43 protein-coding genes and 4 pseudogenes (1 of these 47 running past the window's edge) are annotated in these 57,671 nt (G+C 45.2%); 23 read left to right on the top strand and 24 right to left on the bottom strand.

Going from position 1 to position 57,671, the window contains the following annotated elements; genetic code table 11:
• Nucleotides 1-139, top strand: the end of a protein-coding gene (locus QUA83_RS15665) for a pentapeptide repeat-containing protein (RefSeq protein ID WP_333294072.1). It extends 704 nt beyond the left edge of the window; the window shows 139 of its 843 coding nt (coding positions 705-843); its start codon lies off the left edge, out of view; it ends in the stop codon at nt 137-139.
• Nucleotides 140-226: 87 nt separating this feature from the next.
• Entirely contained in the window at nt 227-1,090 is an 864-nt protein-coding gene (locus tag QUA83_RS15660; RefSeq protein ID WP_333294059.1) for a sulfite exporter TauE/SafE family protein, read from the top strand.
• 92 nt (nt 1,091-1,182) lie between these two features.
• On the opposite strand, the gene QUA83_RS15655 is transcribed toward QUA83_RS15660, so the two are convergent.
• Nucleotides 1,183-1,983: a hypothetical protein gene (locus QUA83_RS15655; RefSeq protein WP_333294057.1), complete on the bottom strand. Its 801-nt coding sequence runs from the start codon at nt 1,981-1,983 to the stop codon at nt 1,183-1,185.
• A gap of 366 nt (nt 1,984-2,349) precedes the next feature.
• Between QUA83_RS15655 and QUA83_RS15650 the strand changes: the two genes are divergently transcribed.
• Together QUA83_RS15650 and QUA83_RS15645 are read left to right on the top strand one after the other, a co-directional pair.
• A complete protein-coding gene (locus tag QUA83_RS15650) occupies nt 2,350-2,676 on the top strand; it encodes a hypothetical protein (protein WP_333294056.1) in 327 nt (108 codons plus the stop codon).
• Nucleotides 2,677-2,735: 59 nt separating this feature from the next.
• The gene (locus QUA83_RS15645; protein WP_333294054.1) at nt 2,736-3,275 is read left to right on the top strand and encodes a GIY-YIG nuclease family protein; all 540 of its coding nucleotides are present in this window, start codon (nt 2,736-2,738) and stop codon (nt 3,273-3,275) included.
• 341 nt (nt 3,276-3,616) lie between these two features.
• Here the strand turns inward: QUA83_RS15645 and QUA83_RS15640 are convergent, their stop codons facing one another.
• The 5 genes from QUA83_RS15640 to QUA83_RS15625 form a co-directional block, all read right to left on the bottom strand.
• Complete coding sequence (locus tag QUA83_RS15640) at nt 3,617-4,939, bottom strand: response regulator (protein ID WP_333294052.1); 1,323 nt, start codon at nt 4,937-4,939, stop codon at nt 3,617-3,619.
• A gap of 383 nt (nt 4,940-5,322) precedes the next feature.
• Entirely contained in the window at nt 5,323-9,456 is a 4,134-nt protein-coding gene (locus QUA83_RS15635) for an ATP-binding protein (protein ID WP_333294051.1), read from the bottom strand.
• 75 nt (nt 9,457-9,531) lie between these two features.
• Nucleotides 9,532-10,017: a DUF6887 family protein gene (locus tag QUA83_RS15630; protein WP_333294049.1), complete on the bottom strand. Its 486-nt coding sequence runs from the start codon at nt 10,015-10,017 to the stop codon at nt 9,532-9,534.
• The gene (locus QUA83_RS30585; RefSeq protein WP_445300414.1) at nt 10,004-10,189 is read right to left on the bottom strand and encodes a DUF6888 family protein; all 186 of its coding nucleotides are present in this window, start codon (nt 10,187-10,189) and stop codon (nt 10,004-10,006) included. Before QUA83_RS30585 ends, QUA83_RS15630 begins: the two co-directional genes overlap by 14 nt.
• Before the next feature lie 265 nt (nt 10,190-10,454).
• Complete coding sequence (locus QUA83_RS15625; RefSeq protein WP_333294047.1) at nt 10,455-15,953, bottom strand: PAS domain S-box protein; 5,499 nt, start codon at nt 15,951-15,953, stop codon at nt 10,455-10,457.
• A 228-nt stretch (nt 15,954-16,181) separates the two neighbouring features.
• On the opposite strand from QUA83_RS15625, the gene QUA83_RS15620 reads away from it, so the two are divergent.
• A complete protein-coding gene (locus tag QUA83_RS15620; protein ID WP_333294045.1) occupies nt 16,182-19,994 on the top strand; it encodes a glycoside hydrolase family 2 TIM barrel-domain containing protein in 3,813 nt (1,270 codons plus the stop codon).
• An 85-nt stretch (nt 19,995-20,079) separates the two neighbouring features.
• Here the strand turns inward: QUA83_RS15620 and QUA83_RS15615 are convergent, their stop codons facing one another.
• From QUA83_RS15615 to dnaK, 6 genes are all read right to left on the bottom strand, one after another.
• Entirely contained in the window at nt 20,080-20,325 is a 246-nt protein-coding gene (locus QUA83_RS15615; RefSeq protein ID WP_190745880.1) for an HNH endonuclease, read from the bottom strand.
• A gap of 50 nt (nt 20,326-20,375) precedes the next feature.
• Nucleotides 20,376-20,804 (bottom strand): KGK domain-containing protein, encoded by a 429-nt coding sequence (locus QUA83_RS15610; RefSeq protein ID WP_333056655.1) that lies wholly within the window; start codon nt 20,802-20,804, stop codon nt 20,376-20,378.
• Between the two features lie 206 nt (nt 20,805-21,010).
• Nucleotides 21,011-23,446 (bottom strand): dynamin-like GTPase family protein, encoded by a 2,436-nt coding sequence (locus QUA83_RS15605; RefSeq protein ID WP_333294042.1) that lies wholly within the window; start codon nt 23,444-23,446, stop codon nt 21,011-21,013.
• A gap of 140 nt (nt 23,447-23,586) precedes the next feature.
• On the bottom strand, nt 23,587-24,525 hold the full coding sequence (locus QUA83_RS15600) for an Rpn family recombination-promoting nuclease/putative transposase (RefSeq protein WP_333294041.1): 939 nt from the start codon (nt 24,523-24,525) through the stop codon (nt 23,587-23,589).
• 103 nt (nt 24,526-24,628) lie between these two features.
• Nucleotides 24,629-25,744 (bottom strand): J domain-containing protein, encoded by a 1,116-nt coding sequence (locus tag QUA83_RS15595; protein ID WP_333294039.1) that lies wholly within the window; start codon nt 25,742-25,744, stop codon nt 24,629-24,631.
• A 124-nt stretch (nt 25,745-25,868) separates the two neighbouring features.
• The gene (dnaK, locus tag QUA83_RS15590) at nt 25,869-27,977 is read right to left on the bottom strand and encodes a molecular chaperone DnaK (RefSeq protein ID WP_333294037.1); all 2,109 of its coding nucleotides are present in this window, start codon (nt 27,975-27,977) and stop codon (nt 25,869-25,871) included.
• 55 nt (nt 27,978-28,032) lie between these two features.
• On the opposite strand from dnaK, the gene QUA83_RS15585 reads away from it, so the two are divergent.
• The 4 genes and pseudogenes from QUA83_RS15585 to QUA83_RS15570 form a co-directional block, all read left to right on the top strand.
• Complete coding sequence (locus tag QUA83_RS15585; protein WP_333294035.1) at nt 28,033-28,173, top strand: hypothetical protein; 141 nt, start codon at nt 28,033-28,035, stop codon at nt 28,171-28,173.
• 514 nt (nt 28,174-28,687) lie between these two features.
• On the top strand, nt 28,688-29,257 hold the full coding sequence (locus QUA83_RS15580; RefSeq protein WP_333294034.1) for a hypothetical protein: 570 nt from the start codon (nt 28,688-28,690) through the stop codon (nt 29,255-29,257).
• Nucleotides 29,239-29,601, top strand: a complete 363-nt coding sequence (locus QUA83_RS15575; RefSeq protein WP_333294069.1) for a DUF6745 domain-containing protein — start codon at nt 29,239-29,241, stop codon at nt 29,599-29,601. Before QUA83_RS15580 ends, QUA83_RS15575 begins: the two co-directional genes overlap by 19 nt.
• Before the next feature lie 81 nt (nt 29,602-29,682).
• A pseudogene (locus QUA83_RS15570) lies at nt 29,683-30,279 on the top strand (Uma2 family endonuclease); the annotation flags it as partial.
• Nucleotides 30,280-30,291: 12 nt separating this feature from the next.
• Here the strand turns inward: QUA83_RS15570 and QUA83_RS15565 are convergent.
• Nucleotides 30,292-31,247 (bottom strand): annotated as a pseudogene (locus QUA83_RS15565) (IS630 family transposase).
• A gap of 205 nt (nt 31,248-31,452) precedes the next feature.
• Between QUA83_RS15565 and QUA83_RS15560 the strand changes: the two are divergent.
• The 3 genes and pseudogenes from QUA83_RS15560 to QUA83_RS15550 all read left to right on the top strand — a co-directional run.
• Nucleotides 31,453-31,626, top strand: a pseudogene (locus QUA83_RS15560) (Uma2 family endonuclease); the annotation flags it as partial.
• Between the two features lie 128 nt (nt 31,627-31,754).
• Complete coding sequence (locus tag QUA83_RS15555) at nt 31,755-32,843, top strand: SPFH domain-containing protein (protein ID WP_333294033.1); 1,089 nt, start codon at nt 31,755-31,757, stop codon at nt 32,841-32,843.
• Between the two features lie 86 nt (nt 32,844-32,929).
• Nucleotides 32,930-34,192, top strand: coding sequence for a hypothetical protein (locus QUA83_RS15550; protein WP_333294032.1), 1,263 nt, complete (start codon nt 32,930-32,932; stop codon nt 34,190-34,192).
• A 79-nt stretch (nt 34,193-34,271) separates the two neighbouring features.
• Here QUA83_RS15550 and QUA83_RS15545 read toward each other — a convergent pair whose 3' ends face one another.
• Nucleotides 34,272-34,910: a restriction endonuclease subunit R gene (locus QUA83_RS15545; RefSeq protein WP_333294030.1), complete on the bottom strand. Its 639-nt coding sequence runs from the start codon at nt 34,908-34,910 to the stop codon at nt 34,272-34,274.
• 358 nt (nt 34,911-35,268) lie between these two features.
• Between QUA83_RS15545 and pds the strand changes: the two genes are divergently transcribed.
• Both pds and crtB read left to right on the top strand, forming a co-directional pair.
• The gene (gene pds / locus QUA83_RS15540) at nt 35,269-36,642 is read left to right on the top strand and encodes a 15-cis-phytoene desaturase (protein ID WP_333068161.1); all 1,374 of its coding nucleotides are present in this window, start codon (nt 35,269-35,271) and stop codon (nt 36,640-36,642) included.
• Between the two features lie 92 nt (nt 36,643-36,734).
• Nucleotides 36,735-37,664, top strand: a complete 930-nt coding sequence (gene crtB / locus QUA83_RS15535) for a 15-cis-phytoene synthase CrtB (RefSeq protein ID WP_333146902.1) — start codon at nt 36,735-36,737, stop codon at nt 37,662-37,664.
• 155 nt (nt 37,665-37,819) lie between these two features.
• On the opposite strand, the gene QUA83_RS15530 is transcribed toward crtB, so the two are convergent.
• The 4 genes from QUA83_RS15530 to QUA83_RS15515 all read right to left on the bottom strand — a co-directional run bounded on the left by QUA83_RS15530 (nt 37,820) and on the right by QUA83_RS15515 (nt 41,957).
• Entirely contained in the window at nt 37,820-38,317 is a 498-nt protein-coding gene (locus tag QUA83_RS15530; protein ID WP_333294028.1) for a hypothetical protein, read from the bottom strand.
• A gap of 74 nt (nt 38,318-38,391) precedes the next feature.
• The gene (locus QUA83_RS15525) at nt 38,392-38,739 is read right to left on the bottom strand and encodes a DUF5615 family PIN-like protein (RefSeq protein WP_333060153.1); all 348 of its coding nucleotides are present in this window, start codon (nt 38,737-38,739) and stop codon (nt 38,392-38,394) included.
• Nucleotides 38,740-39,051, bottom strand: coding sequence for a DUF433 domain-containing protein (locus tag QUA83_RS15520; protein WP_333060152.1), 312 nt, complete (start codon nt 39,049-39,051; stop codon nt 38,740-38,742).
• 182 nt (nt 39,052-39,233) lie between these two features.
• Nucleotides 39,234-41,957, bottom strand: coding sequence for a valine--tRNA ligase (locus tag QUA83_RS15515; RefSeq protein ID WP_333294027.1), 2,724 nt, complete (start codon nt 41,955-41,957; stop codon nt 39,234-39,236).
• A gap of 329 nt (nt 41,958-42,286) precedes the next feature.
• On the opposite strand from QUA83_RS15515, the gene QUA83_RS15510 reads away from it, so the two are divergent.
• The gene (locus QUA83_RS15510; RefSeq protein WP_333294026.1) at nt 42,287-42,664 is read left to right on the top strand and encodes a GxxExxY protein; all 378 of its coding nucleotides are present in this window, start codon (nt 42,287-42,289) and stop codon (nt 42,662-42,664) included.
• Between the two features lie 65 nt (nt 42,665-42,729).
• Here QUA83_RS15510 and QUA83_RS15505 read toward each other — a convergent pair whose 3' ends face one another.
• Nucleotides 42,730-44,382, bottom strand: a complete 1,653-nt coding sequence (locus QUA83_RS15505) for an FAD-dependent oxidoreductase (protein ID WP_333154311.1) — start codon at nt 44,380-44,382, stop codon at nt 42,730-42,732.
• 208 nt (nt 44,383-44,590) lie between these two features.
• Here QUA83_RS15505 and QUA83_RS15500 point away from each other — a divergent pair, with 208 nt between their 5' ends.
• From QUA83_RS15500 to QUA83_RS15485, 4 genes are all read left to right on the top strand, one after another.
• Nucleotides 44,591-44,818: a hypothetical protein gene (locus tag QUA83_RS15500; protein WP_333294025.1), complete on the top strand. Its 228-nt coding sequence runs from the start codon at nt 44,591-44,593 to the stop codon at nt 44,816-44,818.
• Between the two features lie 113 nt (nt 44,819-44,931).
• Entirely contained in the window at nt 44,932-45,219 is a 288-nt protein-coding gene (locus QUA83_RS15495; protein ID WP_333294024.1) for a PIN domain-containing protein, read from the top strand.
• 198 nt (nt 45,220-45,417) lie between these two features.
• Complete coding sequence (locus tag QUA83_RS15490) at nt 45,418-47,109, top strand: AAA family ATPase (protein WP_333294023.1); 1,692 nt, start codon at nt 45,418-45,420, stop codon at nt 47,107-47,109.
• 56 nt (nt 47,110-47,165) lie between these two features.
• Nucleotides 47,166-48,362, top strand: coding sequence for a 5-methylcytosine restriction system specificity protein McrC (locus QUA83_RS15485; RefSeq protein WP_333294022.1), 1,197 nt, complete (start codon nt 47,166-47,168; stop codon nt 48,360-48,362).
• Between the two features lie 91 nt (nt 48,363-48,453).
• On the opposite strand, the gene QUA83_RS15480 is transcribed toward QUA83_RS15485, so the two are convergent.
• Nucleotides 48,454-49,458, bottom strand: coding sequence for a phosphoribulokinase (locus QUA83_RS15480; protein ID WP_333160071.1), 1,005 nt, complete (start codon nt 49,456-49,458; stop codon nt 48,454-48,456).
• A gap of 587 nt (nt 49,459-50,045) precedes the next feature.
• On the opposite strand from QUA83_RS15480, the gene petH reads away from it, so the two are divergent.
• The 4 genes from petH to QUA83_RS15460 all read left to right on the top strand — a co-directional run bounded on the left by petH (nt 50,046) and on the right by QUA83_RS15460 (nt 54,699).
• Nucleotides 50,046-51,251, top strand: coding sequence for a ferredoxin--NADP reductase (gene petH / locus QUA83_RS15475; protein WP_333294021.1), 1,206 nt, complete (start codon nt 50,046-50,048; stop codon nt 51,249-51,251).
• A 144-nt stretch (nt 51,252-51,395) separates the two neighbouring features.
• On the top strand, nt 51,396-52,172 hold the full coding sequence (locus tag QUA83_RS15470; protein WP_333294020.1) for a Uma2 family endonuclease: 777 nt from the start codon (nt 51,396-51,398) through the stop codon (nt 52,170-52,172).
• A gap of 136 nt (nt 52,173-52,308) precedes the next feature.
• The gene (locus tag QUA83_RS15465) at nt 52,309-53,625 is read left to right on the top strand and encodes a homoserine dehydrogenase (RefSeq protein ID WP_333294018.1); all 1,317 of its coding nucleotides are present in this window, start codon (nt 52,309-52,311) and stop codon (nt 53,623-53,625) included.
• Nucleotides 53,626-53,760: 135 nt separating this feature from the next.
• On the top strand, nt 53,761-54,699 hold the full coding sequence (locus QUA83_RS15460) for an alpha/beta hydrolase (protein WP_333294017.1): 939 nt from the start codon (nt 53,761-53,763) through the stop codon (nt 54,697-54,699).
• A 17-nt stretch (nt 54,700-54,716) separates the two neighbouring features.
• Here QUA83_RS15460 and QUA83_RS15455 read toward each other — a convergent pair whose 3' ends face one another.
• The 4 genes and pseudogenes from QUA83_RS15455 to QUA83_RS15440 all read right to left on the bottom strand — a co-directional run.
• Nucleotides 54,717-55,193 carry a hypothetical protein gene (locus QUA83_RS15455; RefSeq protein ID WP_333294016.1) on the bottom strand — a complete coding sequence of 159 codons (477 nt, stop codon included), beginning with the start codon at nt 55,191-55,193 and terminating at the stop codon, nt 54,717-54,719.
• A 117-nt stretch (nt 55,194-55,310) separates the two neighbouring features.
• The gene (locus QUA83_RS15450; RefSeq protein ID WP_333294015.1) at nt 55,311-55,949 is read right to left on the bottom strand and encodes a restriction endonuclease subunit R; all 639 of its coding nucleotides are present in this window, start codon (nt 55,947-55,949) and stop codon (nt 55,311-55,313) included.
• A gap of 138 nt (nt 55,950-56,087) precedes the next feature.
• The gene (locus QUA83_RS15445; protein ID WP_333294014.1) at nt 56,088-56,972 is read right to left on the bottom strand and encodes a PhzF family phenazine biosynthesis protein; all 885 of its coding nucleotides are present in this window, start codon (nt 56,970-56,972) and stop codon (nt 56,088-56,090) included.
• Nucleotides 56,973-57,346: 374 nt separating this feature from the next.
• Nucleotides 57,347-57,671 (bottom strand): annotated as a pseudogene (locus tag QUA83_RS15440) (hypothetical protein); the annotation flags it as partial.

Raw genomic sequence — 57,671 nt, 5'->3', positions numbered from 1 at the left:
AAAGCTGTGCTGGTCTAATTTTAGCGGGGCTGTTTTGGTGGAAGCGGTTTTGATTGATGCTAACCTCAATCGAACTAACTTCCGCGATGCAGATTTGAGGCGGGCAATTATGCCGGACGGCACAACTAATGATTCTTAAAATTTGATTGTTGACTGTTGACTGTTAACTGTTGACTGTTGACTGTTGACTGTTGATTGTTGACTGTTAACTACTGACTAATGACTAATGACTATCAGTGAATTATTGATGTTGGGTGCGGCGGGAATTTTTGCCGGAATTCTAGCTGGATTTTTGGGTATCGGTGGCGGTACGGTGCTCGTGCCTTTGTTGGTGGCTCTCAATTACGCTCCGGTGCAAGCGGTTGCTACTAGCGGTTTGTCGATCGTCATTACAGCTATTTCTGGCAGCATCCAGAATTGGCGCATGGGCTACCTCAGCTTGAGCCAAGTCGCAGGCATTGGATTTCCTGCCGTCATCACAGCACAAATCGGTGCTTATTTGGCGGGGATATTTCCGCCTTACTTGCTGTTACTTACTTTTGGGCTGTTGCTGTGGCTGAATATTTATTTGATTGAAGTTCGCAAGCACCTGACAGCTAAGAAGAAAGCGGAACTAGAACAAGGGGAACTGGGAGGACAAGCGGGACAAGGAGAAAATGCTCAATTACCAATTACCAATCACGAATTACCCAATAATTCAAATATTTTATTCCATCCAACTTTTGCTAAAATTGCTACCGGCAGTGCGGCGGGTTTATTAGCGGGTTTGTTCGGCGTAGGCGGCGGCGTGATTATGGTTCCCCTGCAAATTTTGCTCTTAGGAGAAAGCATTAAAACTGCAATTCAAACCAGCTTGGGCGTCATCGTCATCACGGCAATTTCGGCGACGGCGGGACACGCGGCGCGCGGGAATGTGTTGTGGGTTGTGGGGTTAATTCTTGGCGGCGGCGGTTTGTTGGGCGCGCAGGTGAGCACGCGGTTTTTGCCGAGATTGCCCGATCGTATTGTTAGTTTAGCTTTTCGATCGCTCTTGGCCGTGTTATCGATTTATGTTTTCTGGCAAGCTTGGCAAAAATTTAGTAACGGGTAATTGGTAATTGGTAAGGTGCGCGGCCCGGCGCACCCTACGAAATAATGCGGGAAGGTGCCCGCGCTGCACCCTACGAAAAACGATAAGTAAGACTAATTTGCTGATAGTTTCTTCACGGCGCGAGTCAGACGCTGCAAATAAGGCTTGACAATTTCTTGATTTTGTCGCTGCAATTCGGAAACTTGCTGCTGCAAATGCTGAATCTCGGTTTGCAACATCCCTGTGTCTATTGTGGGTCGATCGAGCAAGTCCTGCAATTGTTGGAGAGAACCTTGGATTGTATCCAAGTCTACTTCGTTCGATCGCTCCTGTAACTGAGCCGTAATAGTTTTAACTTCAGTTAGCTGTTCGCCCATCAATAAAAATCGGACGTTGACATTTTCCCAATCATGCTCTCTCAGGGCACTATTTTCCAAAATGCGGAGTTTTTGCTGCAACTCGGACAGTTGCGTGTGGAAATCCTGAGAATCTGCAGGCAGCGCTTGGGCTTGGCGTTCGAGGGAGGCTACGGCAGCTTGTACCTCGGCGATGACGCCGGATTCCAAGCCCAGGAGTTTTTGCTGCAAATCGGAGACAGCGGTGTAGAGTTCCGCAGGTTCTCCAGGTAGTATCTGAACTTGCTGCGAGCGACGTTCTACTGCGGCCTGTACGTCCGTAATCGCAGAATTTGCCTTTTGTTGCATTTGTTGCTCGAAACGCTGGCGATTGGCGAGATTTATCGATAGTGCTGCGGTTAAGGGGGCGGCAGCGTAGACAATTTGGCCCGACAATCCTGCAGCAATCGTGCCAATAGCTGAACCAGCAACAGAGGCGTATTCTACCCATTCTAGCCAGTCCGGCTGGTTCGGGGCACTTCTGGAAGCTGGGAATGATGCTTTTTCAATCTTCTGCATAGCCTTTTCGTCGTAGTCGGATAGATGGCGATACCGACATGATAAAAGCGATCGGCAAATAAATCAGGCCTCTTTGTCAAAATTTCCTGATTGTGGTATTTTTATTGACCGAAAGCATCCAGGATACAAGTCCCCGGATTCATCCGTCCAGAAATAAAAAACCTGTATCCGATAAAGGAGCCCCCGAATTTATCCGTGGGGTCAATGCTTCAATTCTTTAATCTAAAATCTAAAATCTAAAATCTAAAATCGATTGACCTTCTGCCTTCAAAACGGTCAATCTCAGGTAAAATTCAGGATTAAGTCGATCGCTCAAAACACTTAACCGATAACCGTTAACCGCAGTCTGTCAGGAGTATACAGAAAATGGGTCTTAAGATTATTGAAAGCTACGATAGCAGTTTTGTCCTCGAACCCGATGCTAAAACTGCACTGTTCGGTTTATTAACCGGTGAAAGCTTTCTCCAACAAGTAGCGCTACAATTGCAATGCTCGCGCATTGAGTTTGCCGAGTTACTGTTTCAGCCAGTCCCTTACAGCAGCGAGACGCCGAAGGGAATGCCTGCGGAATTTGAAAAGTATCATCAATCGAGCGATTTTGCGATCGTCAACGTGCCGCCTAATTTCATGTTCCAAGCCAAAATATTTAAACCCAGCCGCCTCTGTGCAATTTATCGAGTTTTCAAGAGTTAAGTAAAGGCTGGTTAATCTGTGGTTTAATCTAAAATCTAAAATCTAAAAGCTAAAATCGGATGACAGAAGACATTCAATCTCTCGCCAGCTTAGAATTCATTCCCTACATTGACTCCGAGGGGAAATTGCCCGATTTTGTCCAGGGAAAAATCGGCGTTTACGCGATTTTTGACAGCGAGAAAGTCCTGCAATTTGTCGGCTATTCTCGCGACATTTACCTCAGCCTAAAACAGCATTTGGTACGCCAAACCCAATATTGCTACTGGCTGAAAGTCCAAACTATTGACAAGCCCAGCCGCACTATTCTAGAAAGCATCCGATCAAGTTGGATTGCCGAAAACGGTTCCCAACCCCAAGGTAACGGTGCCGATGCTGGCAAGTGGAACGATCCCATCGACACCAAAACTGTGATGACTGCCGAAGAAACGGCAAATTATGAAGGTATCTTCGCCGATGAAATTGCCAAAGATAAATTGTTGAAAAATGTCGCGCGGCGGGTGGAAAATGAAATTTTTGCGCTGCTGAAAGCTCGCGGCGTAACAGAAGAAATCCGGTTTAATCCCAAGCTAAAAACTAGCGGATTGCTGGATTTAAAGTAAATACCGCTCACCCGGCAGTCCGCCAGGGAATGAATTCCCTGTCTAATAGCGAAAGTCCTCTAAAAGAGGACTAAGCTGTTACGAATCTAGATTGTATTTTTGGGCGGGCGGGACGCCCAACACCTAATCCCCACAAGACTTGGATTTTTTTTGACAGACAATTTAAAGGCCCAACAGCTTAATAAATTATTCAGTCCTCTTTTAGAGGACTTTCACTTTGAGGCAGAGGTTTCAACCCCTGACGGACTGACGGAATATCGGTTTTACCTTAAACAGATGCTCGTGTACAATCTATCTCATATATTCTCTGGGTCGGTTAAATTTTAAAATGTTGAAATTTATTAAAATTTAACAGATATCGGAATCTGCAAAATTAACTCGGTTCCTCGGCCCGGAGCAGAAATACAACTGATTTGACCTCGATGTTTTTCCACAACAATATCGTGACTGATTGCCAACCCTAACCCAGTACCGCGGCCTACAGGCTTGGTAGTAAAAAATGGGTCAAATATCTGGTGGCGCACTTCCTCAGTCATCCCACAACCGTTATCGGCAATGTGAATAACAACGGATTTATAGTTCTGAGCGGCTAATATTGAATCTTGATTGTGCAGCGCAGCTTCTGACTCAAAACCTACTGAAGTGCTGATGGTAATTTTTCGGGGATACGATTGATTTTCCAGGGCATCAATAGCATTACTTAGCAGGTTCATGAACACCTGATTTAACTCACTGGCGTAACAGGTGACTTTTGGCAGTTGGCTGTAGTTTTTAATGACCTCTATCTCACCAGCTTTGTGTGTTCCTTTTAGCCGATGTTGCAAAATAACTAAAGTATTGTCAATGCCTTCATGAATATCCACTGGCTTGTACTTTTGTTCGCCAAGGCGGGAGAAGTTCCGCAAAGACATCACAATTTCGCTAATCCGAGAAGCACCCTCTGTCATCGAATTCAGCAGTTTTGGATAATCCTCTGCGATGAATTCGGGTTGAATTTCATCCAATTTGCCCATAATTTCTGCCACGGGGTGGGGGTAGTAACGTCGGTACAATTCAACGAGGCGAAGCAAATCTCGCGCATACTCCGCCGCTAGAGCAATATTACCGTAGATAAAGCTGACGGGATTGTTGATTTCGTGAGCAATTCCTGCCGCTAGCTGACCTAAAGAAGCCATTTTTTCCTTCTGTATTAACTGAGCTTGAGTTTTCTTTAGTTCAGTTACGGTTTGTTCGAGTTGCTGGGCGTAGGATTGTGTTTGCTGGAACAACTGGCGCTGCACGAGTTGATTTGAGACGCGGGCGAGAACTTCTTGTTCGTGAAACGGTTTTGTGATATAATCTATACCACCAACTTCAAAGGCTTTGACTTTATCTAATACTTCATTCAAAGCACTGATAAAAATAACCGGAATGTCCTTGGTTGTGGGAGAAGCTTTCAATGCTTGGCAGACTTTGTAGCCGTCCATACCGGGCATCATGATGTCGAGCAAAATCAAGTCAGGAGGAGTTAACTCGATCGACCGCAGCGCTAGTTTGCCGTCAGGTGCGGTGCGTGTTTTGTAGCCTTGCTGCGAGAGTATTTGAGCTAAAAGTTGCAAATTAGCCGGAATATCATCAACAATTAAAATATTCCCTTTTATGACGGGAGTTGGTTCGTAATTCATATCTAGTTCGGTAAAATAAAATTTATAGGTTTGTAGTATCCCAGGTTTATGAAGTAGGGACACCGCACCGTGCCCATAGGTGTTAACTTAAGCTTTTTGTCCGCCAGTCCTTCCGCCTACCCGGCAGTCCGCCAGGGAATGAATTCCACGGGGCTTATAGCGAAAGTCCTCTCAAAGAGGACTAATGAGTTTAAAAATTCTTCTTCTAAGTCCTCATAGCGAAGACTTTCGCTTTGAGGCAGGAGTTTCAATCCCTGTGGGACTATGGGTTTTACTTTAAATGGACACCAATGGGCACGGTGCGGTGTCCCTACGGGGGGATAGATATATAAAATATATCTGGGGTGTACTTCATAAACCTGCTATCTACTGTAATATCATTCCTATTTCGTTTCGGGATGGATGAGCGCTAGTATTTGATTGAACTGAAAGTCGTTAGCCAATGCGGCTAGAGCACTAGCTAAAGCGTCATTACGATCGCGAATTTGCTCAATTTGGATCAGAATTAACTCTAAATCGCACTCAATTGTGGCTTTCTCTAAAGCTGCCAGCCAATCTGCGGGTAAAGCTGCAAGAGTCTCTGGAGTCGGAGCCTCGATTTGAGTTGAATCGGGAACACTCTCCGGTTCATCGTAAATGTAACGCACTCCCAGATGTTTGTGCAGGGTGGCAAAAATTTCTGTATCTCGAAAGGGTTTGTGGATAAAGTCATCGCATTCATCTGATACAGTAACGGTTTGCGCTTCCTCGGCGTTACCGGCACTCACGGCAATAATTGCCGTAGCTTGACCTTTAACGGTGGCTTTAATGCGTTTGGTTGCTTCATGTCCATCCATCACGGGCATCCACATATCCATAAAAATTAAGTGTGGCTCAAAACTCGACCACATTTCAATAGCTTCCATGCCATTGCTGGCTTCTTCGAGTTCCAAGTTAAAGCCAGCGAGAAGTTTAATCAGCAGTTGGCGGTTGTCCGATCGATCGTCCACAATCAAAATACGATAGCGTGGCTGGTTGCGTTCCAGGGCTATCACCCGACGCGGTGGCTGTACGGGTTGAGTCGCCGGGGCATCAACGGCGCTGACGGGGAGATCAAACGCGAAGGTGGTGCCGCGTCCTACTTCACTGCGTACAGTAATCACGCCGCCCATCAGCTTAACAAACTGTTGGCTGATAGCCAGCCCCAAGCCTGTTCCTTGCTGAGATTTGGTTCCTGTTTTAGTTTGCACAAAGGCTTGAAAAAGCTTATCTAACTCATCAGCAGCTATGCCGGAACCGGTGTCTTCTATTTCAAAATGTAATTGGTAATTACTGATTGGCACTTGCTGATTTTCACGGTCTATAAATGCACTTACTCTTAACCTAATTACTCCGTGTTTCGTAAATTTAATGGCGTTAGAAAGCAGATTAATTAAAACTTGGCGCAACTTCATTTGATCTGTTTGCACGTATTCGGGAGTTTCGCTAGAGCAGTCAAAGATTAACTGCAATTGTTGCTCCCTTGCCTGGAGTTGAAACATCTCTTCCAGATCGTTCAGCAGGCTGCTTAATTTAAAATCAGTTGGGTTGATTGTAATGCGTCCCGCCTCTATTTTTGCTAAATCTAATATTTGATTGATCAGAGCTAGCAAGTGTTCTCCGCTGCGGTTGATAATGCGGATATTTTCCTGTTGTTCGCGAGTGAGGTTGGTAGAGCGCTGCATTAATTGGGAGAATCCCAGAATTGCGTTTAGCGGGGTGCGGAGTTCGTGGCTCATATTTGCCAGGAAAGTGCTTTTGGCAAGGTTGGCAGCTTCTGCGGCCCAGGCGGCTTGTTGAAGCTGTACTGCTTGCTTTTGAGTGGCTTCGAGCAATTGAGCTTGTTGTAAGGCGACTCCTAGTTGAGTGCTAATTTGCAGCCCAATATTGATTTCTGCTTCGCGCCAAGTGCGGGGTGCAGAATTTTGATAGCTGGCGAGCAAACCCCAAAGTTGACTGCCGCAAAATATGGGGAAAATAACGTAGGCTCTAGCTTGAAATTGTTTTAAAAGTTCTAGGTAACAAGGACTCAACCCAGCGCTGTATATGTCTTCAATTATGCGGTAAGGAACGCCTCTAGCATACATACCACCTTGATTTCTTTGTAGATAGGTATCCAGCACTGGTTCACCAGAGGCTTGCATAGTTTTCACGGTACAGCGAGAGTGTTCGACGAGAGTGTTTGGCACATTAAAATCGTCGGGTTGTTGCATCAGAGATATCCAGCCCGGAGCCATTGACTCGGCAACAAATTCCCCACTCCAATCAGGATTAAAGCGATAGATACCGACACGATCGCATTTTAGGGTTTGTCGCAGTTCAGAGGTTGTGGTTTTGAATATTGTGTCAATATCTAAGGACTGACGGATGCGATCGATCGATCGGGCGATGGCTTGTTCTCCCTGGGCGCTTTCTCGCAAAGCTGACTCGGCTTGTTTGCGATCGCTAATATCCAAGACAGTGCCGAACAAACGGATCAACTGCCCTTTTTCATCATAAACAGGTTTCCCTCGGACTTCAATGTAACTGAGCGAGCCATCTCTTCGGATCAGCCGCAGATCGATTTCAAAGCTTTGTCCCTTCATCGCTTGATCGCGCACCATTGCCAGATAGCGCGATCGATCTTCTGGATGAAAACGCTCGATTAATTGTTCGCTGGGCAGCGGTTTTTGAGTCGGATCGAGCTCATAAATGCGATAGAGTTCTTCACTCCAAGTGGTTGTTGCTGTGGCAATATCGTATTCCCAACTGCCAATACGGGCAATTTTTTGGGCTTCCAGCAGTCGGGCTTCCGCCAACTGGCGATCGCTAATGTCGCGCGCTACCCAAACCGCAGAGCTATCCGACAGCGGCGAAATTTTAGCAGCAAACCAAACTTCTTGGTTATTAATCTGGAGACTGTAATCAAAACTAATAGTTTGTTGGGTTTCCAAAGCCTGCAGAACTTGAGCGAAATAAATCTCCTCGCTGGCTTCATGAAAAAATTGTCCGATGATGGAGTCGATCTGATTCGTATGATAGTTGTATTGAAAAATTCCCTTCGTGGGTATAATTTGGATAGTCTCTTCTTGGACATCAAAAATCAATACAATATCTGTAATCGACTCAAATATTTTCACAAATTGCTCAGTAGAAGTGTAAAGTTTTTCTTCGAGCAATTGGCGATCGGCAATTTCATATTGTAATAGTTCGTTAGCACGAGCTAAGGCGCCGCTACGTTCGGCAACTTCGGCTGCTAAAGTGTGATTGTAGTCAGTTAATATTTTTTCAGATTGTTTGCGCTGTGCGATGTTATAAAAAACATTGATGGCATAAATAATGTTTCCGCCTTCGTCAAAAATTGGTGTGGCGCGCACCTCAAAAGGAATAAATTTCCCATCTCGATAAAGTTCTATATCTTCCAGGAATACCGTTTCGCCGCGCAGTGCTCGGAATGCAGGCAGTTCTTCAATAGGATACGGCTGGTTTTGGCGGTACATTTGATAAACTTCTACGGCTTCTTCTAAAGTCGCATCGGGGATAGTTTCTACGCCGAGCCAATGCTTGGCAGTTTCGTTGAAGTAAACGACCTTACCGGAGGCATCGTGGATAGATACTCCCGCAGGTATGGCTTCGAGAAATTGCTTGAGTTGGCTCTCTCTTTGCGCTAAAGCTTCATTTACAGATTTTTGGTCTGCAAAAGCCTGTTGCAGTTGCGCTGCCATAAGATTGAAGGAATTGGCGAGTTCTCCGACTTCATCCCAGCGTTGATTTTCTAAAGGTCGATCCCATTTTCCTGTGGCAACATTTTTGGCTGCGGTATTCAAACGCATAATTGGCTTTGTTACCCAACGGGAAGTCAAAAATCCGATCGCGATCGCCAGCGGCAGTGTACCGGCCAATAACCACAATGTATTGCGCGTATTTGCTTGAATGCGAGCCATGAAATCAGACTCTGGCACCACCACCACAATCAACCAATCCAAACCACGGAAATCTCGATAGGGAGTGACACGGACAAATTGCCTATCGCCCTTGCTCGCCAGAGTCAATTTTTGGGTTGTTTGCAACGTGCGGAAGTTGCCAAATCGGTTGGCGAGTTGTCGAGCAATATCTCGCGTGCGGGCATCCTTGCTGTTGGTGGCTAGCAATGGCGTCGGTTGTTTTTTTGTTGTTGGCGTCACCAAGGGTGTTTCTAGTGTGGATGTGGCAATCAGATTGCCCGATCGATCCATAATAAAAGTTTGTCCTGACGCCGAGAATTGCAGCCTAGGCAGAAAGGTATTGATTTCCGAGGGCCCATTATTATCCGTGAGGCGATCGCTAATCCGTTCTCCTACTTGTTCGATTAACTGATGTGCTACATCCTCGACTGATTCCTGACTACTTTTGAAAGAAAGATAGCCCACTAGCCCAACTACACTTACCGTTTGCAAAACAAACGGAACAATCAGAACCGTTCGCAGCGGCAGCTTGCTAAAAAAATTGGCGGTTAGGCGGTTGAAGGGATAAATGGGCATGGGTATGAACCAATTGCGCTGATAATCGAATTTTAACTGCTATAGTCTGCATTTACCCCCGGCAATTGGCGCGCCCTACAGGCTCTGAAATGTTCCTCCGGGTTCAATATAGCCAACTACCAGCGACGATTGGGCCCTGCTGTCAAAATTTGCTTCTGTCAGTTCTGTTTCTAGCTGTTTGGCATTTGATTCATTTTTACTTACAAAAACTGTGATAACTTTTCTAATTTCTTTCTGTCTCTCGGCGATCGTGTCGTTAATTAAAAGCTCTATCAATGGCTTATTGGTTGGCAGAGAACTGCCCATATTTTGAATTTTCACTTCTGTTTGATTTCCCTCTGAATCTGTCAAAGTTAAGCTAGAGTAGCTTTCGGGAAGTTTATTAATAGTTTGATTCGGGTGCTGGAAGTGCAACCATTTAACAACTGCTGCCTCTGTTACGGCTACAGATTCATGCAGCCTATCGACAAAAGCATAGAAAGCCTCATTATCTTCTCGGTGAGCAAGTACGTAAGCTCGCAATTCCTTTTTGCTCATAGTTTGAAAATTAGGTCTGTTCATCAGAGTATCTCCATTGCCCGTTAGGATAAATCTCTATTTCGATAGTTTCACCAGCCAAAATGTATACATTATTTGTGCGTTCATCGAGGCGGACTATGTAGATAGGCTGATACATATTTGTTAACTCGTAGCAAACTACAAAGCATTTGAGTAACTGCGCTGCTGTAGGAATAATCTTTGCTCCTTCACTCTCCCACTCTTTGTTGTTTAGTATACAGCAGTCAATCGATTTTAGATTTTAGATTTTAGATTTTAGATTGAAGAATTGACCCCTGATAAATCCGGGAACCCCGGATCAAATTACTTTTGGTCAGAGTTGGCAGTATCTCATCGATTTTAGATTTTAGATTTTAGATTGAAGAATTGACTCCTGATAAATCCGGGGGCCCCGGATCAAATTACTTTTGGTCAGAATTGGCAGTATCTCGCGAATCGCCCTACTGAGTTAACTTGGCTAAAACAGTGGCGAAGAGATCGGGTTCGATCGGCTTTGTTAAGTGTTCGTTGTAACCAGTGGCGATCGCCCGATCGCGGTCTTGTTCGCTAGCATAAGCTGTCAGCGCCACGGCCGGCAAGCGCTTGATTTTGTCGGATTCGGACGATCGCACTTTGCGGATCAGCGAGTAGCCGTCCTCAACGGGCATAGCGATATCGCTGACTAAAATATCCGGCGGCGACTGGTGCAAAATGTCGATCGCCTCTGCCGCCGTTGCCACCGCAGTCGCAGTCGCCCCCCACTGTTCCAGGGCAACCATCAAAAACTCGCGGTTGTCGGGTTCGTCGTCAACTACCAACACCTTTAAACCAGCCAACATACCCGGAGGCTTGGGATGAGATTTCGTTTCTCCTCTCAACTGCCCCTTCTTACTCCGAGGCTGTTGGAGTGGCAGTGTCACCGTAAATGTCGCACCCTTGTCTTTACCGGGACTTTCCGCAGTCACAGTGCCCCCGTGGAGTTGCACCAAGTGCTCGACGATCGCCAATCCCAGTCCCAAACCGCTGTCAGCCCTAGTTTTCGAGGCGTCTGCTTGTCGGAAGCGATCGAACACGTAGGGCAGAAACTCAGCAGGAATGCCCTTTCCGGTATCGCTGACAGTAATTTGCACGTAATTGGGTGATGAGGAATCGCTAACAGCCACCGCAGACAAGCGCACTTGCACATTTCCCCCCGAAGGCGTAAATTTGACGGCGTTAGTCAGCAAATTCCACACTACCTGCTGCAACCTCTGGGCGTCGCCCCACATCAAGCTGACTGCGGGGTCAAGTTCTAACGAAACGTTGACAGACTTGGCCTCGGCTGCCAAACGAACTGAATTATGAGCGGCCTCGATCGTCTTTACCATGTAGAACCAGCCGGGTTTCAGGGCCAGCTTGCCTTGAATAATCCGGGAAACATCGAGCAAATCTTCTACTAGCTGCATCTGCACCTTCGACTGACGCTCAATGGCTTCCAAACCCGAAGCTAATTTATCTTGGTTGTAGGGGTGGGCGCGCAGGATCTGTGTCCACCCATGAATCACATTTAAAGGCGTTCGCAATTCGTGGGAAAGAGAGTCTAGAAACTCGTCTTTCCGGCGGCTGATAGCTTCTGCTTCTGCCCGCGCGACTTGTTCGCGCTCAAGTAACTGAGCGCGTTGGGCCTCGACTTGCTTGCGATCGCTGATGTCGGCGATGATTGACATACAGTTGATATTGCCGTTGCTGTCGCGGACTGGAGTTGCCCACAAACTGATGTCGATCGAGCTGCCGTCTTTCCTTTGGCGGTAGGTTTCCATGCCCGCGATCGCGTTTCCTTGGCGAATTCTTTTCAAATTAGCCGTGAATTCCTCCCGCTTGTCTGCGGGAAGGCAGGGCACAAATTGACCTACCGCTTCTGATTCAGGCCAGCCAAAAATCCTCTCGGCGGCTGGGTTCCACATTTTCACAGTCCCGTCGTCGCAGTCCAAAACGGTAATTGCTAGGGGACAAGCCTGAATCAAAGCTTCTAAAGTTTGATTGATGTGCGATCGCGCTGCTTCTGCTTGTTTGCGATCGGTGATATCGACATTCACCCCGATCATCCGCCAAGGCAAACCCCGATCGTCGGGAAATACCTTAGCCCTGCAAGCAATCCAGCCCACGCTTTTGTCCGGGCGGCAAATGCGGAACTCTATGTTTAATTCCTCCCCGGAAGCCCCCGCAGCTTGCACCTGCTGTTCGGTAACAGTGCGATCGTCTGGATGCACCATTTGGGCCCAACTTTGATAGGTGTCTAAACCGCCGGCCGGCAGCCCGTACAAAGCCTCTAACTCCGGCGTACAGGCGAGCTCGCCGGTTTGGACGTTCCATTCAAAAGTTCCGATTTTGCCTGCTTGCTGAGCGATTTGCAGCCGTTCTTGATTGTGTTTGAGTTCTGCTTCCACCCGCGATATCTCGGTCAAGTCGATGTAGAATGCGACGATCGTCTCTGGTTCGCGGTTGTCCGCGCACAGAGTGGTTCCGCCTATCAGAATCGGCACGCGGCTGCCATCTTTGCGGATGTACTCTTTCTTGAAAGGAGTGGCGACTCCCTGAGCCCGCAGTTCTTGGGCCGCTAAGGCGTCGAGGTGCAGGTATTCGGGGGGGGTCATCTTGTCCCACCGTATTTGACCGGAGAGCAACTCTGAGCGGGTGTAGCCGACCATGTTGAGCAGGGATTGGTTGGCGTAGGCGATGCGGCCGCTAAAATCGCCGATCGCGACTCCAAAAATATTTGACTCGAACAGCCGCCGGAATATGGCTTCGCTTTGCTGCATTACCCGTTTTGCTTGTTTGCGATCGGTAATTTCGGCAATCACGGTGCTGACTCCCAGCAGTGTTCCTGATTCATCACTCACGGGGTAAAAGCTGATTTGCCAATCCCGCAAAACTCCCGGCTGTTGCTTGGTTGCGGCCTTAATTTCCAAGTCGAGCACGGGGGTTTGTGTCCCCAGCACTTGGCGGTAAATTCGCTCTACCATATCTGCCATTTCGGGAATTACTTCTCTAACGGTGCGCCCGATGTGCTCTGCGATCGATCGACCGTTGATCGCAGCGAGGCATTCGTTCAGGCGGATGTAGCGCAAATTGGTATCGACAAAGCACAGCCCGACTGGTGTGGTTTTGTAAACTAAGTCGAGTTCTGCTAGTTGGCGACGAATGCGTATTTCGTTTTCTCGAAGTTGGTTTTGGGCTTGTTTGCGATCGGTGATATCTAGTACGAAGAATGATCCTTTGTCTTTGCATCCTTTGAAGTTTCCGCCACCGACTAAAACTGGGAAGCGCGTGCCGTCTTTGCGGAGATATTCTTTTTCAAAAGGCGCGCAACTTCCTTCGGCTTCGACTTGCGCGAGGGCGATGCGATCGAGTTCTACATATTCCGGTGCCGTGAGTTCGAGCCACCGGATTTGTCCCGAAACTAAGTCTTCCCTCGTATATCCGATCATTTCCAGCAAGGCGTCGTTAGCGTCCGTAACTTCGCCGTTGCCATCCCAGAAACCGATGCCGATCATGTTAGATTCTACCACACTGCGGAAGCGCATTTCGCTTTCCCGCAAAGCTAATTCTGTTTGTTTGGCTGCGGTAATATCTGTGATAATTAAGCCGACTCCGATTATTTCTTCTCTTTCATTTTTCACTGGGTAGTAGTTGGCGAGCCAGTAACCGAAATATCCCGGTTTCCCATCAGGTTCGCCGCTCATTTCTAAGTTTAAAACAGGCTGACCGATTTCTAAAACTTGCTGAATTATTGGCGCAAATTTGGCTGCATGTTCGGGCAACAATTGCCGGAAGTCTTGGCCGAGATGCTGTTCTATCGGCAAACCGTTGAGTTCTGCTAATACTTGATTGATACGGATGAAGCGCATTTCGCTATCCATAAAGCAAATCGCTAGGGGAGATGCTTCTAACAGCGAGTCAATTAAGGCAAAGGATTGCGATGTTTGAGATAGTGCTTGCTGCGCTTCTGCGTAAAGTCTGGCGTTGTCGAGGGCGATCGCCACGCGGTATGCTAAATCTTCTAGCATTGCCATGTCTTCTGCACTGTAGCGGCGGCCAAACTTTGAGGTAAAGCAAGTGATGGAACCCATTACCCGCCCGCGAGCTCTCAGCGGTACGCAAGCGTGAGATCCGATATTGAGCGATCGCAATATTTCCAATTCTGCTGCATTTTCGGCTCCTGCTGCTAAAATCTCCTCATCCACTTCGGCAATTAGTTCGGATTTTCCGCTGCAGATTACCAGCGGATAGCCGTTAACAGCATTTTCGGCGATCAAACTGCGGATGCTGAAGTTATTAATAGTCTCAACTATAGAGGGTTCTGCGTGAGCCACAGCGACTAGACGCACTTTTGAGTCGCTTTCGGTCAAATGAATGCAGCACCCGTCGGCGATCGAATTTATTGCTAATTCTGCTACCTTTTGCAGCACCGTTTCCCCGTCAAACGCAGCAGCCAGCATTTTGCTGACTTCTGCTAAAAATGCCGAGCGCTGCTGTTCTATTTCCGCTTTTTCCCTCGCTGTTTGCTCGATTGTTAACTGCAATCTTTGAGTTTCCGCAAGTTTTATTTCTGTGATATCGCGGGCGACAATTAAGGCAGATTCTGGTACGCCGTTTTTGTCAAATTCGGGAACTACGCGGGATTGATAACTTCGGATGCCGTTGATTGAGAAAGCCTGAAATTCGACAATTTCTTCTTGACCTGTTTCTAACACTTTGTGCAGGGCTTCATCCCACATCTGGCACACTTCCGGCGGCATTCCTATTTCTTGACTGGTTTTACCTAGGAAGAATGAAACTGGTTTTCCTTGGCTTCTTTCAACGGCTTGATTGACATAAATAAAACGCAGTTCTTTGTCCGTGCGGATAATTATATCTGGCGTATTTTCTAGCAGCGTTCTCAGTTGCTGTTCGCTGTTTGCCAAAGCTGCTTGCGCTTGTTGTCTTTCGGTAACATCTCTCACCGTACCCACATATCCGATGAGTTCGCCGGAGTCGGAGAACATCGGCGAGGAACAAACGTTAATCCAGCGCACAATCCCATCTGGTGTTTGCAGGCGATACTCGATCGCATATTCCCCACCTTGCCGAGTATAATCCAGCCATCGGCTCAATACGCGATCGCGATCTTCCGGGTGAATGCACTTCTCCCAACCGTCTCCTAAAAGTTCTGTCAAACTCAAGCCACAAATAGCCTGACAGCGCGGGTTTGCATAGGTGTAGCGCCCCTCAAAATCTGCGATAAAAATCCCGACAGGTGAACAGGAACTTAAACAGCGAAATCGTTCTTCTTGAGCTTGTAGCGCTTCTTTAGCTAATGTCAGTTCTGCTGTCCGCTGTTTGACGCGGCTTTCTAGGTTGGTGTAGGATAATGCCAGGGCTATTTCTGCTTCTTTGCGATCGGTAATATCAATACCAGTTCCTATCACATATTCCACCAAGCCATCACCATCTATGGTCACAGTATTCGACCAAGAAATTAAGCGCTTCTCCCCATTTTTAGTGCGCCAATAGTTTTGATATTCGCTGTTAAAGTTTTCGACCTTGAGCTTGGTAAAAACAGTTTTAACTGGCTCTGTTTCTTCTGGAATTAAAAACAAATCCCAAAGATATTTATTGATTACTTCGGCTGTCGAGTAGCCTGTAGTTTTTTCGCAAGCTTGGTTAAAGCGGACAATCCGTCCTTGGCTGTCGAGAACTACAATCAAGCAAGCCGTCGTGTCAATTACTTTGGCAATAATATTACGTTCTATTTCTAGTTTTTTTTCGGCGGACTTTAAGCCAGCATACCAAGCGATAACCGCAGCGGCAAAAAGTAAGATTGCAGGAACTGCTTGGAAGGAAAACAGTAACAGAGTTGTTAGCAGTAAAGCCGTGCCGGCACTAAATGTAGCAATACTGTAAGATTTAATGGGTAAGGGCAAGACCTCAAACTGACTCATTTTTTTTGACCTGTAGCGATGGCGCGATCGCACTATTGCTTATGTCGATTAAACAACTTTTTAAAACTTAGTTAAAACTAAGTATTTATTTTTTCTATACAAAACCACATTTGTCTGCTCTGTGCCATCTTCCCAGAGACAGATTGGCATGGGGATTTCTGCTGAATCAACTGCTATCATAGATCCAGGGACAAATTAGATTATCTAATTTCTGGGAGCAATAAGCGAGTGAATCACAAGCTGGCCAAAATTATCGGATTATTTTTCGCAGCCGCCACCCTCTTTGGATTTGTCGGTTACGCGCTTCAAAATCCCAACTTCGCCAGCAGCTCAGCGATATCGATCGGCTTCCCCAATCTTACCATCGCGGCCGCCGGGGCGATCGACAACAAACGCTCCCAAATCTATCTCAACGGAACTTGGCAATTTGTCCCCGCAGTTGGCAACCCCCAAAACCCCCCCGTCTCCCCAAATTGGGGTTCCATTTCGGTGCCGGGAGACTGGCAAAAAGAAAACAACGAATCCGTACCAGGAATCATCACTCGCGGCAGCGGCAAAGATTGGGAAAACTTCAACAGTAAACAACTATCAAAAGCTTGGTATCAGAGAAATATAGACCTTCCCGGCGACTGGACAAACCGCCGAATTTTTCTCGACTTAGCCAGAGTCAGCACCGATGCAGTCATCTTTGTCAACGGCATTAACTGCGGTCAAATCCCCTGGCCCTACGGCACTATTGAAATTACCAAAGCAGCCAAACCAGGTCAAAACACCATATCTATTTTAGTGGTGGCAGTATCCGATGAAAAGGAAAAAGCCGTAATCATGGGCCCCACAGAAATCTACACAGAAAAATCTAACTTGCAATCGCGGGGAATCATCGGCGAAGTACGGCTTCTGAGCCTTCCCCCAGGCCCGCTAATTAGCGACGTATTCGTCCAAACTTCCACCCGAAAAAAGCAAGTTAAATTAGATGTAGAACTCAAAGACGTTGCCCAAAATGGTCAAGTTCAATTAATCGCGCAAATGCTCGACGAAACAGGCAAAGTCCAACAAAAATTCACCGCAAATGCCAAGGTTCAAGCTAAACCAATTCAAACCGTCCAAGTTCAGTGGAATTGGCCAAATCCCCGTCTTTGGGATGTCGGGCAACCCAACCTTTACACCCTGCAATTAGAAGTAAAAGGTCGCGGCATTGACACGCAATACTACCAACCTTTTGGCTTCCGCGAATTTTGGATAGAAGGGCGCAAATTTTTCTTAAACGGAACAGAATTTCGGTTGCGACCAATCTTGCACTCCGATACTTGGCAAGGCGGCACATTAGAAGTTGCTGATAGCCTAATTGATGGCTACGTAAAAGCAGGTTTTAACATAACAGAAATGTGGCCTTGGGACCACGACGAACGCGGTAGGTGGCACTTCCGAGAATTGTTTTCCGAAAGAGCAGACCTCAAAGGTTTTCCCATTATGGCTCCCGCTTTAGACATTAGTCCTATCGCTTGGAACGGTAAGTGGAAGAACCCCCTGTGGAACAACCGCTGGAAAGACCGAATGGTGACTGAAATGCGCCGCTACCGCAATCATCCATCAGTATTAATGTGGGCGACAAGTCCTAATTTTTTCGGCCACGCTGACGACCAAAATCCCCGTCGGATCGGCAAAAGAAAAGTAGAAGGAACTCTCAGTCCCTGGGACAACCCGCGTTTGCGGGTCAACACTCCCCTAGGTAATGACGCTATAGCTGCGATTAAATCCGCTGACCCCACCAGACCTGTGATGGTACACCAAGGCGCCCACTTCGGCGATGTTTATGCGCTGAATTCTTATTTAAATATGATTCCCTTGCAAGAACGAGAAGAGTGGATTTCTGAGTGGAGCAAAACCGGGGAAATGCCCTACATCGTAGTCGAGTTTGGGACGCCGCTGTTCACTACAATGATGCGGAACCGCAACGGTTTTGGTCAGGTGATTCTCAGCGAACCTTGGATGACTGAGTTTGCGGTCATTTATTTTGGTAAGCAGGCTTACGAGTTGGAAACAGCCGCTTATAAATCTAAAATTCGCGAGCAGTTTGTCCAGGGTCAGGAGTATCAAAACTGGCATTTAAAAAAAGAGTTAGATTTTGCCCCAGCTTTTCAAAAGTTGCAGCAGTTATTCAGTACAAATACTTGGCGGAGTTGGCGGACTTGGGGAATGTCTGGGGGAATGATTCCTTGGAATGACGGGCACGGTTGGGAAGTTTCCGAAGCAGGCAGAAAAAAGGTGGATATTGGGGAATTTCAACCGGGTCGCCGGGGAGTTTATTTGAAGCAAGTCTCGAATAATCTTTTGAATTATTTGCAGCCCGAAGCTTACACTGTTCATCCTGGGGGCGAGGCAATTATGAAGAATAATAGCTCGACTTTGGCTTGGATTGCTGGTGCTAGCCCGGTTTTTACTGCGAAAGATCACAATTTATTTGTGGGCGGAAAAGTGGCCAAGCAAGTAGTGTTAATTAACGATACGCGGGCGCCGCAAGAATTTTCGTTTAAGTGGCGAGTTTTGGTGGGAGGGAAAGAAGTAAAAAAAGGCGAGGGGAAAGGGATGATTGAGGCGGCAGGAACGCTGTTTTTCCCAATAGAGGTAAAATTGCCAAATACCGTTTCTAGCAAGGCTGATGGCGAAATTCGCTTGACGGCACGGGTGGGCGAGCGATCGCATTCTGATACATTTGCTTTCCGCGTTTTTCCCAAACAATCTAACATCAAAGATTCGGTGACAATTTTTGATCCAGCGGGCAAAACCTCGGCCATGTTAAAACAACTAGGTTATCAGCTTGTACCGTGGAATGGTTCGCAAGTTTCCTCGCTATTAATTATCGGTAGAGAAGCATTTTCTAGCGGGGAAAATTCGCCGGGAAGTGTAGAAAGTTTTGTGCGAAACGGCGGCAAAGCAATTGTGTTTCCTCAGCGCAGGCAATGGCTGAAAAATACGGGTTTCCGAGTTGCTGCCCACGTCAGCCGCCGCGCTTATCCAGTTGATAGCAACCATCCGGCAATTAGGGGCTTAGACAGTGAAGATTTGCGGGATTGGGTGGGGGAAAGCACACTGCTTGAAGCTTATCCAGATACGATCCAAACTGGCCCTAATTTGAGTCCGGCAAATAAACCTTGGTACGGCTGGCGTTGGGGAAATCGTGGCGGTGTCAGTAGCGCTTCAATTGAGAAGCCGCACCGCAGCGGTTGGCGCCCCATTTTGGAATCTGAGTTTGATTTAGCTTATTCGCCGCTGATGGAATTGGATTACGGAAAAGGGCGGTTGATTTTAAACGAGTTGGATTTGGAAGACCATTATTCTGTAGATGCTGGGGCGGCGCAGTTAGTGCAACAAATTGTGAGTTACGGCATGAATTCTCCGGTACTTGGAAAGCCGGATAAAGTGGTTTTAATAGGGGGAGATGGAGATGCCCAAAAGTTGGACAGTTTGGGGGTAATTTATCAGCGCGCTAGTTCGCTTTCTAATGATGTTGGTTTGGTGATTGTGGGGAGAGAAGTGAATCTGAAAGATGCAGCTTTGCGCGGTTATTTGAATGCTGGCGGGAAGGCGTTTTTCTTGCCGCGTCAAGTGCCTGCTGCGGGTTTGGGCGTGAGTTTGCAGCAAGCGCAGGATTTTGGGGGTTCGCTGGCGGTTCCGAGTTGGGATGAGGTGAAGGGGGTTAGCGCTTCAGATTTGCGATCGCGCTCTTTTTATGATACTTGGTTGATTAAGTCTGGGGGAGAAGTCGGCGCTGACGGTTTGTTAAGTCGGGTAAAAGTTGGCAAGGGTGTGGCGATTTTTTCTCAGATTGAACCGGACAGTTTGAATGCTGATACTAAGACTTATTTGCGTTTTACTCGCTGGCGGCAAACCAGAGCAAATGCTCAGATTTTGGCGAATTTAGGGGCGAGTTTTAAGGCGGATGGATCTGTGTTTAACGGTTCGAGTCGCGAGTTTTATCACTGGGATTACAGAACGGATTTTGAGAATGGGGACGATCCTTATCGGTATTATCGATGGTAGGATTTTTTTACCACAGAGGGCACAGAGGACGCAGAGGAAGAGAAGAGAGAGATGAATAATGCTGATTTTATTATACTGTTAAATATCACAGGTCAAAGTGTCGCCTGAAGCGGGGGTCTAGTTTGTCGGTTTTCTTTTGGTTGCAGGTGCCGCAGAGGGTTTGCAAGTTGCTGATGTCGTTGCTGCCGCCGCGCGCTAGGGGGATGATATGATCGATCGTCAGTTGGGTTTCTAGTTTGGTTTGGCCGCAGCTTTGGCATTGGTATTTATTGCGATCGAATACATATTTTCTGACTTCTGGAGGAATGGGGATTCTGGGGGTTTTAGACATGATGATTTTTAACCGCAGATGAACGCGAATGAACGGGGATGTTTGATGGACTAGCTGGGTGAGTTTTCTTGATTGAGAAGTTGGCGACGCAAATCATCGAGGGGGGATTCGGGTTTGCTAGTTTCTGATTCGTTGTTTTCTGGTGTTTCTTCGACTTCTGGTTCGTCGGGGCAAAATTCTACAATGACTCTGATTTTAACTTTACCTTTTTGCCAACCTTTAGCCCCTATTTTTAAGGCTTCACAGTCTATCCCGTCACGAAACCATTGTTGTTGGAAGCTATATCTACTCTGCGGATTATATTTACTGGTATTTATTTGTAATCCTGGAGTCTTACATAACTCCTGAAGTGCAGATTCTAGCCGAGGCAAAAATGACTGGCTCATTTCTGCTCTAAGCCTACCTACTTTAAATATCTTAGATTCAAAGGAAAAAACATCATCATTTCCGTAATTTTCTAGAAAAATATGTTCTTGCATATTGATGGTTTATTTTTTCAAAAGACTCTATTAACGATTATCGGGTATCGCCTCATTTTTGGCAAGAATCGCGGCGAATAGAATTCGCGGCTATACAAACGATGTCCGCAGGACGCCGACTAAGAATGTTTTCAACCCGCGAAGGCGGGTTTTGTCTGTGTAGCCGCGATTTCCAATCGCCGTAATTCCGAGCACCAAAATTGCAATCATTCACCATCCACCGCAACGCTATCATTTTGCCCAATTACAGGCAACAAATGCTCGTGCAGCTTCATCGCCTGCAAACAACTATTAATCCCAGAAACCGCCCGATCGTACTCTTTGATCTTTTCTTCATTCTCAGCTTGCCGCCGCAGGTTTCCAGCAATCTTTTCCTCCGCTTCCTGTGCCAAAGTTTGCTCCAAATAATCGCGGGCTTGACTGTATTTCTGCAAAATATCATCAGCTTGCTTTTGCGCCAGCGGCAACAAATGCTCTTTCAGGGTTTGGTTGACAGTTTGGCGGAAAGTTTGCCGAATAGTTCTAGATACTTTTGGCTCAAAATCTAGCCGCAATAATTGCCGAATTGCAGGTTGGGCGTCCACCATGTTTTCGCAGTCGAAACCTTGAGAAGTTTGCTGCAATGTTTCCCGGAATTGATAAATCGAAAATGTGCCTTCGTCGTAAAAACGGGGACTTTCTCGCACGTAGCGATCGCACTCCACCCCAGCCGCATTTACCAAAGCATCAGAAACCCGCTTTGATAACTCCTCTAACTGCTGTTCAATGCCCCCATCATTCCCCAACAACCGATAGAGTAATCGATAGTATTCAGACTTGCGAACGCTGTCTTTCAAATACTGGAAATAATTATCAACCAGTGACTTAGTAGCCTCTACTAAAATATCTTCCAACTGATTCGCTAAATAATAAAGTGCTTCAACTAAAACAGCAATTAAAGGTGCTGTAGCATTGCGGGGATGATTGCGTAAAGTGCGTCCGTAAGCCGCCTCAACAGAAAATCCATCTAACAATTCATCCAAGCGGCGGATCATCCGAGATTGCAATTGCCGAAAGTCTATATCGAAAATATCGCATCTGTTCATAATCATTTCATTGACTTCTTCCGCGATATGTTCCCGAAAATCCTGTCCGACTTGCTGCAACTCTTGATTTAGTCGCAAAAGTTCCTGTGCTTTCATCGCTTCAATTTCGCGGGGCTGGCTGTCCAAATTCCGCTGAATTGTTTGGTAATGTTTCCGCAGTTGAATGCACAAGTCTTCTAAATCGTCAGCGAGATTTTTAAACAGTTGCGGGCGTTTTTCTTCGGTGAGGTAACGGGTGATGGCTGTGCGAAAATCTTCGATCCCGCTATCTTGAATTAATTGAGTAATTAATGGTTGTCCTTGTTCTGCAAGAATCCGCACGTAATTTTCATTGGGTGTTTCGTAGCTGTTAACGGAAATGCGAAATTTGCTCGGAGACAGCTTGCCGGAATTCGCACAATAGCGATTAAATTCACTAACAAATTGCGGAGTTTCTTCACTATTACTGAGGAATTCTGAATCTAATTTATTATCTACAGAACCTCGCCCTTGACTGGTGGCAAAGATTGTATTTAAACCAAAGCGATCGCGCCCTGTTGTCCCTCGAATCAAACTCCCGTAAAATCCCAACAATCCGCTAGTTTTGTAAACTCTCGCAGTATCGCGAAAGTCGGAATTAATCAGATTTTCTAAGCGCTGTCGCAGTTGAGTGTTGTACCAAGTTTCATCAATGCGGTTAAAAATGTAAAAAAGTCGATCGCGAATTCCCGGATTTCCCCGTGTTTTTTCCATCAACTCGGTTTCTTCCGTCGTCATTTCCCCAGACGAAGCCGCTTTCAAAACGCAGACAACCGCCGAAGTATCGGGGCTTTCAATCTTATCATAAGTCAATTCTGCATCCCGCTGCACCGGTGCATCAATTCCCGGCGTATCGATAATAATATTGCCATCTTGCAGCAGCGGATGATAACAGTAATATTCAACTCGCTTGAGTACAGCACTGTTACTACCGCGACGCGCATAACTAGCAGCTTCCTTGAGATTGGAAAAGTTAAACTGTTCCATCGAGTAGGTAGCGTTTTCGAGAGTTTGGATGCGATCGCGATTTGCCTCAAAACCTTCTAAAAGCAGCATTAAAGCCTTAGCTTTTTTGGCTACCTCGGATTTATTTTCGCCGCCTTCCGTTTCAATAATTATGTTACATCCCTGAGACAACAGCGACACTACATCTGTTTGATTAATATTAACTTCAGTAGCTAAACCTAGCTGATGGCAAAGCACAGAAGCTTGCTGGCTAATCTCAAACTCGCTCAAAAAAGTGAGAACAACGCGCTCTTTTTCCGGCTCAGCAAAGGCGATATAACATTCCGTACCTGTCGCGTGTCCTTCAGCACTGTAGAGCAATTCTCGCTCCAGCAAAGCATTAATTAGCATCGATTTTCCCGCACTGAAAGCGCCGGCAAACACAATCTCAAACTCAGGAGAAATTGCCTTTTTCAGAGAAGCTTGTACCGCCGTGATATCTTGTTGTCGCAAAGACGATTCCTGACGCAGCAGTTGCACTAAAGAATCAACTTGCTCTTGCAGACTGGTGCATTGAGGGGGCATTTGAGTCATGGCGGCAGACTGCTCCTGATTGTGGGAAAATTACCTTATTGTTAATTCTCTGCTAGTTCAGGAATAATCACAACAGTAATTTTACTTATGCAATCCTGGATTGCTGAAAGTGCGAGCCTCTTCGAGGGCTCCGCTAACGGCTATTCTGCGGGTAAATCTTGTGTTTGCAGCCAAGCTGTTAAATCTGATATGTCGTTAAAATTTAACAAGGCTTCTCCTAAGTTTTCCAATTGGTCGATCGACAATTCCCCGATTTGAGTTTGAACTTCGGGAGTAACAGCACCTACACGACGTTCCAATAGACGAATAATCAGTGCTATTTGTCCTTCCTTAATTCCTTCTTGTCTGCCTTTTTCTGTTGCTATGCTGACGGCTTTAGTGATTGCTCCCCGACGGTCTTGGATGTAAATTTCCTGTTTTTGCAACTCGCTTAATTCGTCATAGCTCAAATTAGCTTTAGTCGCTATTGCAAATGCTTGACTAATCTCTGGCACCTCTTCCATTGTTGCAGGTACTGCGTTTAATTCCCTAGCAGTTTTGAGAAAATAAATCCACTTATCGGTTAATGTTTCTAACTCGTTCAAACTTTTTTGGAACTTGGGTAACTCAACAAAAACCAATTCAAAATCGAAAATAGGATAATCGCTCAAGAACTCTCTTTCTTTCAGGACAAACCGCGAAATTACTTTCCTAAAATCCTCAAACATCTCAAAATCAGTGATGGTCAAGGCAATCACTGGATTCAACATTACATATTGTTCTGCTGTTTCTAATTGCGTTGAATAAGCTTTGGCTGCATTGTACAAAATCCGCTTTTCAAAAGCCTCTACGTTCAAAACCTGCATCTCGATAATTACATTTGTGCCGTCATTTAACTGAGCTCTAATATCGACGTAAGTATCCTTAAGACCTCGAATTAGCGGTAGTGAATGAGGATCGAGGATTTGCAAACTTTCGATGGTGGGCTGACTGTCATACAGCAAGGCATTCAAAAAACTCTTGAGAATGTCTTTGCTATTTTCAGAACCGAATATTTTTTTGAAAGCAAAATCAGTTTTAGGATTGATGAATGTGAACATATTGGTAATGGTAAATTTGTAATAGTTAAGTCTTCAGGTGCGGGAGGCGCACCCTACTAGATTATAGCAACCAAACTTTTGGTGTGCATTGCACGCTACAGAATTAAACCGACAAATTTTGACGCGGTTTAAAAATTTCTATCTGCAGCAATTTTTCGTACAATTCCCGTTCCTCCTCGCTAATTTCCTTGGGGATTAACACCTGAATTTCTACTAGCTGATCGCCCCGATCGCCATTTCCGGTCGGATAGCCTTTGTTAGCCAGCCGCAATCGCTTTCCAGACGTTACTCCAGGTGGCAATTTCATCTTTACCAGGCCATCCAGTGTCGGCACTTCAATATCTCCACCCAACACCGCTTCGCTGGGAGTCAGTGGCAATTCGCAGCAAATATCCGACATTTCCAATCGAAAAAATGGATGGGGAGAAACTGTGATTTTCAAATATAAATCTCCGCCGCCCATACCTTGATTTCGCAAGCGAATCCGCTGGCCTGATACCATAGCAGCAGGCAGAGTTACCTCGATCGCTCGCCCATCTTCCAAACGAATTCGCTCGGTACCACCCGAATAAGCCCTTTCCAAAGGCAGAGTTAGCCTGGCCTCAATGTCTCTTCTCGTTTCGCGATCGACTGTTTCCCTAATTTCCCGTCGCATTTCGCGATCGACTGTTTCTCGTCGCATTTCGCGATCAACTGTTTCCCGTCGCATTTCGCGATCGTCAAAATCCCTTCTAGGTGGGCGAGAATTAGCAACATAACTCGTTTTCTTAGAAGCCGTACTCCACGGTTCAGAGGAGGCTACTCCCGGTGCATCATTCGCTGTCGCCATCCTCACTTCCCGGCGCCTTCCGAGCACTTGGTCGAGAAATTTATTAAAATCCGAGTAATCACTAAAATCGACATCTTCGGTCGGTTTTTTCCGGGTAGTTTTAGTGTTTCCCCAAGTTTTGAAATTGGGAAGTCGCACCCCTTGCTTTCCTTGAAATCCCTTTTGTTTCCAGAATTTACTAAACTGATCGTATTGAGCGCGCTTCTCGATATCGGAAAGAATATCATAAGCTTCATTAATATCCTTAAACCTATCTTCAGCAGATTGATCCCCTGGATTTACGTCAGGGTGCAACTGTCTGGCTAGCCGTCGATAGGCTTTTTTTATCTCATCAGCCGTGGCATCTTTGGGCACTCCCAAAATTAGATAGTAATTGCGAAAATTCTGCATAATTAGTCATTAGTCATTAGTTATTAGTCATTAGTTATTAATTATTAGTCATTAGTCATTAGTCATCCTGCTTCCCTGCTTCAAACTAGGGACTAATGACTAGGGACTAATGACTAACCACTAATTAGAGCCAATCGTCGTCATCATCCCAATCGTCGCTTTGATTTTGATAAGGGCGAGTGGGGCGATTAGCACTGCTTCTACGATCGCCCATACGATCGCCCATACGATCGCCCATACGATCGCCCATACGATCGTTCATACGATCGTAGGGGCGATCTGGAATTGGATCGACAGTCGATCGCCTGTACGGTTTAGGATTTTGATAATAGCTGCTGTCATCGCTACGCCGCTTGGTACTGTCGCCTGTAAAAGTCCGCTTCACAGACTCAAAGAAATCGTCATCATCGTCATCCATCGCAAATGCGGAAACTTCCCGGCTCAAATCGTAAAGAGCATCTTGCAAATCCGAACCAACTTGGTCAACTCCCCGCTCATCATTGCGTTCCAAACTGTCTCGCAATTCCCGAATTAAAGTTTCAATTCGCTGGCGGCTTCTTTGAGCAAACTGCATTCCGCGATCGAGCGCCACCTCTCGCAACTGCCGCTCCGCTTGATAAGCTAAAGCTTCAGCGCGATTGCGTTTTTCTACCCTTTCCCGCTGCAATTTATCAGCTTGAGCAAACTGTTCCGCATCGCGAATCATTTGATTCACTTCCTGCTGAGTCAGCGTCGAAGCACCTTGCACAGTAATGCTTTGTTCCCTGCCGGTAGTTTTGTCCAAAGCAGTCACTAACAGCATCCCGTTAGCATCAATATCAAAAGCTACTTGCACCTGCGGAATTCCTCGCGGTGCCGGCGGAATTCCAGTTAGTTTAAACCGTCCCAAAGACTTATTATCCCGGCCTAATTCCCGTTCCCCTTGGATCACGTGAATCTCTACCACAGTTTGGTTGTTTTCAGCAGTCGAAAAAATGTCCGATCGCCTGACGGGAATAGTAGTATTCCGAGGAATCAGTTTTTTCATCACCCCGCCGATAGTTTCCAAACCCAGCGACAGCGGCGTCACATCCAACAGCAGCACATCGCGGACATCCCCACCCAAAATACCTGCTTGAATTGCCGCTCCCACCGCCACAACTTCATCGGGGTTCACATTTTGATTTGGCTCTCGATCGATCAAGTTGCGAACAACTTCCTGCACCAAAGGAATGCGAGTCGAACCGCCGACTAGCACAACTTCATCAATGCGAGAAGGACTCAAACTTGCATCAGCCAAAGCTTGTTTCACCGGACGCCGCAGCCGCTGCACCAAATCTGTGCACAGCCCCTCAAATTGACCGCGAGTCAGCCGCGTTTCCAGATGCAAAGGCCCATCTTCATTCGCATCAATAAACGGCAAATTAATCTCGGTGACACCGACTCCCGACAGCTCAATCTTGGCTTTTTCTGCAGCTTCGATCAAGCGCTGCAAAGCTTGCCGATTTCGACGCAAATCAATTCCTTCTTTTTCTAAGAATTGTTCTGCCAACCAATCAACAATTTTGGAGTCAAAATCATTGCCGCCCAATTGAGTATCGCCGCTAGTTGCTTTAACTTCAAATACTCCATCTCCCACGTCTAAAATCGACACATCAAAAGTACCGCCGCCCAAATCAAACACTAAAATAGTTTGACTTTCTCGCCTCTCCAAACCGTAAGCCAAAGAAGCCGCTGTCGGCTCATTTAAAATCCGTTTGACTTCAAGTCCGGCAATTCGTCCAGCATCCCGCGTCGCCTGCCGCTGCGAGTCGTTGAAATAAGCGGGAACAGTAATTACAGCCCCCGTTACCTCTTGTCCCAGATAGCGGCTGGCTTCATCGGCCAGTTTCCGCAAAACCATCGCCGAAATTTCCTCTGGGGCAAAATCTTTTTTCAGGCGGGGACACTTGATTTTAATGTTCCCGTTTTCGTCGCGGCGAGTTGTGTAAGGGACGCGCTTTGATTCTGGAGTCAGTTCGGTATATTTGCGTCCGATGTACCGCTTGACGGCGTAAAAGGTGTTTTGCGGGTTGAGAACAGTCTGGCGTCTGGCCATCTGTCCCACAAGGCGTTCTCCTTCCTTTGTGAAAGCGACTACCGAGGGAGTTGTCCGCATCCCTTCTGCATTGGCAATCACAACCGGTTTGCCGCCTTCCATGACGGCTACTACTGAGTTTGTTGTTCCGAGGTCAATGCCAACTACTTTACCCATGCGTCAGTTGTCTCCTGTGGCGTTGTGTGTAACTTTTTCAATATAAGCGTTAAGTATGATTGCACTTATTGTACCGCGTCGAGAAGCGGGGGCTGCAGGGGGATTGCCTCACCTGCGGTTCAGGTTGCTGGGGTTGGCTGGGTGCGATCGACCTTTTTTGCATACGGTTTGGCGCAGCAACCGAGGAGCAAATTAATTAGAACCCATATCTTGCACCATTCTCAAGAACAGGCAAGATGCCTGTTCCACAAAAATTCAATGTTCTTGTGGAACAGGCATCTTGCCTGTTCATAAAGGGCTACTTGAGAAGGGTGCAAGATATCAGTTAGAATGGAGAGCAAAAGTTATCCTATCATTAACATAGAGGTAGCCTGAATGCCCGGATTATAAGTATTGTAGTCAGTTAAGTTTCTCAATCTAAAAGGCAAAGCAGTTAAAGATAAGTGGGATGAAGATTGAGGTTATTACAAGTAGGAATTACGCACGGCTGGTCAGAAACCGGGTTTTTTACGAAAATCTTTCGCACTCACCCACATATTCGGTAAAAAACCCGGTTTCTTTGGCATAGATGCGTCGAGAACTGAACAAGATTAATTTTCACTACAAACTTAAGGAGGCAAGAGTTATGCAAAGTATTAAAGTACGATCGTGCGTCGGTGCAGACAGGATTACTTATTGACAAATATTGTTTGCAGACTTAGAGGAAAACGATGATCGAACAACTGACCCCGCAACAACAAGTCCTGATTCCAGTTTATCGAGAAAAGTGGCGAAAAATTGCACTCTCCACAGAGCCAATCGACAGCCAAAAAGCCACACAATCAGTAAGATTTGCCTATGCAGCCCTCGGCTATAAACAGCCGCAGATTGTTATCTGCGATAGCCCCCGTGCAGCTTTAGATCGCATTTTTATCCCATTTTTTGAAACCAGCAGAGAATCTCGATCTTCGAGGAACATAAAACAGCAAATAACCGCAGTTTTCGGGCATAATCTGACATCCAAAATGCTGACTCCACTTGTGACAAGAAAAGAGGAGTTTTTTTTGTGTTCTCTGCTGAATAGAGAAGTATATAGATTTCTTATAAACCAATTGGTAGACTATTTTAACTGGCTGCTGGGGTCAGCATTTAAAAGTTTAGAAAAATCGCTCGATTCTCGCAGACAAATCACCGTACTTGATACATGGCACGAAAGAAGGCGTAAATTCGATTGGTTTACCATACACAAACATAATGACATCAATAATTTTTTTTTGCATCGATATCTCGCGGCGCGTTAAGTGATTTCTATATTTCAGTATTAAACGGCGATCGCGATACCGTTAAATGGAGAGCATTTCAGTTGCTAGTGGCCAACTGCGGGTGGATTTATCCTTTTGAAAATACTTGTATTGTGTGCGATCGCCCCCGCATCCTCTCCTTCGACAGTGAACACCGCCTCCACGCCAAAGGAGGGCCCGCCATTCAATTTGCTGACGGATACAGCCTCTATGCTTATCACGGCGTCACCTTACCCGAAAAATACGGCAAAATCCATCCGAATGAATGGCGATCGGAATGGCTTTTAGAGGAAGAAAATACCGAATTAAAGAAATTCCTAATTGAAACAATTGGTGATAACTGATATCTGGCGTCAATAGTTATAATTTCAGTTAAAACCTCCATTGCTCTCCCTATCAAAAACACCTACAATCTCAATAAAACTATGAAATTCACCTTAGATATAGAAAACAATCCTACAGGCTGGCCAGACCACACTCAGCTACCCGAATCAGACGGCACTTTTGTGAAAAACTTTCAAGAACATCCCCAAAGCATCCTGCTAACAGATTCAATTACTCCGGTTCTGCAAAGAATTCACGATGACGGTAACTATTGCATCGGTCAAGACAGTGGCATTTATTGGCGATTAACTGAGCCGCTAGAACGGGGTGCGGAAGCACCAGACTGGTTTTATGTGCCCAATGTCCCGCCCACTATTGACGGTCAATTGCGCCGTTCTTATGTGATGTGGCAAGAATTTGTAGCACCGTTAATTGTGTTAGAGTTTGTATCGGGCAATGGTGCAGAAGAACGGGACAGAACGCCTTTATTGCTATCTGGTCAACAGGAAACTAAGCCGGGTAAATTCTGGATTTATGAAAATGTCATCCGTCCGGCCTTTTACGGAATTTATGAAGTAACTAAGGCTAGCGTTGAAGTCTATCACCTGATCGAAGATAGGTATCAATTAGTTGCTGCAAATGAGCGCGGTCATTATCCGATCGCACAGTTAGGAGTGGAATTGGGAATTTGGCAAGGTATATAGCCTTTCTCAAAAAGATGAGGTACAATAACAGCAGTGTGTAAACCAGTTAAAAATATTTGACGATGTAACTTGCCCCAACGCAAACTCTATGGCTTTGGCTAATTCTTGATAATTAGTAGTCTTGATAGAACGGAGAATGATTTTAAGTTTTGACCACAGATTTTCACTTGGTGAAAAATCTGGTGAATAAGGTGATAAGTATATTAACTTTGCCCCTTTCTTTTCGATCGCTTTTTTCACTTCTTCTCCCAAGTGAATTGGACAATTATCCATCACGACACAAGCACCTTTCCATAGTTTGGGTACAAGTTTTCTGATGATAAAAGCTTCAAATGTAATTGCATCAGTTGAGCCTATTAAATTAACGGATGTCAAAATTTCCTTAACTGACATTGCTCCAATTATTGAGACATTTTTGCCACGTTTAGTTGGTTTTGGCCCCCGGGCTCTTTCACCTTTTAGAGATCTAGCATATAACCTAACCATTGCTAAATTAACTCCCGATTCGTCAAGGAATATTAAGTCTTTCAAACCTTACTCTTTAATTGTTTTCCAGAACTCACATCGCAGGAGTTGAACTCGCTCCGTGCCTTGGCCTGAAGGGAAGAGAGTTTTTTTTTGACAGTAATATTTAAGAGTTTTATCATTCTTCCTATTGTTGCTCTACTAACGGAAAATCCAATTTTCCCATAAAGTTTGGGACGGAGTTCTTCAAGAGTTGCATCATTATTTGCTTCAATCAATTCCGCCAAGATGAGTAGGTGATCCGCATTAAGTTTGCCTTTGACTCCACATCGGTCAGTTCTCGGAGTAATGTTTTTTGTTTCACGATATTGTTTAAGCAATTTTTGTACGAAACTCAGGGCTACAGAAAAACGCTTAGCTATTGCTTTTTGTGAAATGGGTTCAGCATGATAAGTATCAAGGATTTTTTGCCTAAAATCAATCGAATAAGCTTTCATTTTTAACAATGTATGAAGTTGGGTACAAGTAAACGTGTTGTGAGGCAAGCAGATCATGCTGTCAAAAAAGTGCTATTATGTGTGGTATCGCTTTCGCGAGGCTTTACTGAACCATGTAATTATAGTTAATTTGATCTTATCTTCTCTGTTTGACCCTCACGAGTGAGTGTCAGTAACATGATACCTCATCTTTCTGAGAAAGGCTATATATCAAAATGTGGAATTACCTTGGTTGCGCTGGTGGGATAGTGAAGGGAATCTGTTATTATCGGGTTTTGAAAGAGCAGAACAAGAGCGGCAAAGAGCCGATCGCGCCCAACAAGAATTAGAGCAATTGCGCGCTCAGTTGCGATCGGCTGGCATTGAACCGGAATTGTGAATTGTCTGAAAGTGCGATCGCCCCCATCCCCAGCGATCGCGATCGCACGTAAAAACTTTACAATGGCGATCGGGAACATCGATCGCTCCTCTTGAAGCTAAAATCGAACAACAACCCAAAATAAATCTATGGGACTCTTTGACAAGATTCGCGGCGAATTTGTCGATATCATCGAATGGTTGGACAATACCAGCGACACCATTGCCTATCGATTCGAGCGCCACCAAAACGAAATTAAACAAGGTGCTAAACTAACTGTACGACCAGGACAAAGAGCAGTCTTTGTCAGCGAAGGCCAAGTTGCCGATGTCTTCGATCCGGGAATGTACGAACTGTACACCCGCAACTTACCCATTCTCAGCACCTTAAAAGGTTGGCCCTACGGTTTCAACTCTCCCTTTAAAGCAGAAGTCTACTTTTTTAACACCAAAATATTTACCAACCTGAGATGGGGAACCTCTAACCCTGTAATTATCCGCGATTCAGAACTCGGCCCAGTGCGAATGCGGGCTTTTGGCACATACAACATTAAAGTTTCCCATCCAGAACAACTCTTAAAACAACTAATCAGCACTGACGGGCTATTTCAAGTAGATGAAATCACCGATCAACTCCGCAATACAATAGTCAGTGCCTTTGCCAATTGGGTTGGCAATTCCCGCGTTCCCCTGCTGGACTTTGCAGCCAACTACACGCAGATGGGCGAACAGGTACGAGTTGCCATAGAGCCAAGTATCCAGCAGTTCGGGTTAGAATTAACTCAGATATTAATTGAAAATATCTCGATGCCTCCAGAAGTTGAAGCAGCACTCGACAAACGAGCCTCGATCGGACTTTTGGGAAATATGCAGCAATATACCCAATATCAAGCTGCTAACGCCATAGAAGCATCAGCAAATAACCCCAGCGGCGGCAATCAAGCATTAGAATTGGGCATGGGAATGGCACTAGGTCAACAAATGACAAATATGATGCAGCCGCCCGCATCGCAAACTCCGCCGCCACCTCCCCCGCCAACACAACATCAGTGGTATATTGCCCAGAACGGTCAACAATCAGGCCCTTTTGGATTGGATCAACTTCTGCAAAATGGTTTGACACATCAGGTAATGGTTTGGCGTGCAGGTTTTGACGGCTGGAAGTTAGCATCGCAAGTGCCGGAATTAGCATCTGTGTTGGCGACTGTACCGCCGCCTCCCCCGCCAGCCGCAGCCTAAAATTTTGCATATTTAGTTAATTGGTAATTGGCAATTGGTATGCTTTCCCGATTACCAATTACCAATTACATCACCAATTAACCATTATGAATACTTCAGAACCTGCTGTTAAACGTTTTCCCTGTCCTACCTGCGGGGCTTATTTAGAGTTCAACCCCCAAGCAGGAAAACTCAAGTGTGCTTACTGTGGCTGGGAAGATGCAATTCCCCAAACTGCTGAAGAGGTAAAGGAAAATTCTTACGAACAATATCTACAATTCGACGAAACAACACTGACAACTTTATCAACAACAGCCCTTGAAGTAAAATGCAATGATTGCGGAGCAAGTGTTACTTTTGAACCGCCGAAAGTAGCGGGTAAATGCCCATTTTGTGCTTCTCCAATTGTGACGCAACCTGAAAAAGCTAGCCCCACTGTGCATCCAGAGGGAATTGTTCCCTTTAAAGTTACTGATAAACAGGCCAGAGAAAGCATTCAGAAGTGGCTCAGCAATCGCTGGTTTGCTCCTTCTGCTTTGAAATCCCTAGCGCAACAAGAGCAAATTCAAGGGGTTTATTTGCCATTTTGGACTTACGACACTTATACGGTTAGTTACTATCAGGGTTCTCGCGGAGAACACTACTACGTGACTGAGACTTATACGGAAAAAAACTCGCAGGGCGAAACAGAAACTAAGACTCGCCAAGTGCAACATACCAGGTGGTGGCCTGCTTCTGGCAGAGTCGATCGCTCTTTTGATGATATTCTGATTCCGGCCACAACTTCAGTCGATCGCCCCCGCCTGGATGCCTTAGAACCTTGGCATCTCAAGGAGTCGCTGCGCCCTTACAATTCATCTTATTTAGCTGGGTTTGAAGCGCAGCGATCGCAAGTCTCTCTCGATCAAGGATTTGAATCTGCTAAAAATGTCATGGCCGGTACTATTCACTCGGATGTTTGTAGGAATATTGGTGGCGACGAGCAGCGGGTTCACAGCATTTCTACTAATTACAATGCTATCACTTTTAAGCATATTTTGCTACCTGTGTGGCTGTGCGCCTATCGCTATAAAAACCAGCGATATCAAGTAATGGTTAATGCACGCACCGCTGAAGTTCAAGGCGAGCGTCCCTACAGTGTTTGGAAAATTACTGCTGCTGTTGTTAGCGGTGTCGTACTTGCGGGTGTTATGTACCTATTGTTTACTGGTAATTGGAAATATATCCGTGTTCCTGGTCTGCCTCAACCGCAACCTCAACCAACTTCCTTACCTGTACCGAGCCAAAAATTACCGCCAGCGCCTGTTCCCTCTACCGCACCTGTACCGAGCCAAAAATTACCAACAGCGCCTGTTCCGTCTGCTAATTAGTTCATTCTTCATTTTTCATTGAAACGAATTACAACCGCATCTCTGAGCGATCGCCCTCACAGAAGAGTGCGATCGCTTTCTAAACTAGATTGCCAACATTCAACTGACCGAGGCGCTTCAAAATACTCAGCACACTGTACAAATCATTCCCCGGATTGAACATAGAAAACCAGCGAGAAAAAGCGTACTGCGGTGTTTCCCGCTTAACTAACTTGACAAATAAAAAACTAGAGCCATTCATTAACAATCCGTAAGTAGGTCGATCGGCACTCAGATTAGCTAACATATAAGCTAGTAACTGCGGAATCCCGACCTCCAAAGAAAACGCAGCCTTCTTGGACTCGATCACCACTACCCAAAACTCCTGAAACAAAGCCAAAACATCCAACTGTCCCCTCACAATCACTCCCTCGTCTTCGTCAACAATTTCTACAGATTTTTCTGAAGTAACATGAAAAGGAGCAAGATAAAAATCAGCTAAATCCAACAGCGGAGACAGCACTACCATTTTGACTGTATTTTCTAGCATTGGTGGACGAGCAAGCAAATTCCTGTAACTTGCTTTCACTCTGTCTAGTCGCTGTTTTTCATAATCACTGATTTCTGGCAAATCATCTTGCCACTCGCGAAAGAATTGGTCATCCTCAATCCACTCTATTTTGAAGTGGGTTTCCAAATCATTCAGTGCGACATTTCTAGCTTGAATTGTTTGTACCATAAATTTAACTAATTTATTGAAATTTGCCTCATAATTGATGATAGCAATTATTGCTAAATTTCTGTTAATTGCGTTTCCTAGGGCATAGGGCACTAGGGCACTTAAGGTCAGACCCGCAGTCCGGCAAGGGTTGAAACCCCTGCCTCAAAGCTAAAGTCCTCTAAAAGAGGACTGAAGAACTCATTAGTCTTCTTGGAGAAGACTTGCGCTATGAGACAGGGAATTAATTCCCTGGCGGACTTTCGGGCTAAGCCGACACCTCCAAGCACAGCCGTGTCCCTACAGATTTCCCAAAAAAATGTAACGAGTTGTAAAGTATAATTAAACCGAAGCGAACACAGAGGCCAAGTAGTATCAAATGCGAGTTGCGATCGCCGGAGCAGGCTTAGCAGGACTTTCCTGCGCTAAATATCTCACCGACGCGGGCCACACCCCCATAGTCCTAGAAAGTCGAGACGTACTCGGCGGCAAAGTAGCCGCCTGGAAAGATGCAGACGGCGACTGGTATGAAACCGGCCTCCACATCTTCTTCGGTGCATACCCGAATATGCTCCAATTATTCAAAGAACTTGACATTGAAGACCGGCTGCAATGGAAAGAGCACTCGATGATTTTCAATCAGCCGGAAACCCCCGGAACCTATTCCCGCTTTGACTTTCCCGACCTTCCTGCCCCCTTCAACGGCGTCGCAGCCATCTTGAGCAACAACGATATGCTCACCTGGCCCGAAAAAATCCGCTTCGGTATAGGTTTGATTCCGGCGATGCTTCAGGGTCAAAACTATGTCGAAGCAATGGACAAATACTCGTTTTCCGACTGGCTGAAAAAGCAAAACGTCCCCCCCAGAGTCGAAAAAGAAGTATTCATCGCCATGTCCAAGGCGCTCAATTTCATTGACCCCCACGAAATATCGGCAACCATACTGCTGACAGCCCTCAACCGCTTCCTGCAAGAGAAAAACGGCTCGAAAATGGCCTTTTTAGACGGTTCCCCCACAGAGAGGTTGTGTCAGCCGATGGTAGACTACATAACTGAGCGCGGTGGTGAAGTACGGCTGAATGCACCCATCGGAGAGTTTTTGCTCAACGATGACAACACGGTGCGTGGGTTCCAGATTCGGGGAGTAAAAGGGGCAGAATCAGAAATTCTGACGGCCGATATTTATGTTTCCGCGATGCCGGTTGACCCGCTGAAGTTGATGATGCCGAAACCTTGGGGCGAAATGGATTATTTCAAACAGCTCGAAGGCTTGGAGGGAGTACCCGTCATTAATGTACACTTGTGGTTCGATCGCAAATTAACTGATATCGATCACTTGCTGTTCTCGCGATCGCCCCTGCTGAGCGTCTACGCCGACATGAGCAACACCTGCCGCGAATATGCCAACCCAGACAAATCCATGCTGGAACTGGTTTTAGCACCGGCAAAAGACTGGATAGGCAAATCTGACGAAGATATCGTCGCAGCCACAATGGTCGAGTTAGAAAAACTCTTTCCCGATCAAATCCCAGAACCAGCCAAACTGCTCAAATATCACGTAGTCAAAACCCCACGTTCCGTCTACAAAGCCACTCCCGGACGCCAGCAGTGCCGTCCCACACAAACAACTCCCATTAGCAATTTCTATCTAACGGGGGATTATACAATGCAGCGTTATCTTGCGAGTATGGAAGGTGCCGTGCTTTCTGGTAAGCTGACAGCGCAGGCTATTTCAACGGCCAATAACCAATGAAAAATTAAGAATTTTTCATAAAGACGTAAAAAAATCTCCCGTTTTCTAAACGGGGGAAAATCAGTTCTAATCTTTAAATTTCTTATTCTCGGATGCTGCAACTGTCAAAACTCCAGTGCATGAGAACTCTGGCCTCTGTGGATGACTCTTACGAACTGTGCCGCCAAGTCACGGCGAGTTATGCCAAAAATTTTTATTTAGGCACTCAACTCATGCCCGAAGCCAAGCGTCGGGCGATTTGGGCGATTTACGTCTGGTGCCGCCGCACCGACGAACTCGTAGACGGGCCGGGTTCTGATGCAACGACCCCTGAAACCCTCAATCTGTGGGAAAAACGCCTAGAATCTGTGTTTGCCGGCCATCCTCACGACGACTACGACGTAGCGTTGGTGGATACGCTGTCTCGTTTCCCGATCGACATTCAGCCGTTTCGAGAAATGATTGCGGGCCAGCAAATGGACTTGTACCGCAGCCGCTACGAAACTTTTGAAGAGCTCAATCTTTACTGTTATCGAGTAGCGGGTACTGTAGGGCTGATGTCGATGTCTGTCATGGGTGTAGGCGAATCGAACTCCGCTGCTAACTGGAATTGGCACTGGGGGAATAGAATTCCCAAAGAAGAAGCGATAGCCCTGGGTATTGCCAAGCAGTTGACTAATATTCTGCGCGATGTCGGAGAAGACGCCCGCCGCGGCCGCATTTACATTCCCTTAGAAGACTTAGCCTTGTTTAACTACACCGAAGAAGATTTATTCAACGGTGTCATTGACAACCGCTGGCGCGAATTGATGCGGTTTCAAATTCAGCGAGCTCGCAAATTATACGCCAGCGCCGAACCGGGAATTAAAGTGCTCAGTCCCGATATCCGCTGGACTGTTTGGGCTGCTACTATGCTGTACAGCAGAATCTTAAATGCGATCGAACGCAATCAGTACGATGTTTTCCAGAAGCGGGCTTATGTTAGCAATTCTCAGAAACTGCTGTGTCTCCCCGCCGCTTGGCTGAAGTCAAAAGTGCTTTAGTCGCAGCCCGTATTGTTGGCGATTCGGCAACGGGTAAGGGGTATTTGTCAAGTTACAAATTATTATGATGTCCAGCAAATTGCATATTAGGTTAGTGGGGACGCGCTAGTGCCGTGTCCCTACGTTTGGTGTGTTAATTTAAGTCAAATTCTAAGTCAAATTAGTGGAGTAGCGGGCGGAATTTGCAATTGGGCGATCGAACTTTCCAACAATTGCTTTTCCTGCTGGAGTTTTGCTTCTAAATTTTGAATTTGTTCTCGGCGGGCTTCAACTTCAATCAAGCGGCGAGACAATTCTTGACTCTGCAAAGTGAGAGATTGCCTCCAATCTTCTGCTTTCTGGGCTTCTTGCTGCAAAAAATCGGGAGTAAAGCCTGTTGTTAAATATTTCTCTACTAATTGTAGCACCCAGTTGGTCGCTGCTTGAATATGCAAAACCTGGCTATTTTCGTCAACATTTGCTAATACTAGCATCCCTTCATTTAAAACATTAGTTGCAGAGTTAATTTGATTTTGAGCAAAATCTTTCGGTAATGTCAAAAAACTTTCTTCACTAAGAATAGCCCAAGTATCATCAGAATTTTGGCAAGCCAGCAATTGCAGACTTATCTCGCCTAAAATTTCCTGATTTTGTACTTGGGCTAAATATAACATGAGGGTAATTAGTAATTGGTATTTTTTGTTTGACCTAATTTTTACTATTTTTCTCACACGGAAGTGTGAGCGTCCTAAAAAGGAATATACTCAACAGCATTCATCCATTCATCAGATTCCGAGGCTAAAGTAATGAGTTCCAAATCCTTAACAAATTGTCCGATCGTACCGCCTAGCTGATGTCCAAATATCAAACCAGCAAACTGTCTTTCCTGACGCTGCCAATCTTGAGCCATTGCCCTAAAACGGATATCTTGAGTAAACAATACTCTCCCTAGCTGAGTGGCACGTTCCAAAAGTTCATCATCCGGCAATTCTGTCGCACCATCTTCGATCGCAGTCAAAACATCTACACCACGACGGCGCAACTGCTCCGTAATTGCTTGGGGAATGTGAACGTCCATGTACAGAAAAATTGCCACTTACAATAATCCCTTAGCTCGCATTCTCACGAAAAATGGTGAAGGTAAAAGCAAAGATTTTTCCTGTTGTACCTGCTCCCATTCCGCGCGAATCTCCTGCTCAATTTCAGATTGAAAGTCGAAGTAATAAGCCATTGCTGCATGAGCCTCCGACGGCATCAAATAAGGATGCTGGCGGCACATTTCTTCGACTGACCAACCGTAAGCTAAATAATCCATCACAATCTGAACAACCCGCACGCGGGGTATCCGCTGCAACCGTGCGGGTTGACCCGCTACTTTCTCGATATGAGGATAAATTATTGATAGCATAATGAGATCCCAAACTAAAATCTCTAAATAGTTAAGTTAAAAACGAAAGACCTTGTAAAATCTTATTTGATTATAGCCGATCGCGCCTGCGGTGCGTGAGAGTCAATATTTTCCTTGGGATTCCCAGGTTTTTCGCCCTCACGCACCCTACAAATTGACTAAAAACCGTCAACTGTCAACTCTTAAAACAACTTTAGCCGATCGCGCAAAATCTCGGCCTGTTTTTCGGCTTCCGCCAAAGCATCCCTCGCCCCCTGAACCACATCAGGAGTAGCCTTATCCACAAACTTCTGATTAGTCAAGCGCGCCGCAGTATGCTTAATTTCAGCTTCCACTTTGCTCAACTTCTTCTCTAATTTAGCACGCAAAGCCGCCAAATCCACCACCCCAGCCAGAGGAATCAATACTTGCACAGTACCGACAACCCCAGCAATTGTCTGTCCCAAATCTGCATCCACACTAGCAGTAACTGTCAGATTTTCGACTTTTGCCAAATCCTGAATGTAAACGCCTCCATCTGAGATGATTTGGCGTTCTTTCTCGCTTTCGCTTTGCAAAATCGCCGTCACCTTCACACTGGGTTTGATATCCGAATCTGCCCGCAAATTGCGAATAGTGCGAATTGTACCGAACAACAAGTCAAACTGCTGTTCCAATTCAGCATCAATTAGCGAGATATCAGCTTCAGGATAAGCTTGCAAAGCCAAACATTGATCATCACCTGTTTGAGTCAGAGTGTGCCAAATTTCCTCAGTAATGTGCGGCATAAAAGGATGCAGCAGTTTCAAAATCCCTTCCAACACAAAAGCAAAAGTTTGCTGTGCCACATTCTTAGAATTTGGTTCAGCATCCTGTTGCAAGCGAGACTTGACTAACTCAATATACCAGTCACAGAAATCGCCCCAAATAAACTCATAAAGTCCCTTAGCCGCTTCCCCCAACCCGTAATTTTCCAAACAATTGCGGCTTTGCTGCACAACTTGATTGTAGCGAGAAAGAATCCAGCGATCGCACAATTCCAAACCACCTCCCCCAGAAGGACTTCCCAATTGCTGCGGAGTCTGTCCCTCCAAATTCATCATCACAAACCTGGCCGCATTCCACAACTTATTCGTGAAGTTCCGGGAAGCTTCCACTGATTTCGATTCATCAGTTTTGCGCTCGTACTCCATGCGAATATTTTGACCGGCCCCAACCACTTCCTTAACCAAAGTGTAGCGCAAAGCATCAGTACCGTACTTGCCAATCAACAGCAGCGGGTCGATACCGTTGTTTTTACTCTTAGACATTTTCTGACCGTTTTCATCCAACACCAAACCGTGAATGTAAACAGTATCAAAAGGCATCTTTTCAGTAAAATGTCCCGCCATCATCGTCATTCTAGCCACCCAGAAAAAGATGATATCAAAACCTGTAACCAAAGTAGTTGTGGGATAGTAAAACTCCAAATCTTTAGTTTCATCCGGCCATCCCAAAGTTGAGAAAGGCCACAACCCGGACGAAAACCAAGTATCCAATACGTCTGGATCTCTTGCTAACTGCACGTCATTACCAAATTTAGCCGTTGCTTTTTCCCTAGCTTCAGATTCTGTTTTCGCAACTATAAAAGGTGTCGTATCAGTAATTTCGCCGTGAGTTTCGCTAACAGCATACCAAGCTGGGATTTGGTGTCCCCACCACAATTGCCTGGAGATACACCAATCCTTAAGCTTCACCAACCAATCCCGATAAACCTTTGTCCATCTGTCAGGAACAAATACTGGTGAATTACTTTTATCTAATGCTTCTAAAGCACGTTGAGAAAGAGGATCTATCTTCACAAACCATTGCGTAGATATCAAAGGTTCGACCGGGACTTTGCCGCGTTCGCTGTAGGGAACTGTATGCTTATAATCTTCTATTTTAACCAAAACCCCGTCTGTTTCTAAGCGCTGTACCACATTTTTTCGGGCAACAAATCGGTCTTGTCCCTGGAACTCTGCAGCATTTTCATTTAAAGTGCCGTCCTTATTCATAATGTTAATAAACGGCAAATTGTGACGCTTACCCATCTCGAAGTCATTCGGGTCGTGGGCGGGAGTCACCTTGACACAACCAGTTCCGAAAGTCGGATCGACAAACTCATCAGCAATGATTGGAATTTCGCGATCGACGATCGGCAAAGTCACAGTTTTACCGATAAGATGCTTGTAGCGATCGTCCTGTGGATTTACCGCCACCGCAGTATCGCCCAACATTGTTTCCGGCCGAGTCGTCGCCACCTCCAAATAACCAGAACCATCCGTCAAAGGATAGCGGAAATGCCACAAATGGCCCTCAACTTCCTGCTGGTCTACCTCCAAATCCGACACAGCCGACTGACTCGCCGGACACCAATTCACAAGGTAATTGCCGCGATAAATCAGCCCCTCATCATAAAGACGGACAAACGCTTCTAAAACCGCAGCGGATAAGCCTTCATCCATCGTAAAGCGTTCACGCGACCAATCGACAGACACGCCCAAACTGCGTAATTGATTAGTAATAGTATTGCCCGATTCCGCTTTCCACTCCCAGGCCCGTTCCAAGAATTTTTCTCTGCCTAAATCGTGGCGAGTTTTGCCTTCTGCTTTGAGTTGCTTTTCGAGAATAGTTTGAACGGCGATGCTAGCATGATCCGTTCCCGGCAACCACAGGGTATTGCGTCCAGTCATGCGGTGATAGCGGACAAGGACATCAATCAGCGTCTCTTCAAAAGCGTGTCCCATGTGGAGGCTGCCGGTGACGTTGGGCGGCGGGATAACTACGCAGTAAGGTTCGCCGCCGGCTTCGGGATCAGCTTTGAAGGTTTGGTTGTCTTCCCAGTATTTTTGCCATTTGGCTTCGGTGGCTTGGGGGTCGTATTGGGGTGGTAGGTTTGCGGTCATTGGCGAGAGGGTGCAGGTTTTATATATAAGATTGTGCCACAGCGGGGGGAAGAGAAGAGGTTTGAACCGCAGAGGGCGCAGAGGGCGCAGAGGGAAGAGTGTTGCGAGGGTTTTGGATGTCATAAAAAAACCTTTCATCCCTCCCCTCTCTGCGCTCTCTGTGTTCTCTGCGGTAAAATCCTCTTAATATCTATTCACCTCTTTACAATCCACTCCATTAAGAGAAGAGTTTTGAACCGCAGAGGGCGCAGAGGGCGCAGAGGGAAGAGTGTGGGGAGGGTTTTGGATTATGATTGTGATTATTGGTTTGAGAAGAGGAGAGAAGAGAGTTGGGAGAGGAGCTTAATGAGTTGACTTATGCTGTGATTGGCGCGGCGATGGAGGTTCACAAGGAGTTGGGGCCGGGGTTTTTGGAAGCGGTATATGAGAATTCGTTGCGTGAAGAACTCTCGCGCCGGGGAATTCCTTTTCAACCTCAACCTACAGTAAATGTAACTTATAAAGGTGTTGTGGTTGGGGAAGGCAGATACGATATGCTGGTTGCCAACACTATCGTAGTTGAATTAAAGTCAGTCCAAACTCTACTTCCTATCCATGAGGCTCAAGTTATCTCTTACCTCAAAATGACTGGTTATCCTCTAGCCCTTCTCATCAACTTTAATGTCCGCTTTTTAAAAGAAGGAATCCGCCGCCTCATCCTCTCCTAAAAAACCCTCTCATCCCTCTCCTCTCTGCGCCCTCTGCGCCCTCTGCGGTTCATTCCTCTTAATATCTATTTCACTTCCTTATAATCCACTCCATAACTCGTATCTCTCCCCGACAAATACGTCGTTTTCCCCGTTAAAGTCTCCAGAGTTTTTTTCGTTTCAGCCGAAGTAATCGAATTTAGCGGCACGCCGAACTTGCTTGCCAAACCAGCCGCAACGCCCACACCTTGTCCTTGATAAATATTCACCGTCGCTATTCGCCCGACGGATACAGCCATACCGACATAACCGGACGATCGCCCGACAATGGCTAAATTCTTCACTTTGCTAGCCAAAGCGCTTTCTATGCCGAAATTATAGACTGGTAGCGGCGGAATTCTCGTAGATAAATTCTTGACTCCGCCCCGCATATCGAAATCGTAGGAAAAACTGCCGATCGACTTGGACGCTGCTGTTCCCCCTTTGATAATCTCCTGCCCCGTCAGCGGATCTACCACATCGCGAACGTTCAAACTTTGCCTGATATAAATCTCGTCGGGAATAAATACTCTCACATCTTTACCAGACTTCTTTTGTAGCCAGTGTTGGAGATGTGACATTTCTCTAATCATCTCAGGAGTCGGTTTTCTGCCGTTAGCTTCCATCTTCATGATTTGGTCAACTTGGTATTTAAACAGAAACCCATTCCAGGACAGCACATTTTTGTTATAAACGCAGACATTGCCTTTATCAAAAAAGAATCCTTTATTTTGACTAAAGGGCAAATTTCTATCTATGTGATAGGCTGCTCCTATGGCTACACTTCTGATGTCGTAGCCGTCTGTATATGGCTGATAAATCGTACTCCAGAAATTCCTCATCCAGAATTTTGTACTGGCAGGATCTTTAGATTTCATAATGCTTTCTTTAATCTTTTTTACCAAAGGCCTGTTGTAGAGAATTTCATCTTCTATGCTGCGGAATTCGGACATCGTTATACCTGTAATTGTCGGAACTACAGAGACTGCTAAAGTTTCATTTTTTGATTTTATATTTTGAGATTCATATCCTGTATAATAAGATAATCCGGCTTTTCTGGCTAATTCCGCGTCTTGAGTTACGTCAATAAAAGAGTTGGCTTTAATTCTTAAGGTGCTGCCTGTTACTTCGGCATATTCGATTTTTTTATCTACGACGTGGGGAGTAAGAGTTGAGTTGGAAATAACTCTGACTTTTGCTGCTGAAAGCATTTGCCTGAGAGCTTGATCTGCCCTTTTTGGGTCTAAGCAAGATTCGCGCGCATTCGCTTTATCTAAGAATTCCTTAAAACATTGGGCGTAGGGTTGGCGATACCAACCGGGGATTTTATCTAAATCGATGTAAGCTAAACCGCCGCGGGTGAGTAAGCCGCCCAAAGGATCTCTTCCGTAGTTCGATCGCACGATCGCAACTTTGCCCTTTGCGCCTAAAGTCTTCTTCGCCCATATCGCCGCACATATCCCCGGTACTTCATCACCATATACTACTACATCAAAGGTTTGCTCAGGTGGTTTTTTGGGAGTTATCGGAGGCGGGGTGCTGGATTTTTGCTGCAGAGTTCCATTGTCTAAGGTGGCACTTGCTGGGTTTCTATTTGCGATATAATTTTCTATTTCTCTGAAAGGCGGATAATTAAGTAAAAGTTTTAGGGCGGCAAAGATGATTGCAATTGAAGCTAGTTTCTTGAAAGTAGAGAGCATTCAGTTGACTCGTTTATAAATTTGCATTACCTGAAAGCGCAGTTCAGGGTTTACGGAGTTGAATATAGCACGTTTAGATTGTTTCTACACAATTTTAACTTTTCCGGGAACCGTGGTAAACGAATCTTCTCCACCCAAACCTGGTGATGCTGTCCTTGGCAGCCAAAATGCTACAATTACATCAATCACAAATTGAAACATAAAAAACATGACTTTTGAGGCGGTTTTAAATCTTGTTAAGCACTTGTCTCTAGCCGAAAAGTTACGATTGATTAAGTGGATTGTTCCTGAAATAGAACGAGAATTAGTTGTTCGGCCCGCTCCCCGCAAATCATTGTGGGGTTTATGTGCTGACTTGGGAATTGCACCCTCTGCCGCTGATATAGATGAAGTTCGCAGCGAAGAATGGGCGAATTTCCCAAGGGAGGATTTCTAATGCTGCGTGCTTTAGCTGATACTGATGCTGTGATCTGGTATATACTTGCCGATTCACGACTTTCGGTGACTGCTAGAACGACCCTAGAAGAGATAGCTGTCGAGGGAAATTAGGTGGCTTTTTCATCAATTACATTAGCAGAAATTGTCTATCTGAGCGAGAGAGGGCGCATTAATTCAACTACTCTCGATCTATTATTGAGAGTAGTTGAGAGCGATGATGCCTTAGTGGTTGAAATTCCTTTCGATCGCAATATAGCTTTGACTTTAAGGCAAGTTGACCGATCGCAAATTCCCGATTTGCCCGATCGCATTATTGCTGCTACTGCTTTGTATCTTAATGTACCCGTTATTAGTCGCGATCGCCGGATTCAATTATCTAGTATAGACACAATTTGGTAAATCTGAGTCATTCCGCGCAAGTTGAAATTTTCCGGGAACTGTTGTTAGCGGTTTTGCCTGTGTTACTGGTTTGGCAGGGCATTTGATGTGGGTAAGGATGGCGGGTGCGATCGCATCTCAGATATCTGGTGTCGGGAAGGGCGATCGGCTATAATAATTTAAGAACAACAATTGAGTCACCTTAAACATACAGAAAAAATGGAAAAAGTTTTTGTACATCCTGAATGTCCTTTTTCTGCAGACACATTTAACTTATTGGCACAATTTTCTGAAAACCCCATGTGGGATTTTTACCGGGAACACAAAAAAGATTTCTTAAAATATGTAGAAGAGCCAGTCAAGTATATTTTAAGCCAGGTAGAAGAGCAGTTGCCTGATTATATTAAAAAACATATAAATATTAAGTATGAGAGCTGTTGGTTCCTTCCATCAAACTATTGGGCATCTACAGTAATCTACAGGGTAGACTACTATAGTTTTAACAGTATGATTTCTCCCCAATCTCCTCAGTTAATGTTAAGAACTGAAAACCAGACATTAAGCTTTGGCTTGGAGGTTAAAGAAAATCTGTTTCAATTAATGCTATATAGTTATAAAAAAAAATATAGAGAGGACGTTGATTTTATCGAAACTCTCAAAGATTACAAGCTGAGTAATCAACATCATTTTTATTTAGAATCTAGCTGGAAAGAAGAAGATATTGATGAGAATGATATTTTTTGTTTTGATGGTTTACATAGGAAGGATATTTATTATCAAATGGAATCTGAAAAAAACTTTTATGAGTTATTAGAAAATATCTTGAAAAAGATTCCTATCGATTCACCAGAGTCTGAAGAATTTAAAGGTGTTTTGTTTGGTAATATTTTTGCTGGTATATCACTTGAATCAAGACAAATATTAGGATGTTCTGCCCAACAACTAATTTATAAAGTAGCCCAAACATTTAAAAATTTATTTCCATTTTTTTTAATCTCTAATGTCTACGCTGACCAGTCTTTACCTCTTCTTTTTTATGAATATTTTTTAGAATATGAAAAGGGATTTAATGGAGTATATCAACTCGAAACAATTTCAGAAATTACTGGTTTTCAAACAAACCAACTAACTCAATGGATACAGGCCATTAACCGCAAAAGCCAAACCATCATCCAAGGCCCGCCCGGAACCGGAAAAACCTTCATTGCTGAAAAATTAGCCAAACACTTAATCGGCGGCGGTGACGGTTTCTCAGACATTATCCAATTTCACCCCGCCTACACCTACGAAGACTTTATCGAAGGCCTCCGCCCAATAACTCAAAACGGACAATTAACCTACTCAATAGTTCCCGGTAGATTCCTAGAATTCTGCGAAAAAGCCGAAGCCTGTGAAGACACTTGCGTTCTCATTATTGATGAAATTAATCGCGCAAATCTCTCTCAAGTCTTTGGCGAGTTAATGTATCTCCTAGATGACCGACAAGACACAGCACGCTTTATTACACTAGCCAGCGGTAAACTATTTAGAATCCCTACAAATGTCCGCATTATCGGCACAATGAACACCGCAGACCGTTCTATTGCCTTAGTCGATAACGCACTCCGCCGCCGCTTCGCATTCATTCCCCTTTATCCAAACTATGAAGTCCTGGGACAGTATCACCAAAGAGAGAAAACAGGTTTTCCAGTTGATACATTAATTGGTATTCTCAAAAAAGTCAATGATAAAATTGACAACAAACACTATCAACTAGGCATCTCCTTCTTTTTGACAAAAACCTTAGCTAAAGATATCCAAGATATTTGGGAAATGGAAATTGAGCCATACCTCGAAGAATACTTCTTTAATAACCAGGCAAAAATGGATGAATTTCTCTGGGAGAATATCAAGAAAGAATTGGGATATTGACAATCTAACGCCGTCATTAACGCCGATACGGTGGCGTTACTACATCCACCAAAATTATGAAACGAGAATCACCCCAAATCATCGAACTCACTGAATATAAATCCGAAAGCTTTGAACCAGATTTTATCCCCGAATCAGTCGCACAAAAAATACACCATAATTATGACAAGGAAATCGATATAGAATTTCCCACCCCTAAAACAAAAGATAAATGGAAATTAAAATCTAAAGGCAGAGTTGGCAACATTCCCATTACTCCAGAATTTCACATTATCATCCACCCAAAAGTCCCAATTGTCAACTTATTCGGAATGATTGACTATGCCTACAACCTTAAGATAAAATTTCCCCAAGGATCGATTCATTGCCAATCTTTAGAAGAAAGTTACGAGAGATTAGCTAACATTCTTGCCCAAAAAATTCTAGAACGCTGTCGCAAAGGATTATATCGCGATTACTTATCCAAAACAGAAAGACTCGCCTACATTCGCGGCCGCGTCGATTTGCGGTCAGCCCTGCAAAAGCCTTGGGATGTTAAACTAAAATGCCACTATAACGAACAAACAGGCGATATCGAAGATAATCAAATTCTGGCTTGGACACTCTTCATCATTGGCCGCAGCGGTTTGTGCGGTGAATCTGTTTCATCCACTGTGCGAAAAGCCTTTCACGCACTCCAAGGATTTGTTACATTAAAAACTTTTAAATCAGAAGCTTGTATTGATAGAAATTATCACCGCTTGAATCAAGATTATCAACTTTTACACGCCTTATGTCGATTCTTTTTAGATAACACAGGGCCGAGTCACGAAACAGGCGATCGCGAAATGCTCCCTTTTCTCATAGACATGGCTAATTTATATGAACAATTTGTCGCTGAATGGCTCAAAGCAAATACACCAAAAGGCTTTTTTGTCAAACAACAACACCGAGTCACACATGACCAAAACTACTTCGATCGGATTGACTTACTCCTAGGCGATAGTGAAACAAATGAAATCCTGTACGTCCTCGATACAAAATACAAAGCTCCCGATAAAGTAGACAGTGATGACCGTCATCAAATAGTTGCTTACGCAAATGCCTTAAATTGCCAAAATGCAATTCTCGTCTACCCGCAAAACCTCAAACAGCCACTAGATATAAAAAATGACGATATTCGAGTTCGCAGTCTAACTTTTTCCCTAGATAGCGACCTCCATGAAGCCGGAAAAACCTTCTTAACCTCTCTACTTCCAAACACCCTCCCCTAACTCTACTCTGCGCCCTCTGCGCCCTCTGCGGTTCATTTTCCCACAAAAAAAGAGGCGCAATTGCGCCTCCCAAATCTTTCATGTCAGGGTTCTAAACACTAACAGCCACTTTCGCTTCTTTTGCAGTCAACTTCTCGTAAGTCGCCCGCATCTTCAATCCGACTAACACTTGGAACAAACCAGTTCCATTGTTGGAACCAGGATACTCGCGGTGCTGGAGCAACAGGTGAGTTAACTCGCCTTCATACTTCGCAGAAGTCTTGCTCAAATGGCTTTCGATGTAAATAACTTCTTCGAGATTCTCGAATTGACCATCTACTTCCAAAATCGAGACTTCGTGACCGTAGAAAGCGTCAGGCCCGTAGTACATCTTAATTCCGGGATAGGAACAAGTCAGCTTGCGGCCGCAAGGAACCCAGTTAATTGTTGAACCTTCGTCAAACAAATACGCAGGCTCAAAATTGGCGATGCCTTCGCGCTGGATCATCTGCACGCGCAGAACTTTCCGCTCTTTGTCATCTTTGATCAAGTTGGTCGGCAACACTTGAATTACCACATCAGCATATTGCTTTTGCGGGTCGATGTAGGCCGTAAAATCCGGTTTGCGAGCATTGATCGCAAACAGCACGTCTTCGTAACGGTGGCCCCGTTCCGCCATGTCGCGCTGGATTTTCCAAGCAATTTTTACCTCGTCGCTGATGTCGAGGTAGACGCTGAAGTCGAGGAGCGATCGAACTCGCTCGTCGTACAGGGGATGCAGCCCCTCAATCACAATCACGTGATTCGGCTCTACCCGCTCAGGAGGATCGAGCAGACCAGTTTCGTGGTTGTAAATCGGCTTGTCGATCGCCCGACCTTCTTTGAGAGCCTTCATTTGCTCGGCCATCAGGTCAAAATTGTTGGCTCTGGGGTCAAGGGCTGTAATCCCTGTTTCCTTGCGCTGCTTGCGATCGAGACAATGATAGTCATCAAGGCAGATTACAGTAACGAAATCTTCCCCGAACAAATCTGTCAATCGGCGTAAAAAAGTAGATTTTCCGCATCCGGAATCTCCGGCAACGCCAATTAAAACCACGCGATCCGGCTTACTGGTCATAGTTTCCCTCTAACAAAATCACTGTTTACTAACTAACTCAAGTCTAGATTCCACAAAATTTCAGCCCGCAGGTAGCGGCAAGCAGGCTTTGTGCTGCTTTGCTACCCCGAGAGGATCGAGTTCTCACCAGCATACAGCAGTGAGTTGACTGCCTGCCCGGGCAGACCCAAGCAATCTTCAAGGCAAGTAATTAATACTAACTTTAGTGGTTAATCTTACCAGAAGGCGTTCGCCCCCTACAAGCTCAACCTCATTAAACTGCTCGAATTTTCCTTTCTCTGGTGGGGCGCTCCCCAAATCACAATGACTTATCGGGGCAGATCCCCCGATCGGGTAAAATATTGGCAGTACGCAGACAACAATAGCTATAGGTCAACAGCCGAACGCATGATGGCTCGGTGAGCTGGGCGTTCGGCTAGTAGGGATTTGATACGCGAGCGATCGCAACTTCAACACTCCTGCCGGCGTGGCGAGGCCCAGAAATTGGCGCGGCCAATTAGTCCCGATGGCCTTAAGAAAAAAGTAAATTGAGTCTAACGTCACATTCTCTTTCTTTATAACTCTGTATCGTGAAGGAAAATCAACAAATGTACAGCCCAAGCATATCTGGTGTTGCGGCAAACTCAGAATCAGGCAGCCGCATCTTTGTTTACGAAGTGGAGGGTATGCGTCAGAGCCAAGCAACTGACCAAATAAGTAACCCGATTCGCCGTAGTGGTAGCGTATTTATCTCCGTGCCCTACGATCGCATGAATCAGGAAATGCGTAGAATTGCTCGGATGGGTGGCAAAATCGTCAGCATCCGCCCCTCAAACAGCGCTCCCGAAACAAATGGCAAAGTCGCACCAGAAGCAGGGCTACAGAGTCAGAAATCTGGAGAAGAAACTAAGCCCATGACTCAAGCCAAGGAAAAAGTTCAGGTTCCTGTTAACCTTTACAAGCCGGCCAATCCCTATATTGGTAAGTGCATTTCTACAGAAGAATTAGTCAGAGAAGGCGGCGACGGCACAGTCCGCCACGTCACCTTCGACATTTCTGGAGGCAATTTGCACTATCTCGAAGGTCAAAGTATCGGGATTATTCCCGATGGCACGGATAAAAACGGCAAACCTCACAAAATTCGGCTTTACTCGATCGCCTCCACCCGTCACGGCGACCATCTCGACGACAAAACAGTCTCGCTGTGCGTGCGCCGCCTAGAGTACAAAAGCCCGGAAACTGGCGAACAAGTCTTTGGTGTTTGTTCGACTTTTCTCACCGGTTTGCAACCTGGAGATGATGTCAAAATCACCGGCCCCGTAGGCAAGGAAATGCTGTTGCCCGACGACGAAGAAGCCACCATTATAATGATGGGTACCGGTACGGGGATTGCTCCTTTCCGGGCTTATTTGTGGCGGATGTTTAAAGAAAACAATCCCGATTACAAATTCAAAGGTTTAGCTTGGCTGTTCTTTGGAGTTGCTTACACTCCCAACATTCTTTATAAGGAAGAGTTGGAACAATTGCAGCGCGAGTTCCCCGATAATTTCCGCTTGACTTATGCCATCAGCCGCGAGCAAAAGAATGTTGACGGCGGCAAGATGTACATTCAAAACCGGATTCAAGAGAACGCAGACCAATTGTGGGAATTGGTTCAAAAGCCGAATACTCACACTTATATCTGCGGTTTGAAGGGTATGGAAGGCGGAATTGATGAGGGAATGTCGGCGGCGGCTGGCAAGCACGGTGTTGAGTGGGCTGCCTATCAGAAACAGTTGAAGAAAGAGCACCGTTGGCACGTTGAAACTTATTAATCTGTTACCTGATTTAATCTGATTTGTAGGGTGAGCTTGGCTCGCCCTACAATTTTTGAAGCAGTTTTGAGTCTTGAGGGGCTGGTTCACCCAAGACAAGTGTAAAATATACAGTAAGCTCACCGAAAAAGGGAGATAACTGACATGGTTATAACTTCTACCCAAAAACTCACCTTTGAAGAATATCTGAACTATCAGGGAGAATCGGGTGTTTGTTATGAATTATATCGGGGCAATCTGATCGAAATGCCAACACCTACAGCAATACATATCAAAATTTGTGAATTTTTAGTTTATCAGTTCCGGCGCTTCTTTGCAGCACACAACCTACCGATAGTTGCAATTGTGACTACCGCAGTCCGAACTGAGGAAAACTCTTCTCGCATTCCTGATGTGGTGATTTGCACTCAGAGTCTGTGGGAACAAGTCTGTGCCCAACCTGGTTCCGCAGTCTTGGACTTTGAAGAAAAACCGCTGTTAGTTATCGAAGTTACCAGTCAAAATTGGCGGGACGACTACATTCGCAAACGGGCAGAATATGACTTAATTGATATCCCTGAATATTGGATTGTAGACCCAAATCAACCGAAAATACGAGTATGCAGTCGCCCGGAAAATGAAGGCAGTTATTCTCATCAGGAATTTTTGCCGGGACAGCAAGTTCAGTCTGTACAGTTCGCTGAATTTATTTTATCGGTTAATGAAGTGCTATGTCCGCCCCTAGTTGAAGATTTAATTCGAGAAGAACAAGCACAGCTACAGCAACTAGGACAGCAAAATGAGCAACTAGAACAGCAAAATGAGCAACTAGAACAGCAAAATGAGCAACTAGAACAGCAAGTTAATGCCGAAAGGCAGCGGGCCGAAAGATTGGCGCAGCGGCTGCGAGAAATGGGGATAGAGATGGATACAGAACTTTAAATTGCCATGTAAAATCTGGATTAATTAGTCATGTAGATCCCGGACTTTTTTAAGAAGTCGGGTCTCTGGGTATTCAGTGAAGCCACGGTTATCATACAATGATTCTAGATGAAGTGAGTTTCAACGGGTCAAAGTCGTGGCTTTCAAAATTGGTTTGTTAGGTTTGGGTACAGTTGGCGCGGGAACAGCAGAGATTTTGCTCTCCCCAGATGGCCGCCATCCACTGTTGCAGGAATTGGAAATCTATCGGGTGGGAGTGCGCGATATTTCTCGAACTCGGTCTTTACAATTGCCAGAAAATGTGCTGACAACTGACCTAGAAGCGATCGCAACTGACCCGGAAATTGATATTGTAGTAGAATTGATTGGCGGATTGGAACCGGCGCGATCGCTCATTCTGCAAGCTATTGCCAGTGGCAAGCACGTCGTCACTGCCAACAAAGCAGTTATCGCCCGCTACGGGAATGAAATCTTCGAGGCCGCCAACAAAAAAGGCGTTTACGTAATGCTAGAAGCTGCTGTCGGCGGCGGCATTCCGGTCATTCAAACCCTCAAACAATCTTTAGGTGCAAACCGCATTAAAAGTGTCACCGGCATCGTCAACGGCACAACTAATTACATCCTGACGCGGATGCAAACAGAAGGCGCAGACTTTGCCGAAGTCCTGGCCGACGCTCAGCAATTAGGTTATGCTGAAGCTGACCCCACAGCAGATGTAGATGGATTAGATGCTGCCGATAAAATTGCTATTTTAGCCTCGCTAGCTTTTGGCGGACGCATCAAATTAGCCGATGTTCACTGCGAAGGTATCAGAAAAGTTAGTGCGGCGGATATTGACTACGCCGACAAGCTGGGATTTGTGATTAAATTGTTGGCTATTGCTCAAGAAACCTCTCACTACAATGGCAAGCAAGCTGAGGGAGAAAGCGAACTGCTGTCAATTCGAGTGCATCCGAGTTTTGTGCCGAAAACTCATCCGCTGGCTAGTGTTAACGGGGTTTACAATGCAATTTTAGTCGAAGGAGAGCCGATCGGGCAATTGATGCTGTACGGGCGCGGCGCCGGTGCGGGCCCCACAGCTAGCGCCGTAGTATCCGACATCATGAATGTAGCGGCCATCCTGAAAACAGAAACTGTTCCGATTCCTCATCCTTTGCTGAGTTGCAGTCACCAACACTACTGCAAAATTGCTCCGATGCAGGAACTTGTTACTCGCTTTTACGCCCGTTTTTTAACGCACGATACTCCGGGGGTAATTGGCCAACTAGGCACTTGTTTCGGCAACCACAAAGTTAGTTTAGAATCAGTTGTGCAGACGGGAATTCACGGCGATTTAGCAGAAATTGTCGTCGTGACTCACGATGTTAGGGAAGGTAATTTTCAACAAGCACTCGATGAAATTCGAGCGATGGAAGCAGTCGATAGTATTGCTAGCACGTTGCGAGTTTTGTAAAAGTGATTTGCTAAGGCCGGGCGGGTTTCACATACAATATTTGTTAATAATTGACAATATCTAAAACCCGCCCTCTCACTCACCCAATGGTAAATGTCATGTAGATTTTTGCCATTTGATACAAGTAAAAGTTAATTGAGATTATTCGTTGTGCGGTGGCGGGTTTATGTAAATTTTTTGTACTTATTCAATATTGTTGGTAAAACCGGCGGCTACCAGATAATGAAAGGAACAGAATTCGATTTTGTTGATCGCAAAACGGGAAGGCACTTGCTAGATTCTCTCTACGAAAAGTTTGCAAAACCCCAACTGCACGATACTTTTAAACCCAATAATCCTTCAATTTACATTCGGCACCAGGAAGGGCAACTTATTGATGGAAATTATATTATAACAAAAGTGTTTGAAGACTCTCGCACTGGTTTTTATGCTGAAAGTCGCTTCCCCATTTCTGGCAATCATCCACCTGTTTTAGTGATTCGCGGCTACGGTTCTTGGTATCCTTTCGATCGCGTTTTGGAAGATACGCCCGATGTATTTATGGCAAAACTAGAACGCCAGTTAAAATCGGCGCAAACTGCGGGTGCTATTGATTGGATAAAGCAGCAATTTCACAGCGGGAATCCGCCCGATCTCATCGGAGAAAGTTTGGGGGGCAAAGTTGCTCAGCAAATAGCAGCAAAATACCCGGATTATATTAGATCCACTGTAGTTTTTAATTCTTTGGGCGTTTCGGAAAAGTTAGCTAAAACTTCCACCGCTAACAATGTTTTTCACTACTTTACTTTAGGTGAAAGGTATGCTTTCTGGGCAAATGAAGGCGATTACATACCGGGAACGATTTTTGTGATTTCCCAGAAGGGGAAAAGCTGTTGTTATAAAATCGAAGAGGCGATCGTCCGAATGGCGCGTTTTGAAGGCAAGTTTCTCAAAAGGCGCGCGATTGTGGCAATATTGGCTCAGTTGCTTTTGCTAAATAGACACAATGCGATCGTCCTCAACAAGCGGCGGTCAGTAGTCGTTCAGATCGATCGCACTCAATTGCAAATTTTCCGAAAAAAGCGCTTTGTTTAAACTCAGACAGAATTGCTTCAGGCTGCAGATGGCTGATTTTCCCGCGCTGCGACGGCGAGAACCAGACAAAGTGCTGCGATCGCTTTTTCCCATTCTTGCTTTACAGCGGTAGGTTGAACCTCATCAAAGGTGCTAACTAAACGAGGGATCGCTCGTTCTAATGCCTGTCTGGGAATTGATTTGTGCAGATCGACTAAACGAGTTAAACTTTCTTGATTCTTCAAAAAACCGACTACCCATTTCGTAGTATGATCGGGACTCTCAGGGACGTTTTTAATTCCGAGTTCTGTTTGCAACCAGTCGTAAAAAGGCGGCAGCTTTTGAGCTAAAACAGTTCCAGCAGTGGGCAAAGTTTCTTTGAGTAAAGCTGTATCGAGACTTCCCAATAATTGATTGAATTCCGGTGAATCTAGCAAGCTGGTTAATGGCAGTGAAAGCAGGGCTTCAGAAGCGTCAGGGGATACATTTAAAGTCCGCGAAAATGTTTGCAGCATGGGAAAGTCTCTGGTAGTGATGACTTTTTTAGCCTAACAACCACGCGAATCAATGAATATGAGCTACCTCATACAATTCTATGATTTACTGAACTTACCATGTGAATTAATCCTTTTTTATGTGTAATATTTCACAATTTGAGCGATGCGCTTCATAATTTTGAGTACATTGTACAATTCATTTCCTCGATCGCGCAAATCAAAGGAATTAGATAAACCGTACTGCGGTGTACCTTGATACGTCATTTTAATGAACTGAAAATTCCTGCCGTTGCTTAGCATTCCAAAGGACGCCATGCTAGGATTAGGATTAGCCAGCAGATAAGCTAATATTTGCGCTAATCCTGTTTCTATGGAAATTTGAGCGCTTTTTGACTCGATAACCATTACCCAAAACTGCTGTTTTAAAACCAGGACATCCATCCTACCTCTGATAATTGTCTCGTCTTCGTCTTCAAATAAAATTTCTACTTCAGGTTCAGCTTTGATATGAAAGGGAGGTAAATAGAAACCTGCAAAATGTAGCAAGGGAGATAAGACTACCATTTTGACGGTAGTTTCTAGCATGGGAGGATACTCGACTAAGTTGAAATAGCTAGCTTTCACTTGATCGAGAAATTGTTTTTCAAATTCGCTGATTTCGGGTAATTCGTCAATCCATTCACGAAAAAATTGGTCGTCATCAACGAGTTGGATATTAAATTTTTCCCTTAAGTAGGAGAGAGTAACTTCTCTAGCTGGGATTGTTGCCGTCATAGTTTTTGATGATTATTCCTAATCTTAACTACATTATACAACATACAATTCATTTCCTCGATCGCCCAAATCTAATTTCAACCGGGCTGTACATATCTGCCTGCATCTGCGGTTAAAAAAAAAATCCCATTGAATCAGCTAAACAAATTCTCCCTTAGCAACCATCACCACCTTACCACCCACCAAAACTGCTATTTGCCCTTCATTTTTTGCTGCTTGTAACAACAGCAAAGAAGGTCGATCGATTTCATAACCCTGCTCAACTCTGACATCAATCTTTGCTTCCCCGCAATAATCATGTTCTACCAAATATCCAGCCAAACAGCCGTTAGCACTGCCAGTCGCCGGATCTTCAGGAATTCCTAATGAATGGGCAAAAACTCGCACGCTTAAATCATTAAGGTCGCTGTAAGTTTCTGGGCAAAATATCAAGATTTCTTTCGCTTCCATTGTATCAACTAGCTCAAAATATTTATCTAAATTGACTTGAGCTTTTTTGAGCGAGGCGAGAGTTTTTAATGGGACAATTATAAACGGCACTCCGGTCGAAACTTCTTGAATTGGGAAGTTGGAATCAATTTCATCGGGTTCTAAATTCAAGACATTTGCCAGACTTTCGGCTGATAAAACGTGACCAAAACTAGGCGGGTTTTGTCGCATCCACAAAATATCTGCCGATTCATTGTGATAATTAAAAGTAACTGGAATTTGACCGACGGCTAGATTGAGAATTACTCGATCGACCTTTTCGCGAATAATCTCTTGCTGCAACACAAACGCAGTGCCCAAAGTGGGATGACCGGCAAAGGGCAATTCCTTCTTGGGCGTGAATATCCGCACGTCATAGCCGCCATCTCGCGGATCGGGCGATCGAATAAACGTAGTTTCTGAATAATTGATTTCTCTGGCTATCTGTAGCATTTGAGCCTCAGATAGTTCGGCAACTCCCGCACCGCAAAATACAGCGAGTTGATTGCCAGCATACTTTGACTCGGCAAACACGTCAACTATATAAAAATTCATAATTATGCCTTTGGTAAAAGTCGATAACTGATATTTTACATCCAGCGTTACAAAGCAGATTTATTTTATCGATCGAGTCACCGCGACGATTTGACGCAGTTTAAAGAGGCGCTTAGAATTGGAAGGATATAGAGAAACAGGGATTTGTAAGAATTTGTTGAGGTATCCGCTCAATAAATCGGGGTAACAGTAAAAAAAGAAGGTTAACAATCTAGGCACAGCATGGTAGAATATGACATATTATTAATCATAAAATCAAGAATGTCATAGTTTTTTTGAGCCACTAAAGTCACAATTAAGCGTGGGTTTATACGACACTTACTACAGGAATGAAGGGCCGATAATTCAGAGCCTTTATATTTTTTTGAATTTCTTCAATCAGACCAGGACACACCCAGAGAATAAACCGAAGATTGTTGACGAATAATCGTCCCTAGAGATGGAATATTTCCCAGGTAAGAAATACGGTCGTGCATATATTCAAAAAAGCTAATTCCTAATTTGCGGGTAGTCGCCACCAGAGACATGAAAACATCCATCGCCTTAGTTCCTTCACAAGTTTGGGTTGCATAACTAATATTTCGTCGCTGCACGATTGTTCTAGCAGCTAATTCTGCCGGGTTATTATGTAAAGGTAATTCCGGATGCTCCAAAACTAAAAGCAACTCAGATATTTTACTCAAAGTTAATTTTTTTCGT

This window comes from Microcoleus sp. K1-B1 (assembly GCF_036704705.1).
GTDB lineage: Bacteria > Cyanobacteriota > Cyanobacteriia > Cyanobacteriales > Microcoleaceae > Microcoleus.
This window is presented reverse-complemented; position numbering and strand designations above follow the sequence as displayed.

Bases quoted from the DNA above. Each gene is read 5' to 3' on its own strand.
- QUA83_RS15520 (WP_333060152.1), bottom strand. From the start codon at position 39,051: ATGCTATCAATAATTTATCCTCATATCGAGAAAGTAGCGGGTCAACCC.
- QUA83_RS15635 (WP_333294051.1), bottom strand. From the start codon at position 9,456: ATGCCCATTTATCCCTTCAACCGCCTAACCGCCAATTTTTTTAGCAAG.
- QUA83_RS15445 (WP_333294014.1), bottom strand. From the start codon at position 56,972: ATGAATTTTTATATAGTTGACGTGTTTGCCGAGTCAAAGTATGCTGGC.
- QUA83_RS15505 (WP_333154311.1), bottom strand. From the start codon at position 44,382: ATGCTCTCTACTTTCAAGAAACTAGCTTCAATTGCAATCATCTTTGCC.
- QUA83_RS15490 (WP_333294023.1), top strand. From the start codon at position 45,418: ATGGAAAAAGTTTTTGTACATCCTGAATGTCCTTTTTCTGCAGACACA.
- QUA83_RS15625 (WP_333294047.1), bottom strand. From the start codon at position 15,953: ATGAGTCAGTTTGAGGTCTTGCCCTTACCCATTAAATCTTACAGTATT.
- QUA83_RS15555 (WP_333294033.1), top strand. From the start codon at position 31,755: ATGGGACTCTTTGACAAGATTCGCGGCGAATTTGTCGATATCATCGAA.
- QUA83_RS15545 (WP_333294030.1), bottom strand. From the start codon at position 34,910: ATGGTACAAACAATTCAAGCTAGAAATGTCGCACTGAATGATTTGGAA.
- QUA83_RS15645 (WP_333294054.1), top strand. From the start codon at position 2,736: ATGACAGAAGACATTCAATCTCTCGCCAGCTTAGAATTCATTCCCTAC.
- QUA83_RS15550 (WP_333294032.1), top strand. From the start codon at position 32,930: ATGAATACTTCAGAACCTGCTGTTAAACGTTTTCCCTGTCCTACCTGC.
- QUA83_RS15650 (WP_333294056.1), top strand. From the start codon at position 2,350: ATGGGTCTTAAGATTATTGAAAGCTACGATAGCAGTTTTGTCCTCGAA.
- crtB (WP_333146902.1), top strand. From the start codon at position 36,735: ATGCTGCAACTGTCAAAACTCCAGTGCATGAGAACTCTGGCCTCTGTG.
- QUA83_RS15580 (WP_333294034.1), top strand. From the start codon at position 28,688: ATGATCGAACAACTGACCCCGCAACAACAAGTCCTGATTCCAGTTTAT.
- QUA83_RS15605 (WP_333294042.1), bottom strand. From the start codon at position 23,446: ATGACTCAAATGCCCCCTCAATGCACCAGTCTGCAAGAGCAAGTTGAT.
- QUA83_RS15500 (WP_333294025.1), top strand. From the start codon at position 44,591: ATGACTTTTGAGGCGGTTTTAAATCTTGTTAAGCACTTGTCTCTAGCC.
- QUA83_RS15450 (WP_333294015.1), bottom strand. From the start codon at position 55,949: ATGACGGCAACAATCCCAGCTAGAGAAGTTACTCTCTCCTACTTAAGG.
- QUA83_RS15660 (WP_333294059.1), top strand. From the start codon at position 227: ATGACTATCAGTGAATTATTGATGTTGGGTGCGGCGGGAATTTTTGCC.
- QUA83_RS15630 (WP_333294049.1), bottom strand. From the start codon at position 10,017: ATGAACAGACCTAATTTTCAAACTATGAGCAAAAAGGAATTGCGAGCT.
- QUA83_RS15485 (WP_333294022.1), top strand. From the start codon at position 47,166: ATGAAACGAGAATCACCCCAAATCATCGAACTCACTGAATATAAATCC.
- QUA83_RS15610 (WP_333056655.1), bottom strand. From the start codon at position 20,804: ATGCAAGAACATATTTTTCTAGAAAATTACGGAAATGATGATGTTTTT.
- QUA83_RS15585 (WP_333294035.1), top strand. From the start codon at position 28,033: ATGATTGCACTTATTGTACCGCGTCGAGAAGCGGGGGCTGCAGGGGGA.
- QUA83_RS15480 (WP_333160071.1), bottom strand. From the start codon at position 49,458: ATGACCAGTAAGCCGGATCGCGTGGTTTTAATTGGCGTTGCCGGAGAT.
- QUA83_RS15655 (WP_333294057.1), bottom strand. From the start codon at position 1,983: ATGCAGAAGATTGAAAAAGCATCATTCCCAGCTTCCAGAAGTGCCCCG.
- QUA83_RS15595 (WP_333294039.1), bottom strand. From the start codon at position 25,744: ATGCAGAATTTTCGCAATTACTATCTAATTTTGGGAGTGCCCAAAGAT.
- QUA83_RS15530 (WP_333294028.1), bottom strand. From the start codon at position 38,317: ATGTTATATTTAGCCCAAGTACAAAATCAGGAAATTTTAGGCGAGATA.
- QUA83_RS15515 (WP_333294027.1), bottom strand. From the start codon at position 41,957: ATGACCGCAAACCTACCACCCCAATACGACCCCCAAGCCACCGAAGCC.
- QUA83_RS15600 (WP_333294041.1), bottom strand. From the start codon at position 24,525: ATGTTCACATTCATCAATCCTAAAACTGATTTTGCTTTCAAAAAAATA.
- QUA83_RS15615 (WP_190745880.1), bottom strand. From the start codon at position 20,325: ATGTCTAAAACCCCCAGAATCCCCATTCCTCCAGAAGTCAGAAAATAT.
- QUA83_RS15640 (WP_333294052.1), bottom strand. From the start codon at position 4,939: ATGAATTACGAACCAACTCCCGTCATAAAAGGGAATATTTTAATTGTT.
- petH (WP_333294021.1), top strand. From the start codon at position 50,046: ATGTACAGCCCAAGCATATCTGGTGTTGCGGCAAACTCAGAATCAGGC.
- QUA83_RS15455 (WP_333294016.1), bottom strand. From the start codon at position 55,193: ATGCTGCAAACATTTTCGCGGACTTTAAATGTATCCCCTGACGCTTCT.
- pds (WP_333068161.1), top strand. From the start codon at position 35,269: ATGCGAGTTGCGATCGCCGGAGCAGGCTTAGCAGGACTTTCCTGCGCT.
- QUA83_RS15470 (WP_333294020.1), top strand. From the start codon at position 51,396: ATGGTTATAACTTCTACCCAAAAACTCACCTTTGAAGAATATCTGAAC.
- dnaK (WP_333294037.1), bottom strand. From the start codon at position 27,977: ATGGGTAAAGTAGTTGGCATTGACCTCGGAACAACAAACTCAGTAGTA.